Source organism: Odoribacter sp. Z80 (assembly GCF_009935865.1).
In the GTDB taxonomy this organism is placed as follows: domain Bacteria; phylum Bacteroidota; class Bacteroidia; order Bacteroidales; family Marinifilaceae; genus Odoribacter.
In genome coordinates this window covers 57,672-101,517 of the sequence record NZ_QWEL01000013.1, presented here as the reverse complement: position 1 = coordinate 101,517, position 43,846 = coordinate 57,672, and the positions used below count along the sequence as shown (strand labels likewise).

Here is a 43,846-nt window from a genome sequence, read left to right as displayed (position 1 = left end):
CGGAAGCGAAAGCGGATGCAAAAATAATACTTCATATATATTATCTCCAAATTTTTTCAGAACTTTTTTCTAACTTTTTTTCACCAAACCACATTAAATTCTAAAAATCAAGATATTATATATTCAAACATCATCACACATCAACCAAACAAATAGAAAAACAACACATAATCCTCTTCTCCAACCTTCCCAAACAATTCTTTCAACTTCCCGTCCGGTTCCATTCCCTGCCTCTTCATCGCCTCTCTAATCTCCAAAATTTCCCCGCCGGAAGCCAACGCAACCAAAAACTCACCTTTACGCCCGATAAAATCCAGGGGAGGGAAAACATCCGGATGACAACACAAAGAATCCCTGAAGTAAATTCCCCGCCCCTCCTGCTTGTCATACATCAAGCGATTCGCGCCTCCTCCTACCCAAATGTGGGAATCTGTCTCAAATATACCGGATTTCGGGAAATACCCCTTCGCCTCCAGTTCACTCTTCACCCCGATACAATCCGGGACATTCTCTAACTGGTATCCGACAGGCAAGGAAGCACCTGTCTCAGTGATAAAAGCAGGTCGGAGACAGCGGTCACGGTATTCGAAAATCGTATCACAAAAAGGCCGGATTAACAAAACACGTCCGTCATAATGGCTTATCGCGTTTTGTGAAAAATTAAAAACCCCCGGATTACCGCTGCCCACTTCATAATAAGACAGCGTATCCTTCACCAGTAAAAGAGAATCCGCTGTAAAATAAGCCAGTCTGTGGTCCCGGGTTATGCCGTAATACCCCAGTATTTCATTATCACCCAAGCAAACCGCGTCAGCCACATATTGAAGCAAAGGATAAGGTCTGTAACTCCTCAAATACTTCCCCTCATAATCATACAAATGAACGGAGCTTTCAAAAATATCCAGCAAATATATCTTACGGTTTAGCGAGTCAATCACCGTATTGGTCACAAAACCATACCCGCTGACCGGTCTTCCGATGCGGTTTCTGAACTGTCCGGCCGTTGTAAAACGATATATATCAGACCGCAATTCTTCCACATTGACGACAAAAACATCCTCTCCGACAATTTTAATCTGCCTGATTTTACTCAGCTGACAGGAATCATTTTGTTCGAGTACGGCAAAATCCCAATCTTTCACCCAAGCGGATAAATCAAAATTTTCCCGGGTCTTGTCCGTCACATTCGTCCCATCCAACACTATAACTCCGGAATCCGTATTTTTAGAAGAAGAGACACATCCCGTCAAAACAATTCCCAATATACAAACAATCCATTTTTTCATACAATTACCATTTTACATAAGACTATATCAACCATTATTCAAACCCCATCCGCTTTTCTATTTTCTTTTGCCAAAACTGATAAAACCTGCCGGATAAAGAATCCGGCATCTCTTCCGCCAAACGCTGGAAATGTTCCCGCAAGCCCTGCAATTCAAAATAAAGGCAAACCTGATACTCACTGTCACAATCACCCGCATTTTCCTCCACGGCAACTTCCAGCAAAATCTTCAAGGCGGAATGTCGTAGATTCAAATCAAAAGCGGACAAATCAGCCTTTTTCTCAAAATCCGCAAAAACAAGCCGGTGCAAATCCTTGTACAATTCATGCAGAGTATATCCGGAATCCCTTTGCAAAAGTCGTCTGGCAAGCCTGGGCGCATACATTTTCCGCAACACATTTTTACAACAAGCCAGTCTCTCACATTCCGTCTCCTCTCCGCTTTCCTTTGCCAAAACAGAAAATGAAGGCCATCGGACATCCGGTGCAAACAAATAGCGTTCCAGAAATGCCATGACCTCCCTCTCCGCACCCTTCCCCATATATCCGGCCACCTCCGAAAGATATTCGTCATACAGCTCGTTACCTGTCTGATGTATATGCTCCAACCAAACCATCTTTTCCATTCCGCTCTTTCCCGGACAGAAATCCTCCCCCAATTGCTTGTAAACAGTATGCAGATTGCTGATTCCATATTCCACGGCACGGATGCCCTCTTTTGCCGTCTCTCGCCGGGTCGCACGAACTGTCACTTCTCCCGTTTCACCCCGACAAGGCTCGTATCCATAACCACCTGCAATCACCGACCTGTCAGACGCACTCACTCCGGGCAACACCTTTCCCGCACCCCGCGATTCAACGGATTGTATCATATCATCATAGGCATTCCCTCCCATAACCGCACATTTCAATCCCAACATACGGCCTATTTCCCGGGTTAACAACGAACATAAAATCTCTCCGGCAACTTCCGTATGGTCAAAATCCTCCAGTATCCTCCGGTCAACGGCACCCCACTGCAACAAATACCGTTCCCGCTGTTTTTCCCACACCCCCTGCCCGATGTTAATCCTACAGGCAAGAATTTCCCCCGTCTCCGGATGTGTGACTTTCTCACTACTCAACGACGAAACACTCAAATCATAAGAGATCAAAGCCCGGTATTTCACCGTATTCTCCATCTTTCCCGTCATGCACACCTGTAAAGCCTCCCGGAATCCGGCATCCTCAAAAGCCCGGTTCCAGTCAAGGACCGCCTTTTCAATCCAGGGACGCCACACTTTCGGACAATCGGCATCAATGTAAAATACAATAGGTTCCAAAGGCCGCGCTTTATTTCCTTTCCAACAAGCCGTCCGTTCTTGCCGGGGAATTTCCAAGCGCCAACGCTGAATAACGGAATCCGTTGTGACACCATAAGGATTCCTCCCATATTCCATAAAACGGACCACATCATATCCCGGACAAGCCGCGGCGTATTTCAACGACAAAGGCAACTCCGGCAACAGGCGAATCATACACCCGAGTTCGACCGGAATTTTTCCCTCCTGACGTTTTACCCCTGCCGCCTCCAATGGATAGGAATAAAAATAATTTTTCATAAAAGCAAAAGCCACCCCGTCCTCTGTTGTTTCCACCCGCTTCAAGGTCATATCCGGACCGGCATTCCTCAAATGCTCCAATTTAGGATTCATCCAACCTTTCCCGCTCTTCAGTGCCTTTGTAATATCAATAATATAGCCTGTATTATCCGGATTTACCGTCAAGACATCAAATACCTCGTTTACCGGCTGATGATTGGAGTTCGCCAATACCCCGGCCAAAGGATTTCGCCGATCCGTCATCCGTTCCGTATATTTTCCCTGCCGCAAATACAGTTTTCCTTCTTCTCCCCGCGTAAAACGGAATACTCCCAAAGCAGGCAAGGGACGTCCGAGCATCATGCCTCCCCGGTTTACCTGGGCGGTCAAAAGCAACTCCCGTCCCAGCAAATTTTCCGGCACCTCAAGGTATATTTTTTCCTTCCGGCAGTAAACAGATAAAATACCCTTGTAACAGGTCATCTCTTCCCGTCGGTAAAATTCGTCAAAACTCTTTATCTGACTTTGAGAAACACCTATCCAGGCATTTATCATAAAAAATATTCCCAAACAAAACCTTTTCATTGTCCTTTTCTTTTCCAATTTTCAATACCGGTAATCACGCTGCGCGGATACTCTTTCCCGACCGAAAATCCGGCATACCGTTCCGCCAATTCCGCCAACTCGTCCAATTCTCCAAGTGCCCATAAAGCAATCCGGCAATCCTCATGCTCGCTGTCGGCAATCTGTTTCAACCGCTCAATATAAAAACGCTGTAAAATCTTTCGGTCTTTACTGACCGGTTCCCCGTTTTCCCATTCTCTGAAAATACAATGCCTGATATCCGACAACAATTCTTCCTGAGGATACTCAGCCGATGGCGCTAACCGCAATCTTTCCGACAGACCAGCGACGAACTGCATCAACAGACTTTCCACATTCAGCCGCTGGTCAATCTTATAGCGACGGAACAACTCCGGGCGGAACAGCCATCCGGGAGGCGTACAGACATACCGCTCTAAAAATGCCAGTGCCTCCTGTTGCCGCCACTTCGGGACAGGTACCATCGTTTTGCGGTTTCCCGCATGGACATTCATCTGTTCCGTCATCCCCCGGATATTCATTAAAGCCTGCTCCATAAATCCGTAAAAATTTCTGAGCATGACCTGATAACGATACCCCATCACCAAACGGGACACTTCATCATCGGCATTCCAAGCCTCCAATTCCATCAATCTCCGCATATTTTCAATTCCCAAGGCATTTGTCCGCATCTGATTATTCCCCAAATCTTCACTCTGACTCAACACATCCGTGTTGTTCGTCCCATTGTATCTGTACAAGAGATTACGTTCCTTCTCATCCGTCCACTTCCGCAAATACTCCGTTTCCTCATGTTCCGTCATTTCCGGGAAATAACGATACCCCCAGGCTATGGCCCAACGGTCATAAGCCCCCACCCGGGGAATCAAATCATCCGGAGCGACACCATCCTCCGGTTGGGCCGCGTAATTAAACCGCATATAATCCATAATCGAAGCTCCATAGCCATTCTGACGGACAAAATCACCGTCCCGGAGCTGTTCCACGGAATAGACACTGCTTCCCCGGAAATTATGTTTTAATCCCAAAGCATGCCCTACTTCATGACATACCACATATTGAATCAGCTTTCCCAGCAAAGTATCCGGTAATACAATCCGGCAGGCCAACGAATCGACCGCTCCGGCCTGACAGAAATAAAGGCCCTGTACCAGTTCCGAAATTCCATTGAATATTCCGATATGGCTGCATAAGATTTCTCCCGACCGAGGATCTACCGATGAAGGTCCATAAGCATTCCCGAAAGGCGAAACCTTATATGAAATATAAGAGACAAGAGCGTCATCGGGAGAAAATCCGGGTTCATCCTCCGGTTCAGGTTCCGGACAGGCCCGGATCGCATTTTTAAACCCCACCTGTTCAAAAGCCGGCTGCCAAGCTTCTACGGCCTTTTTCACATACGACGCTAACCACGCCGGAGTATGCCGGTCGATATAATACACTATCGGCTTCTCCGGCTCTACCAATTCCCCCCGGGCATAAGCTTCCCTGTCTTTCTCCGAAGGTTCCAGTCTCCAACGGGAAATAAAAGCCACACTTTCCGGCTGGAAAAGAGCATGCCCGTATTCCCGGAACCGATTGGAAAAATACCCTACCCGGACATCCTGCCGGCGCCTACGCATCGGCTTCTCCGGCAACAGACAAACAGAGACCCCATACTCCCAGCGCGTCGGCTCGGATTTGACCGCAGGGTCCGGAATATAATTCACCGACATATAACTCCTGACAAAACGGAACGTCATACTCCGGGGTGACACCCGTATCGCCTTGAGACAAGAGCTCTCCGGCAGGTAAGTACCGATTCCCAATTCCATTTCGAAATTCTTCAAACCGAAAAACGACTCATTATCCTCCAACAATTCCGTCACCTCCACCAATACACCGTCCGCATCCTCCGCCTCAATTCCCAATTCCGCCAACACGCATCCTTCTCCCGTTTGCCGGGCGATACAGGCCAGTTCATTCAGCGTATCCGCGACAACATCCTGTATAAAAGGTTGTATCAGATATAATTTACCGTCCCGCCTTACCATCCGGAACAATTGCACATCCAACCGGTCACCCGCATACCCGTAACGCTGGTCCGGATATCTTTTTTCCCGGGCCGCCCCTTTCAGCAAAGTGGTGGCCACTAAAAAATCCCTCCCACACAGACTATCCGCAATCTGCCAATAATAATGCCCTCCGGATTCAAAAACATTCAGCAATCCCGGATGGCATTTTACAGAATCGGCGGACAGGAAAAACTCTTTCACAGAAACACCCTCGCCTCTTTCCTCCGCCTTTCCTTTCCCCGCACAGACAAGGAACGACACCACCAGAACCGACACGACATAAAAATTCTTCATCCGCTATTTACTTAAATGAAAAGAATAACCGATATCAACAATTCCTTCAAAACCGGGATATTCGAAAACCTTGGCCATCCCCTCTTCTTTCCATATTTCACCACTGGACTTCAAACGCATTTCAACCAAAGAGGCCTTACCGTCCGCTTGTTCTACGGCAAGCCCTAACCAATAAGGCTGATCCTCCGTGACCACATTCATGGAACTCCAGTCAAGGGACATTTGCGCAAAACGCTCGTGCCGGAATTTCATCTTCGTAATCCGGGCTGTAGGGTCCGGATATTCATAAATCTTCGTTTCCAAAGGAACAAAACTGTTCAGGTCCACCCGGAACACTTTATTGCCGGACGCATAGAAAAAAATATTATTGAAATAACAGGAAGTGGCAAACTGCCAGGACATCTCATCACCCGTGGATGGCATAAACCTGTAATAACCGGAACAGCGCGGCCGGTCCCCGCTATATAATCCGTCATTGCTGAACTCATAAAGATGCAGCTGCCGCCCTTCGCTCAGGATGGCCATCCCTTTTTGGGAAGCGCCCATGCCGGCCAAAGAATGTACTCCCATAAACAACGCTTTCCGGCCATCCAACACATCCGGATCAAACTGGTTGGGATACTCCGGAATCTCTCCTACCCGTTTCAAACGGGCCCTATTCCGGCTTCCGTCTACGTCATAATACTGTTCCTCGCCATTTCTGACCGTTTCCCCATACAATATGACCGGATTGTCCCAACGGTTGTACCACAAAAAACACTCATTCAGACAATCGTAGGCTATAATCTGGTCATTCAGCAATATCATGGCCTGCGTCAATTCATAATCCGTACCAATAGATTCGTCTAATTTAATCGGATAAAATACCGAATACTCCGACCATGCGGCATACCACATTTTCCCGTCGTCAATCACCAATTCCCCTTGGTCAGCCTTGACGTATTGCGGATTAGCCGCGCCTTTCAATCCCAACAGCATCTCCCCGTAATCATAAATCGTTTCCAATGTCCTGGAATCCATCATCATTCCGCCTTCACTGGTCAGTAAATCAATGACAGTCATTGTTTCCAGTTTGCCCGGCGATAAGTTCGGAATCACCGCCAAAGCCCTCGGCGTCCCGGCGATCGTTTTCCCCGGCCCCATCAACTCTCCGTAAATATCCGGTTTAATCAAAGCTCCAGGTCCACTGCCATCCACTGCCCCCAAAACAGTTTTTCCTTCCCGCTCCTGGAGTACAAACCAGGCATTTTCCAAGGGATTCAGCATTTTCAGCGCAATCTCCTTATAAGAAGTAATCCCCAATACGGTATCGGTCACGGCAAACCGGAAGTTCAGGGATTCCGTACTACGGCTCCTAACCCAGACATGCAAATCCTTGCCGCTGTCACAAACCGTCCAGTCGGACGAACCGGCACCGCCTTTCTTCCGCCAGGAATACTTCAGGTTTCCATTATCCGTCCGCGACAATTGCCGTACTTCAGGAGCTACAACCACTTCCACAGAATCCTCCGTGGGTACGGTCACCTCCATTACCTCCGGCAAGATAACCGTCAATTCATTGATTTTCCGGCAATCGTAATTCCCCAGGTCATCATAACACCCAACGGCTATCCATATCATAATCACTAAAACAATCCTATTCATAAACACATATTGATTTAAGGAAACACTATCTCATTGCCATTTTCATCCACAATCGCCGGATGGGTCAAACGGTACTCCGCATAAGCCTCCCGAACTATACGACGGTTTTCGGACGTCTGACCGACAGACGTATAGACACCTCCAAAAAAATCCAACATAAAACGATATTTTCCATCGCTATAAAGACCAAAATAATTGTTCCACACCGACGGTTTCAAACGGTACTCCCCGACAATTCTCATCTGTTTCCCCTCTGCTTTCCCGGGAGCAAAACCATGCTCAGGATGTGCCGTATCAAATCCCAGTAAAGCGGAATACCCGGTTCCGGTCTGCTCAGGACGGTACACCTCAAACTTCAGATAAAAGGAATAAACACCAGGGACAACAGTCAGCTGTGACGGCAATTCCACCTGCAAAACGGCTTTTTCCTCTTCATCGATACGCTCAAAACAACATGTTCCGGGTGTTTCCAGGGCATGTCCCATCAGTTCCACCTTCACGGAATCCGTTTTCACGGTGATACGTTTCAGATAATCCTCATCCGTAAACAAGACATACCGCTCGGGACACCCACCCACATTGGACGTGTTCTCAAAACCGATACGGGGAATCTCCGCATACTCCTCTATTTCATTTTGCCGGCAGGCCAAAAGCAAAAACAAACCGCAACTTAATACAATAACATTTCTCATCGTCCGACCTGTTTAATTATAATTTCCAAATATTTTCTCATCATCCGGAACCTGCGGTATATAATGCTCCGGCTGCAACTCACCGGACAACCGGCAGTTGAAAAAGCTCCGGTAAAAATGTCTTTTATAAAAGTAAAACAACTGCCCTTCCCCATAAAACTCCTTCTGATACTCTTTCAGCAACTCATTCACACGGAAAGTCTTCGACTGGTCGGTACCCGGACGGCGATCCGGCTTATCATAATCCTCTCCGGCCTGAATATCAAGGCTCTCCGGGATAGAACGGAAATGCCGCACCGTATTCAGCAAGTCCGCGCTCTCCGCAGCGTCCGGTGTACACTCCGCCGCAATATAATACATCTCCGGCAGACGAATCAAAGGCATAATCTCCGCCCCATCATACTTGCCGGCATATCTGCTTTGGTCAAACTTCCGGCATACCAATTTTCCCCCGACATGCTGAAAATAATAATTATTCTGCCGGAAATCGGTCGAATAACCCTTCCCCTTCTCATACAAACCGTCTATCGTCTCCTGCAAAGCATACAACTTGTCAGAAGCCTCCGCGCCGAAATCCGCTTCCATCAATTTCTCCATCTCATAAATATGCAGCGAAAAAAGATGTTCGGAGAACAAAATCCGGTTTTGGGCATTCGACTCCGCCAAAGAAACATAAGGACATGCCATCACCTGTCTGGCATAATCATAAGCCAATGTCTTGCTCGCCTCATCCCCTTTATAAAGATACACCCTCGCCAACATCGCCCGTACAGCCCATATATTCATACGCAACTGCCGAAGCACCAGAAACGCGTCCCGATCCTCATTATACTCATCAGCCGAGAATTGCTCATTATCATGCCCGTCCAATAACGATTCAGCCTGTTTCAAATCGCGCAACACAGAATCAATGACAGCCACGGCCGGCAATCGGGGAGTAGCCAGTTTATCCAACCGGGTACGGTAACAAATGGATTCCGCCGTCGGATTCATACCGTAAACGGGACCGAACAGACGCAGCAAATCAAAATGCAGGAAAGCCCGCAATCCCAATGCCTCCCCTTTCATGATTTCATAATAATCCGCCGTCCTGATAACCTCCCGGTTCCGGTCAATATAATACAGGAAATTATTGATATTCGCTATCAGATTATAGCTTTCCGCCCAGATATTATTTTTCAGCGACTCATATTCTTTCTGATAATTATACAAATTGGCCGCGACTATCGTATTGTCATAACGTCCCGCCAACAACTCAGGGAAACCGTAAGTCAGGTCTTTTCCATACAGACCTGTATTTCCCAGTTTAATGTAGAAACCGGTCAGCACATCCTTGAATCCGGATTCCGAACGATACAATTCCTTCTCCTGAATAGAAGTCTTCGGCTGCACATCCAGCCAATCCTCACAAGCAACTAACAACAACCCCGCCAGCACCCAACTCATATATGCACATCTCTTTGCCATAATCATCCGTTTTTAAAATCCAACATTCAGTGAAAAGGAAAACTGCCGGGCAAAAGGATAATCCAATCCCCGTTCCTGCTTCACAGACGACAGATAAAACAAATCCTCCATACCGAAATTCATCGTAATGGAACTGAACACCGACTTTTTCATAAAATCCGTATTGGTTCTGTCCATCCGGTAAGTCAAGCTCAACGAACTGAAACGCAACACATTTTCATCCATTACAAAACGGGACGACGCTTTCGTATCCGAACCGCTTGCCGAATTGGTCAAAGCCTTGTATTTCACCACATCACCAGGTTTCTTCCACCGGGCATCCATCACCCGTCTGTCGGCATTAAACCGCAAATCGGCATTTTCCACCTTTTGAATCAAGGTAGAGTTATAAGTCTGTCCTCCGAATTTATAGTGGAAACTAAGGTTCACTCCCCAACCTTTATAAGAAAACATACTATTCACATTTCCCTCCATAAACGGCTCCGTATTCCCGTACGGCACCTGGTCGTCCGCACTCCATACCCCTGTAAGTTCCCCCGTCGCGCGTTTCATAAATACCTCTTCTCCGTTAGCCGGGTCAATTCCCAAAGACTTCACCACCCAAATCCGGGTCATCGACTCACCCTCCTCATAACGCGGCAAGGGAACATCGTTCAACTTTCCGGCATTCTGTTCATTCATATGCCTTAATGCCTGTGAAATCTTCACCAGCTTGTCCGTATTGTGTGACCCGTTCGCGTTAATCACCCATTGGGCAGCTTTTTCAGTGTTCCGGTAAGGAATAAAAGAAAGCATCAATTCCACTCCCTGATTGCGTATGGTTCCCAGATTTTCGGACACGGTCGCAAACCCGACGGAAGGCGCCAAAGAAATGTCCGTCAAAGCGTTTTTGGTCACTTTCCTGAAATATTCTGCCCGTGCTGTGATTCTTCCTTGCAGCCATCCCATCTCTATCGCGACATTCGTCTGATTCGTCTGCTGCCACTTCAAATCGGGATTTCCCAGTCCGACCAATTCCGTGCCTGTCGCATCCGAAGCCAAATAAGGTTTCAGCAAATTACCGTACGTATACAGCTGCTGCGACTGATAGGGGGCAAATCCCTGGGTTCCGGTCGTTCCGTAAGATACCCGCAACACCAAGTCGTTCCAGAAATCCATCTTATCCATAAACGACTCCTTGCTGATATTCCATTTGGCTCCTACCGACCAGAAAGGGGCAAACCGGTTATTGCTTCCGAATTGCGAAGCTCCGTCGGCACGGATATTCAAATCCAACGAATAACGGTAATCATAGGAATAATTAAAACTCCCTACCCAACCGATTGAACGGTTGGTATTTTCACTGCCGGTCATTTTTTCATTGTATTTCTTACCGAACAAAATATGATCCATCCGGTCATTCGGGAATCCGGTCACCAACACGCCATAGACACTGTTACGGCTATCATTGGCCGTCATTCGGGCATTCAGGCTCAAAAAATGAATCCCATGAAAAACATTATTATACGAAGCGGTCAAATCCACCTGCCACATAAAGCCTTCCGACTGGGCCAAGTTAAAATCTCCACGCTGCTGAGGATCGGAAATCCCGTCAAATTCCGTATGCTGGGCCGGACGGAATACCTCCGTCTTGCCATGCCGCTTCGACACGGCAACATTGGCTTGAAGACGTAACGCCTCCAAAGGCCTGTATTCCAACTGGAACAAATCCCGGATACTAAAATCCGTTGTCCTGTCCAGACTGTGGAAAGTCGCGTTATACAAGGGATTATATACACTTTGAAACACCCCGGTATAAGAAGTCACCGGAGGAGTAATCTTTTTCAGTATCTCTCCGTTCTCCCCCCTTTCCCTCCAATAGGGATTCAGCTTGGTATAGTCCCGAAACGAGCCGAAAGGCGAATCGTTTCCGGTAGCGTTATCAGCCGTCACGCTGTTTTTCAATAAAAATCCCTTAAAACGGTAAGTCAAATCAAGCGTTGCCGTCTGGGTATGGCGATTAGACCCTTTCATTACCCCCGCCGTATTGTTCATCCCCACATACAACTTGTAACGAAGCGCCTGGTCTCCACCTTCCAATGTCACGGCATGCCGGTGAGAAACCCCTGTACGCAAGGGCTTCGACAACCAATAGGTATCCACTCCCCGTTTTACCTCCCGCAGATAATACTGGTAAATTTCCAAAGGAGCCAGTTCCTTACCCTCATCGTAATACCCGGCCAAACGCTCCACTTCCAATTTTTCCGATGCGTTCATCAAATCATAAGCGGACAAATCGGGTACTTCCACCCGCACCTCTCCGGAATAACTCACCTGCAATGTCCCGGGTGCCGGAGCTTTCGTCTCTATGACAATCACCCCGTTCGCGGCTTTCGATCCGTAAATGGCGGTCGCCGCCGCGTCTTTCAATATCGTAATAGAAGCAACCCGATCCGGGTCCAGGTCGCTCATCGTTTGCAAAGAAATCTCAAAACCGTCTAAAATCAACAAAGGCTGATTCGGATAAGTAGCGTAATCTCCTTTCAGCATCACCGCGTCCGTAGCCACCGTTGATCCAGTGGGCAAAGTGGCCTGTCCCCGCATTCTCAGGTCCGGCAAACGGTTGGGGTCAGAACCCATCTCTATATTCTCGGCAATCCGGAAACCCGGATCAATCGCCGACAAAGCCTTGGCAATGCTGGTCTTGCTGAATTTTTTCAATTCATCCCCTTTCACCACCGTAGCGGAACCGGTATACCCCTCTTTACGTCTCTCAAACATACCGGTCACCACCACCTCCTCCATTTGAGCCACCTCTTCCTCCAAAACAACTTCCAAAAGTTCCTGTCCTGTAAAAACCACCTCCCGGGTCTTCATCCCGATGAATGAAAAAACCAGAATGATACGCTGCCTCTCCGGAAATTCAAACGAGAACTCCCCGTCAACGTCCGTGGATACCCCGTATTTACTTCCCTTCACCACCACAGTCACTCCGGGAAGCGCCCCCCCCTCCTTATCCCTCACAATTCCCCGTATCACCTGTTGTTTCTCCGCAACGGCCTTACCTTGCTCTCCCCGTTTGATGACAATGGTCTTATCCACAATATCATACTTCAGTCCGGTATTCCTCAGACACTGGTCCAGCACCTGCCCTACCGTCACCGAGTTGAGCGCGACATCCTGTTTCTTCACCGCCGTAATATCGGCATCACTGTACACCACATTATAATCAGACTGTTGCCGGATTGTACAGATAATATCCTTCAAAGAAGCCTCTTTCAAGGAAATATCCATCCGGACATTCTGAGCGACCAGCGGTCCGGACCAGAATCCTATACAGCAAACCAACAGACCCAGCCTAAGCCATCGTCTCACCGGAATTCGCTTTCCGGTCATCTTACAAAAAGAAATCTGTCTCATAACAGTCCTCGGTTAGGTTAGTAAAAGAGGCCCGAAAGCCTCTTTGAATCGGAATATCTCCACACTTATTCCGGCAATTTCAACTTAAACACACTTCCCGTATCCGTCACTCCGGTAAAGGTCAGCACCTTCGGAGCCGCGACATTATCAGCCGTAATGGTGTAGTTCTGAACCATCAAAGTATTGACAAAGTCACGGAACTCCGCACATCCCCAGTCTTCTCCATACCAATATTCACCATAATCTTCGGTAGCTTCCGGATCGGCTTTGATGCCTTTAAAGGCAATCTGGTCTTTAGATCCTTCAACCGCTTCTATGGTTAACAGCAACGTACCGTTATAAACATAATTTTCCTCAGGAGCTCCCATTCCTTTCATGTCCTCATCATGAATCAAAAAAGCTATTGCGCCTTGTGTCAAACTCATCTCTTTCAGCACATTTCCGCTCTCACCCCATCCTTCTTTAACCAACCCCTCTTTTGAGGCCTCATAAGCCGTTTTGTAAGCACCCTCAAACCCGTTAAAATCAAAATACCAACGCTGGGTCGTAGCGGCAAATACTTTATTCAGCGGTTCTGCGGCAACTTCCTGAATAACTTTAATGACAGCCTTCACCTCTCCGCAAGCCAGCGTAACATCAGCTTTCAATTCCGCACCGGTCGCATTCTCCTCTGCCGAGATAACCACTCCGGCAGCCTCAGCCGTCACTTTGCACCATTCCGCCGAAGAAACGGCGGTCCACTTTCCGTTACAACTTACACCGACTGTCTGACTGTCCCCCTCTCCGGACAAAGTAACCGTTGTCTTTTCGGGAGTCAGCACCACCGGTTCATCGTCATCATCACTACACCCTGCGCCTGCGACAAACAGGCAAAACACCATCAAAAAAAATTTCAATCTTTCCATTTTCATCATTTTTTTCATAAGTTAGACATCAATTATTCACTATAATATGGTTATCAGATACTGAAAATCTGACCCTGCCGGTTTGCTCCAACAAACTCAGCACTTGGCGGAAATCCGCATATTTCTCCATATCCAAAGAAAAAGGCAAAGATTTCAGTTCCGGATCTTCATATTCCACGTCAAAATCATACCAACGTCCCAATTCATGCAAGATCTTCGACAAAGGTGTGTTATCAAATATCAGGCGCCCGTTTTTCCAGCCGACGAACAAGTCCGTATTCACTTCTCCGACACTCATCTCATCCGAACCTTTCCTCCAGACAGCCTGTTCACGCGGCGACAGGTCGACCTGCCGTCCGCCGGCAGCAACACGCACGTGTCCGCCGATTAAAGTAGTCAAAACTTCTTTCTCTTCCGGATAAGCCCTGACGGCAAATTCCGTTCCCAGCACTTCCACCCGCATCTTGTTCACCCAAACGATAAAAGGCCGTGCCGTATCTCTTTTTATTTTAAAATAAGCCTCCCCCTCTACATACACTTCCCGGGTGTCTCCTTGAAACGCAACCGGATAACGGATGTGAGACCCGGCGTTCAAAGATACTTGGCTCCCGTCGGACAATACCAAGGCATATTCTCCTCCTCTCGGAACTTTCAGCGTATGGCTGCCCTGTAATTTATGATTGCCGCCCGTATAGTAATTCAATTCCCGCCGTTCGGCTGTCCCTCCTTCTTTCAAACCATCGATAACCGCTACCGCCTCCTTGTCCTCTAACTCAACTTCCATGCCGTCAGCCAAAACAAGCACCACCCGCGAATCTTCCGAAACGACATCTCTTTCCGACTCGGTGCCATTATTCCGGACCACATACCATAATGTTCCTGCCGCCAAAGCCACCCAAAGCACGGCGGCATATCTCTGCCAATACCGCCACACCCACTTTTCCTTAAACAAAGTCCGTCTTCGGATCAGTTCCCATTCCTTTTCCTGTTCTTCCCTATTTTTTACATAACACTGTACCTGCCGGGAAAAACGCTCCATCGAAACCATCCGCCGGAACATTTCCTCGTGCTCAGGATTTGCCCTACGCCATTCCTCCAATTCCCGCGTCTGCCCATCAGACAGTTTTCCCTGCAAAAACAAAAGGATCAATCGACTTATGTATTGTTGATTTTCAATATCCATTATTCGCGCGTTTATATATAAAACACGCTACATGGTCTTTGGTGTAATAAAAAAAACAGATTTTTTTTATAAATCAGCTTATCCTCAAACGGAAAGTAGAAACATCAGCATATTTTTGAGTCTTTCCCGCATATAACGGTTGGCGTTATTTTTATGCTTTTTCACCGTATTGACGGTAATATTCAACGTCTTGGCAATCTCGTCATGGCTCTTCCCCTCCAGACTCAGGTGATACACTTCACGGCAGGCCGGCGTCAACTCGTCAAACACATGCAATAACAATTCAAACAGTTCGGCTTCCAGTATACGGTCCCAAAAAAATTCCTGATTATTCTCCAGTGAAACCACTTGGGCATAACGCTCTTTAACGTTATGATGCCGAAATAAATTCAAAGAAGCGTTCTTGATAAAAGTATACAGAAACACTTTCACCGTCCGTTCGTTCGGAAAATCGCCCCTTTTCTCCCACAACTTGACAAAAGCATCCTGTACCACATCATCTATGGCAGCCCTTTCCTTCATATACTGGGCGGCAAAAAAACGCAACCCCGGAGCATACCTTTCATACAACACCCGAAACGCCTTTTCCTGTCCGGCAGAAAATTTCTGAATAATATTCTCCTCTATTGCTTTCAAATTTCGTTCTCCCCCAGCCAATGATTCTTTTGTCAAAATTATAAATTAAATTCAATATCCAAAACCACCTCAACAAAAAGAGACTGTCGTGTCAGACAGTCCCTTCATTCAAATTCTTTATGACGATTCCAGCCAGCAACTATTTCACTCCCTTCACCTCTTCAAATCCTTTGCCAAAAACCCCCATCACCGTATTCATAGTCATGAATACATTCGGGTCCACTTGCTTGGCTATCCTCAGCACATCCGTTGCCTCACCTTTCCGGACCACTACAATCAGCATCTTCTTTTCCTGTTTGCTGTACCATCCTTTACAATCCACAACAGACACCCCATGGTTCACCTCTGCCGTAATCCGTTCTGCCACCCGGTCATATTTATCTGTAAAAATAAACAATTGAGCTGACTGTTTCTTACCAGTCAGGATAAAGTCTACGGTATATGACACCACTCCCATCATCACATAACCGTACATTACTCCCTGAATAGCCTTTTGATAACCATCATCCAGATTAATCAGCAGACTGCAAAGAATAATACCGCAATCACTATACATAATCATCTTACCGGGACTGACATTCCGGTATTTTGTAACAATCATCGCGACAATATCCGTACCACCGGAACTTCCCCCTTCCGCCAATGCAATAGCAATACCTATTCCGGTCAACATACCGGCAATAATTGCACTCATAAACTTATCATCTATGATTCCATTGGGAAAGTAAACCTGAAACAAAGGTTGGAGAACACTCAGGAAAGTACTTCCGATAATAATGGCATATATGGTTTTTATTCCAAATTTAGGGCCCAGTACTTTCAATGCGATAGAAACCAACACAACATTGATAAGAAAATAGGCAATACCCACAGGAACCGTTTCTTTGGAAAGATAGTAGATAATCGTACTCAAACCGGTAGCTCCTCCACCTACAATTTTATGAGGCACCAAAAATCCCAAAGCTGCTACTGCATACACCAACATTCCCATTGCTATCAACAAATAGGACTTTAATTCTTGTTTCAATTTTTTTATCTGCATATCTATAAATTTAAGATATTATAACCATTATGCTTTCTGAGCTTTTGCCCAATTATCCTTTAATCCTACCGTTTTATTAAATACCAATTGACCTTCTTTCGAGTCAGGGTCTACACAGAAATATCCCAAACGTTGAAACTGGAAACGGTCACCCGGTTTCGCCATCTTCAAGCTGGATTCTAATTTACACCCTTTCAACACTTTCAAAGAATCCTCATTAATAAATTCCTTAAAATCAACATCCTTATGTCCGGCAGGATCTTCATCTTTAAACAAACGGTCATACAAACGGACCTCAGCTTCTATTGCATCAGAAGCAGACACCCAATGCAAAGTACCTTTCACTTTCCGGTTGCTGGCTTCACTGCCACTTCCGCTCCGGGAATCCGGGTCGTAGCTACAGTGAATGGCAGTAATGTTCCCCTCATCATCTTTTTCCACCCCTATACATTTAATAATATATGCCCCCTTCAAACGGACTTCCTGTCCCGGTGTCAAACGGAAAAATTTCTTCGGAGCATCCTCCATAAAATCTTCCCTTTCAATATAAAGTTCACCGGAAAAAGCCACCTGACGTACTCCAGCAGCCGGATCTTCCGGATTATTCTCAATCTCCATATATTCTGTCCGACCAACAGGGTAATTGTCCAATACCACTTTAACCGGATTCAATACAGCCATCACCCGCGACGCTACCTTGTTCAAATGCTCCCTCACACAATATTCCAACAGCGCCATATCCACCACAATTTCACGCCGGGCAACTCCCACTTTTTCTGCAAACATCCGGATGGATTCCGGTGTATACCCCCTCCGGCGTAAACCGCAAATAGTCGGCATCCGGGGATCGTCCCAACCCGCTACATATTTCTTCTGCACCAGCTCCAGCAAACGCCGTTTACTCATCACTGTATAATTCAAATTACGACGAGCAAATTCAATTTGACGCGGACGATATTCCGTATCGGTCAACTCGTCCAGAAACCAATTGTACAAAGGCCGGTGGATTTCAAATTCCAAAGTACATATCGAATGAGTAATCCCTTCCAAATAATCGCTTTGTCCATGAGTAAAATCATACATCGGATAAATACACCACTGATCCCCCGTACGATGATGGCTACAATAAATAATGCGGTACATGATCGGGTCACGCATCAGCATATTCGGAGCCGCCATATCTATTTTAGCCCGCAACACCCGGCTTCCTTCCGGAAATTCCCCGTTTTTCATCCGATGAAACAAATCCAGATTCTCTTCTACGGAACGGTTCCGGTAAGGACTATTCACCCCCGGCTCTGTAATAGTCTTGCGTCCGGCACTGATCTCTTCTGCTGTTTGGTCATCCACATAAGCCTTTCCTTCCCGAATCATCTGCTCTGCCCAGTCATATAACTGCTGAAAATAATCTGAAGCATAACGGACAGGACCATCCCAATGGAATCCCAACCATTTTATATCCTCCTGAATCGCATCCGTAAACTCCACATCCTCCTTTGAAGGATTGGTATCATCAAATCGTAAATTACAGGCCCCATGATATTTCGCAGCCAAACCAAAATTTAAACAGATAGAAGTAGCATGTCCGATATGCAGATATCCATTCGGCTCAGGCGGGAAGCGTGTATGGACTTTCCCTCCGTTTTTACCGGCAGCTATTTCTTCTTCGATAATCTGCTCTATAAAATTTAAAGACTTGCCTTCGTCTTCCGTTTCTGTAATTTGTTGATTTGTATTCATAGAACCATTCTTTAATTTCAAATTGATTATTTACTCTCTTCGCATACGAAATGCCGAACAGAACAAATACTTTTTCCCGGGTACAAAAGTAACTAATTTATGAGAGTTTTAAAAGTTTACGTATATTTGCAGCAATGAAAAAATTTGCTTGCTTAATTATATTGGTTGCATTCAACACCATCTGTTTGGCACAGAATGTATTCGAACAAAACAATCCCCTAAACGGCCCGGAAAAAAACAACAGCCGCCAACAGGATTCTCTGCCCGAATCGGATATAGCACATCAACGCTATACCTGGCAGTGGAAACACGAAGGTGTATACCGGGAAATTGTCCCCCTCGATACAAGTCTGGACGGCATTCATAACTTCAATTATATTTTCAAAAAAAACATTTCCAACACCTATTTGGCTAATCTCCCGTCCCCTTACTTATCCAATATTTTTATTACCCGTGAAACCGTTCAGGATTTTTATCCGTTGACCAATATCCGGGCATTCTTATTTAAACCCGAAGACGCTTTATATTTCAATACAACCACCCCCTATTCCCGTTTAAGATATTACACCGGAGGAGGAAAGGGAAAAGGAGAAAACTTTTTAGACATCTGGCACGTCCAGAACATTAATCCGTATTGGAATGCCGGTATCAGATACAATCTTATTTCCAGCGACGGGCGTTACATGGACCAAAAAGCCAAAGCCTACCATTTTTCTCTTTTCTCGTCCTATGAAAAAGAGCGGACAGTCCTCAATCTTTTCCTCAATCAAAACAACGGTCATTTCAATGAAAACGGAGGCATAAAAGACCGGACTTACATCACTGATTCTACAGAAAACGCCGAGAACATACCGGTAAACCTAACCGGGAGCAATGCCTCCAATAATTACCGGAACACCAATTTCCAATTACAAGCCCAATACAACCTCGGCAAGAAAAAAGAGATCATCCATGCTGAAGATACCTCTTATACTTACCCGGCAAAAGTCTTATTTAATTTCCGGGCAGAAGGCAACGAACACTGGTACAAAGAATCAAGCGTAAACATGGACTTTTATCCTCATACATACATAGACAGCACATTCAGCTATGATTTAATTACCAACCAGTTCTATGATATATCGGGAAAATTTGTCATGAACGAACACCCGAAACACAAATACCTTCCGGGGCTCTATGCCGGCATCCGCTTTCAACACGAACATTACAAACAACGCACCACCTACGATTCAATAACCCACACCGAAAGTTTTGGAAATACCAACTGTTCAAATACTTACCTGACCGGAGGCATTTTCAATGTAGATACCAATGCTTCCTTCCATTACGATGCAGAAGGACAATTGTGTATTCTCGGCCCTGATGCCGGAAATTTCAGCTTGGACGGTTTTGTCAGGCAGTCACTCAACAAGAACCGCAAAACTTATATTCAGGCAAATGCCACAATTGAACTCCAAAGTGTAAATCCGTTTTTTGACCGCTATATCGGAAATCACAATATCTGGGAGAATAATTTCAAAGCCATAAAAACCATTCAGGTACAAGGCAAATACGTCAATCAACGCTTGAGGAATGAAACAGGAATGGGTTTTTCCAATATTTTTAACTACGTTTATTTCGACACAGCTGCCATGCCCCGGCAAACCAATAAAACCTTAATAGTATTGACTGCCTGGGTCAAAGAAAATTTCAAATTAGGGAACTTCTACTTCGACCAGACCATCTACTTCCAAAAAAGTACCCAGGAAGATATTCTCTCCCTGCCGATCATTTCCGTGTATTCTCACAATTATTATCAGAACTTCCTGTTTAAAAAAGCCCTGTTGCTTCAATTCGGAATAGACGTATTCTACCACACTAAATTCTATTCCGACAATTACATGCCCTCTATCATGCAATTTTATAACCAGAGAAAATATAAAACAGGAAATTATCCCAAAATTGACGTATTTCTCGACCTCAATATCAAAAGGGCTCATATCTTTGTCAAATACGAACACCTCAACTATCCGCTCAAAAAACATGGCGATTTTTTCAGCGCAGCAGATTACCCTATCAACCCAGGTATGCTAAAATTCGGCATTCAATGGGATTTTTTCAATTGACCTAAAGGCATTTTCCTGCCTGTCTCTATCAAAGAAAGTATCATATCCAGCACTAACAATCTACCACCATAGCATTCTTTTTTATATTTAAAGATAATTTTTTATCTTTACGCAATGACGATTCGAAAAATTGCCGTTTATATTGCTCTCCTTGTATGTTATGCCTGTCATACAACCGGAAAAGAAAACCCAGAATTCATTCTTCCGGAACCTTCTTTATTAGAGAAAATTTTAGAAACAGGAACTTTAAATATTTCCACTTTTTACAACACAACCGATTACTACGTCTACCAAGGGATTACCAGAGGATTTCATTACGACTTAGCGAAAGACTTTGCCCGTTATCTGGGGGTAAAATTGCAGATCATAGAGGTGAACCACGACGCTGACACCGCTATGCAGCATTTACGGGAAGGCAAATTTGATTTACTGGCTATCAGTCTGACCCAAACGCCGGAAAGAAATCGAAAAATTCGTTTCAGCCAACCCATTTTCCACACCGAAGAGGTTCTGGTACAACATAAAGCTCAAAAAAAATTGGAAGACATTTCCGAACTTCACGGTAAAGAAATCTTTATTCCGAAAAGTTCCACTTACAAAGAAGTTCTTCAACAAATTCAGGATTCCCTCAACATTCAGATTTACATTACGGAAATAGACCAATGTTCCTACGAAGATATGCTTCATTTGGTAGAGACCGGAAAAATCCATTACATGGTTATAGACAAGAATATTGCCAAAGCCTCCGGCCTGACCATGAAAAACTTGACTCCTTCTCTTTCTTTAAAAGAAAACATTTCCATTTCCTGGGCTACTCATCCGGATGCTGTTTTACTTACTCAAGAAATAGATACATGGTTAAAACAAATCCGGAAAAGTGGTAAACTCAACTACCTGTATCACCGCTATTTCAACAATCATCAATCCGTTTCTCACCAAACCTCCAAATACGCTTTACTGAAAAAAGGCATCATTTCCCCTTATGACTCCCTGCTGAAGAAAGAAAGCAAAAGACTAAACTGGGATTGGCGGCTTCTGGCTGCACTGGTTTTTTCAGAATCCCAGTTCAATCCGGAAGCAGAATCGGAAGTCGGAGCTTACGGACTCATGCAAATCATACCCGAAACAGCAGAGCAATACAACGTATCCGACTATTTCCGTCCGGACAGTAATGTTTACGCTGGAGTAGAATACCTACGCTACCTGGACAGATTCTTTGCAGCACAAAACATAGATTCCACAGAACGGGTCAAATTTACACTGGCAGCTTACAATGCCGGCGCCGGACATGTATTAGACGCTATGCGTCTGGCAGAAAAATACGGAAAAAATCCCCACATCTGGACAGAAAACGTAGACTTTTACATCCGTCATAAAAACAAACCCGAATACTACCGGGACACTTTAGCCAAAAATGGATATTGTAACGGCCCCCAAACTTACCATTACGTAAACAGGGTATTAGAGGTCTATTCAGATTATAAAAACATGAAGTAAACGATCAGAACAGTTTTAAAGTAATACTTTCGGCCTCCTTCCGCTTCCGGATTTTTTCCTTCTCTCCTCTGCGGAACACATACACCAGCCCATATTCTTCACACATATATCTTCTTTGTTCCTCATCTTTCACTCCTTCAAAATACTGTTCCACTTCATTCCAGATTTCCAACACCAAAGCATCGGCTTCATCCCGGTATTGGGCCACATTCCCACTTTCCCGGGCTGAATTGTTCTGGAATTGCTTCTGACGGGTATAATTCTCCTTAAAATTCTCATAGTTCACCTTGACCAAGGCTATAGAAGGACAATAAATGGGATTCCCTCCACCATTGCTAAGGCGATTCTGTTCCCCGGCTATTATCTTTTCCCCCCATTGCAACAAATCCTGCTCAGTCAGCAAAGAAGGCACCTTCGAACTATTTTCTTCCAATCCATAAAAAGTACGTGCAGAAGATTTAAGCTCCCCCCGTGCAATACAAAAATTTAATACCTGAATAAAATGAGAGATATACAAACGCGCTTTCTTAGCATACTCAGAAAATTTCTGGCTATTGTCAAACTGCTTTTCCTTGGCCAGCCTGGAATTCACGATAGCCACCTCAAACTTAGGCAGAAAAAATTCTATCTTTTGTTTCAGGGGAAAAGGATATGCAATGGTATCTAATTCAAGGTTTTGCCCCTTCTTAAGAGCCGCCTTTAATGCCCTTATTCTCGCCGCATCAGTATTAGGTAATCTTCTGTAAGGCATAGATTTACACTTTATAAAACAAACCGTGGAAATTACAATGCGAAGATATATAAAAAAAAGATAAAAACCAATATTCGTAAAAACAAAAGTCAACCAGATAAAAAAGAAGAAATTATTTCTTATTACACTGCTTTTTCAAGGGACAAGAATCACAATCAGCACAATCCTTATTCTTTTTAAAAACCTGTATTTTCAGGAAGATATAACGACCTAAACCTCCTATTGCTGCGGATATAATAATAAAAACTATAATATGCTCCAACATATTGCAAGAATTAATGTACCCACAATCATTTGCTTCTCATTTCTCAAAAAAGACTTCCTATCTGGTATACGCAAAAAGAGACAATCCAGGCTAAAGTAGTCGTATAAATAATGCTAAACCATGCCCACTTACCGCCAGCCTCTTTCCGAATGGCGGCAATCACTGCCATACAAGGAAAATAAATCAATATAAAAAGCATAAAAGCATAAGCAACCAAAGGAGTAAATACTTTTTCTCCCTTGTTATTTTCCTGCTTCCGCAAATTTTCTGCCAAAGTCTGGGTATTTTCTTCTGCATCCGGAACATGATAAAGAATCCCCATAGAACTAACGACAATTTCCTTTGCTGCAAGTCCCGTTACGATGCTCACACCCATTTTCCAATCAAACCCCAGAGGTTCAATGACCGGCTCTATAAATTTACCTATCCGTCCGATATACGATTGTTCCAATTGGGTAGCAGAACCCGGCTGTATATTCCGGTTCAGGGGGAAATACCCCAAAGCCCAAATCAATACAGAAGCAAACAGAATAATAGTACCCATCTTTTTCAGATATTGCCCCGCTTTCCCCCACATATGAATGACAGTATTGCGCATGGTCGGCATCCGGTAAGGAGGCAACTCCATAACAAACGGATCGGAAGATTTGGAAAAAAATGTCTTCTTTAACAAAAACGAAGTAATTATCGCTAAAAGTATTCCAATTAAATACACCGACAACAACACCAACCCTTGGTTCACCGGGAAAAAGGCCGAAACCAGCAGAATATACACCGGCAAACGGGCACTACAGGACATAAAAGGGGTAATCAGCATGGTCATAATTCTATCTCTCCGGCTTTCCAGGGTCCGGGTAGCCATAATGGCCGGGACATTACATCCGAAACCTATCAGCAAAGGAATGAAAGATTTACCGTGCAAACCAATCTTATGCATCAACCGGTCCATTATAAAAGCGGCACGAGCCATATATCCCGTATCCTCCATCAAAGAAATAAAGAAAAATAATATCAGAATATTAGGTAAAAAAACAATCACTCCTCCCACTCCCGCAATCACACCGTTCACCAATAAATCATTCAAAGGTCCTTCTGGTAAAAGACGGGCCACCCCATTTCCCAGAGCCTCCACCCCCGTTTCAATCCATTCCATAGGGTAACTCCCCAAAGAAAAGGTCGCCTGAAACATAATCCACATGAAAAAAATAAGAAAAGGAAAACCCAGCCATTGGTGCGTCAGCAAAGCATCAATCGCCGTAGTCAATTGGCGTTTATCCTTTTCTCCGGATTGAAAAGTTTCCTGTAAAGCTCCCCGGATAAAACCATATTTCGCATTGGTAATAATCGTCTGGGTATCTTCCTTATAAACTTTCTCCAAACGCCCGATCTCGTTCTGTGCCACCCGAAAAATCCGGTCATAATTCGGAACTGAAGACAACTGGTCCTTCATAATCCGGTCGTCTTCCAGCATCTTTATCGCAACATAGCGGGGAGCAAATTCATCGGTTATGCTTTTATTGGGAACAACTTCCACCTTAATACGATTGATGGATTCCTCTATTTCCGCACCGTAATGGATATGAACATGACGCGATTCCCTGGCTTGGCCTTCGTAAACTTCCAGAATTTTATCCAATACCTCTTCGATTCCTATCCCTTTGGAAGCCGTCGTAGGAACGACAGGAATACCCAATAGATGGCCCAGATAAGAATAATCCAGGTCAGCCCCTTCGCTCTGCAGTTCGTCATACATATTCAGAGCCATCACTACCCGGATATTCATGTCAATCAACTGGGTAGTCAGGAAAAGATTACGCTCCAGGCAAGAGGCATCCACCACATTCAACACCAGGTCCGGATGAGACTTTGTAATATATTCCCTTACAAATATCTCTTCCGGTGTATATTCGGTAATGGAATAAGTACCGGGTAAATCTATCAAATTGATGGTATATCCTTTATGATGAAAGCCAGCCTGTTTCGCATCAACCGTAACCCCGCTATAATTGCCGACCCTTTCCCTTAGGCCCGTAGCCCGGTTAAAAAAAGAAGTTTTCCCGCAATTGGGATTTCCGACCAAAGCAATATTAATCGTCCGGGATTTTTCAGAAACCCGACGGGCAATTTCAGCTTCCGTGAAAGTGCCGTTATATCCCTCTGCGGTAACATCCACAACCCTCACCACTTCAATCAGCCGGGCTTCACTCCGCCTTAAAGAGATATGGCCCTCCATCAATTTATATTCAATCGGATCATGCAGGGGGGCGTTCTTTATTACCGTCACTTTCTCCCCTTTCACAAATCCCATTTCTATAATCCGGTTCCGAAAACTGCCATGCCCATGCACTTTAACAATCACACATTCCTCGCCCGTAGGAATTTCAGAAAGCTTCAAATAATTATTTTCCATTCCACGTCCAAATTAATATGCAAATATAAGCATTATCAAAAGGAAATCACATACCCACAAATAGGTATTGGAATCTCTGAAGAGATACCTTCTTACAAAAGAAATTAACAATTCAATGACCAGTTAAACCCTCTGACAATACCTGATCCTTATTTATTTTTCCGGAATAGTTTAGAAAGTACCTGCACCAAACCATCCATACCATTCACGTGATCAATCATGGAAATACTGCGAAAAGTAGTCAATTGTTCGCCGGTTTCCAATTGGAGCGGATAAACCAGAATACAGTTAATGGTATTAAAATACTTATTGATATAAGTCGGCACATATTCCATGTGCCGGGAATAAGAAGGACAGTTGGGGCGACTCATAACAAGCATCAAGGCATCATTATCCTGAATATCCCGGGCCACTTCGGTAAATTCCGCCCAATTGGAAAATTCCCGGAACTCTGCCCGAATCACATGTTTGGCATTCACCAGCCTCAATATCTCCAACACAGTATCATTTCCGTAAAAGATAAACTTAGCACCAATGTTTTTTCCCATATTCCAGATGCTGATCAACCAATAGGGAAAGCCCACTTCCTTTTCAGCATTCTCAGGAATAACCACTACATATCGTTTTACTGTTGCCAAAGGTTGCATAGGCCGGTAGGCCAGCGTAGTCGTAGCACATTTACTCAATACCTCTTCCGTCAGTTTCCCCAAAAAAGTATCTGAAAGGTCTTTTTGGGTACGCAAACCGATTACAATATCCGTAATCTTATGTTCTTTTGCCACATTACGAATGCCATTCACAATATTAAGGTCATAACGCAATACTGATTCAATATGCTGTTCATGAGCAGCTGCCACATTAGCTGCCCTTGACAGCAAACGTTCCGCATTTTTCTCTGCCGCTGGGTCCATATTATCCGATTTGATAATACTCACAGCAACCATCTGCGCCTTATTGCGTTTTGATTTTATGGCAGTCCCCAAAGCTATCAGATCATCTACCGTCTCGCCATTACTCAAAGGAACAAGGATGCGTTCCTGCTCATCATCACTGTCACCAATGCGGTCACCATTCATCTCCGAAACAGCAATATTCTGTGCCGCCCGCTGGGTAGCAAAAGAAGCAATGGTACAAGTAAATAAAATCATGATAATCGTACCGTTCAGAACATCTTCATTGAGTAAACGAACAGGCTCTCCGGCAGAATCCGTCCCCAAAACAACGTTATATCCGATCAGTACAGCAGCCAAGGTTGCAGCAGCCTGGGCATTACTCAATCCGAAAAGTAAACGTCCCTCATCCCGTGTCAGCCGGAAACTCTTCTCAGTAAGCCAGGCTGCGATTAACTTCGACAAGGTCGCTATCCCACACATCACCACAGCCACCCACAAAGCATTCCAACCGGAAGTAAAAGTCCGGACATCCACCAGCATCCCAACCCCAATCAAAAAGAAAGGTATAAAAATAGCGTTCCCGACAAAATCAATCCGGTTCATCAAAGCCGAAGTATTCGGAATCAGGCGGTTCAGTGCCAGCCCCGAAAGGAAGGCTCCGATAATCGCCTCCAATCCGGCAGCCTCTGCCAGGAAAGAGGCCAGGAATACCAAAGCCAGCACAAAAATATATTGCCCGACAGAATCTTCATATCTCTTAAAAAACCAACGGCCCAACATGGGAAACACAATCACCACGACAGCAATAAATATCACACTGGACAACCCCAGTTTCAACCAAAAACGATGGTTAATTTCCCCTACCGACATACCGACCACTACTGCCAATACCAACAAAGCCAATATACAGGTAAGCACTGTTCCTCCGATAGCCATACTTACCGCTTTATTTTTAGTAATGCCATATTTACTGACAATAGGATAGGTAATCAGTGTATGGGAGGCATACATACTGGCCAGCAATAACGAAGTGGGCCAGGAAAAATCAAGCCAATACACTCCGGTCAGCGTACCCATAACCATTGGAATCAGGAAAGTATAAAACCCGAAAACCAAGGTCTTTCCATAATTTTTCCGCAAATCGGCCATGTCTATTTCCAACCCGGCAATAAACATGATATACAGAAGTCCGACAGTACCGAATAGTTCCATACTACTATCCCGGGACATCACTCCCAAGCCATTCGGACCAATAACAGCCCCTGCTATAATCAAACCAATCAGGTCAGGAATCCTCAAACGGTGTAAAATGACCGGTGCCAATAAAATAATAAACAAAATCACCGAAAAGATAAGCACCGGATTAGTAAGAGGAAAACTGAGCATCGATAAAACCATAACCACAACTTTTATGCTAACAAATTTAAAAAAAATGTGCTAATCTACCGAAGCAGATCAGCACATTTATATACAAAACCGGAACCAACCGTTTTTAATCCTCGTAACGGACAATAGTCTGCTCCCGATCCGGGCCTACCGAAACAATTTTCACCGGAACCCCCAGTTCCTCCTCAAGGAAACTGATATAAGCATTAAATTCTTCGGGGAACTCATCTTCAGAAGTCATTTTTGTCATATCGGTCTTCCATCCCGGCATCTCCACATATACGGGTTCTACTTTTTCACAAATATCAAACGGAAATTCCTCCGTTTCTTTTCCATCTATCTTATAAGCTACACAAGCTTTAATTGTATCAAATCCGTCTAACACATCACTTTTCATCATAATCAATTGGGTCACTCCGTTAACCATAACGGCATATCTCAAAGCCACCAGGTCTATCCAGCCACAACGGCGTTTACGCCCTGTCACGGCTCCAAACTCATGACCCAGTTCACAAAGCCTCTCCCCGGTCTCATCAAACAACTCAGTCGGGAAAGGACCAGCCCCCACCCGGGTACAATATGCCTTAAAAATTCCGTATACCTCACCGATATTCCGGGGAGCCACTCCAAGTCCGGTACATGCACCAGCACATACCGTATTAGAAGAAGTGACAAACGGATAAGAACCGAAATCCACATCCAACATCGTTCCTTGGGCTCCTTCTGCCAGAACAGATTTTTCTTCTTTCAGGAGATTATTTATAACATGCTCACTGTCAATCAAACGGAATTTTTTCAAATACTCCAAAGCCTCAAACCATTCCTTTTCTAAATCGGTAACGTCATAGTCATACTTCAACCCTTGCAGGATGATTTCATGCTTTTTCTTTGCCAAAGCATACTTTTCATCAAAATGATGCAGAATATCCCCAACCCTCAATCCATTCCGGCTGACTTTATCCGTATAGGCGGGTCCTATTCCCTTACCGGTCGTACCGATTTTTGCATCCCCTTTTGCAGTTTCATAAGCTGCATCCAATACACGATGAGTAGGCATTATCAGATGCGCTTTCCTGGAAATGCACAATTGTTGGGTCAGGTCATACCCACTGGCAGCCAAACTTTGTGCCTCCTGACGGAACAATATAGGGTCCAGTACCACACCATTACCGATAATATTCATTTTTCCACCCTGGAAAATTCCGGAAGGAATAGAACGAAGCACATACTTCTGTCCCTCAAACTCTAAAGTATGCCCGGCATTCGGACCTCCCTGAAAACGGGTTACCACATCATACTTTGGTGTCAGGACATCCACCACTTTTCCTTTTCCCTCATCCCCCCATTGCAATCCAAGTAATACGTCAACTTTCATCTGTATTTTAATTTATAAGTTTTCACACAAACATCTTCCTGAAAAACGATTTTCAGAAAACGCAAGCGGACAAAATTAATTAAATTTTCCCTTTCGCAGAAGGAAAACTTTAATATTATCATTCTTCTCCACGACAGGCCTTACATATCCCATAAACGTACAACAAATGATGGTGTACTGTAAAATGATACTTCTCTTCCATGCTTTCCACCAGTTCCGTAATCCGTGCATCCGAAAACTCTTCCACTTTTCCGCATTTCTGACAAATCAGATGTTCGTGATGCCGGTTATTAAACGCCTTTTCATATTGGGCCATATTGCTTCCGAACTGATGTTTGATCACCAATTTGCAATTCAACAGAAGTTCAATAGTATTATACAAAGTAGCACGGCTGACCCTATAGTTTTTAGTTTTCATAAAAACATACAGAGACTCTATATCAAAATGCCCTGTATGGGAATAAATCTCATCCAGAATAGCATACCGCTCCGGCGTTTTCCGGTGCCCCTTTTGTTGCAGATATGCCGTAAAAATCTCCCTGACCGTATCTTTTATCTTTTCCATAATTATTTATCTTCACCTTCCATTCTGATGACGTTCTCCACTCCGCTTAAGGCGGCAATCCGGGAAATGACATGACTCAAATCCGCCGTATTATGCACATATAAATGAATCATCCCCTCGAAAATACCGTCACAGGTATCAAAATGAATCATACGCATACTTACATTGGTTTCTTTCGCTATCAAAGTAGTAATCTCACTCACAATACCCGGCCGGTCGATACCTGTGATTTTAATCACAGCCAGAAAAGACATCAGCTTATGGCTCACCCATTTTATCGGTACAATCTTATCCCCGAAACTGGCCATCAGACGAATGGCTTCCGGACAAGACCTTTTATGGACAGTGACCTTGGTCCCCGCAATCTTCATCCCCACGACATCATCTCCCGGAATCGGATTACAACAAGGAGCTATCATAAATTCCGAATCAGCAGTGTCCATCGCCTCTTTTATGCTTTTTTTCTTCTCATCCCCTTCTTTGCTGCTGTTCCATAGAAACTGCAACTTCCAGTATTTAATAAATTTATTCTCGTTTTTTTTCTTCAGTACCTTCTCTACCGCCTCTTCTGTTAAAGTCCCTTTTCCCAACTCCACATACAAATCATCCTTATTGGCAAATCCGTATTCTTCCAACACCTTCTTCCACGGTTCGGAAGTAAGAGACAATTGCAACCTTTTAATCACTCCCTCAAAAATATCTATTCCCTTCCGGACCAACTCTTTCCGGTACTTCTTAAAAACGGCATTAATATGTGTCCTGGCCTTCGCAGTCACTACAAACTCCAACCATTCCTTCTGAGGTTTCTGTTTCTCACTGGTAAGCACTTCCACCTGGTCCCCGCTGGCCAGTTTATAACTCATCGGCACCAATTTATGATTCACTTTGGCACCAATACAGGTATTCCCGATTTCCGTATGTATATCATAAGCAAAATCCAGAGCAGTCGCTCCCTTAGGCAGGGTACGCACATATCCTTTCGGCGTAAACACCCGGATTTCCTTAGCAAAAAGATTCAGCTTAAACTCGTCCAGGAACTCCAAAGCTGTAGCATCCGGTTGATCCAGTATTTCTTTGATACCGGACAACCATCTATCCAACTCCGAACTCTCTCCTTCCCCCTTATATTTCCAATGAGCAGCCAATCCTTTTTCCGCAATCTCATCCATCCGCTCCGAACGAATCTGGACCTCAAACCATTGTCCTTCCGGCCCCATGACAGTCAGGTGCAGGGCCTCATAACCATTTGTCTTCGGCACGCTCACCCAATCCCGTATACGTTCCGGCTTCGGACTGTAAATATCAGTAATCAGCGAATAAATATTCCAGCACTGCCACTTTTCCGGTTGATTCTCCTTCGGTTTGAACACAATCCGGACAGCCAGCAAGTCATAAATTTGGTCAAAACTGATATTCCGCCTTTGCATTTTCAACCACACAGAATACACACTCTTGGTGCGTGCCGTAATGGTGTATACATATTCATTATTGCTCAGACTTTCCCGAATGGGTTTGATAAACTCCTCAAACAAACCAGAAAACTGGTGCTTATAAGCCTCTATCTTTTGGGCTATCACCTGATACTCCTCCGGATGTTCATACTTCATGCTCAGGTCTTCCAACTCCGTTTTGATGGCATGCAACCCCATCCGATGAGCCAAAGGAGCATAAATATAGAGAGTTTCACTGGCTATTTTCACCTGCTTATGCTCCGGCATAGAAGCCAGAGTCCGCATATTATGAAGCCGGTCGGCTATTTTAATCAAAATAACCCGCACATCATCCGCCAAGGTCAGAATCATCTTCCGGAAACTCTCAGCCTGCTGGCTCGTATCCGACCCCATCACTCCACTGATCTTCGTAAGCCCGTCCACAATGGAAGCCACCTTAGGCCCAAAAAGATTGGAAATATCCTCTACCGTATAATCCGTATCTTCAACAACATCATGCAACAACGCCGACACGACGGAAGTTGTCCCCAATCCGATTTCCCGGGTCGCAATCTTCGCCACAGCTAAAGGATGCAGGATATAAGGTTCTCCGGACCTTCTTCTCACTCCTTTGTGAGCCTCATTGGCAAATTCAAAAGCTTCCTTGATTTTTTGTCGTTCCTCTTTCGTCGTATCTTTCCGCAAAGACCGGAGTAAATCCTCAAAAGCTTCCTTGATGAGTTCCTGATCTGTCATAGGTTTTCAGCCACTTCTCCCCTAATCAGGGGTTTGTTTTGCTCAAAGATATAAAAAAATATTTATAAAAATATGTTTTATTCAGCACCTCATATCACCAACCGCGTACACTTTATTTTCTCTCCCATAAAAATTCCGCCCATCCGTTCAAACCATTCCGCTTCATCCGTCGTGTAGTAGGTAACCCGACCTTCAGTTCCCAGGCGCTCTTCTAATTCCGGATGACGTTTCAGATAATCCCCCAGGCTATCAGCAACAATATCTCCCTGCCCGATCACCTGCACCTGCGGAGGCATGCACCGGACAATCAAAGGCCGGAGCAAAGGATAATGGGTACATGCCAGCACTACCGTATCTATCTTTGGATCGGCAGTCAACAATTCCTGTACATACTTCCGGATAAAATAAATAGTTCCTTCCCCTTCCAATTCATTATTTTCTACCAAAGGTACCCACATCGGACACGCCAATTGAGTGATTTTAAACCGCTGCTTACCATATAATTTCTCCAATTCCATCGGATAAGACAAAGAATTTACCGTTCCGCGGGTCGCCAGAATACCGACATGCCCGTTTCGGGAATATTGTCCCAAAGCTTCCACACTCGGACGAATGACCCCCAACACCCGCTTCTCCGGGTCCCATTCCGGTAAATCCACCTGCTGTATAGTCCTCAATGCCTTGGCCGAAGCTGTATTGCAAGCCAGAATCACCAGCCGGCATCCTAACTCAAAAAGCTTCTTTACCGCTTCTCCGGTATAGCGGTATACCATTTCAAACGAACGCGTACCGTAAGGTGCACGAGCATTATCGCCCAAATAGATATAATTATACTGCGGCAATACACGGACTATCTCCTTTAAAATGGTCAGACCACCATAGCCGGAATCAAAAACACCGATATTCTCTCCTGGTCGCATAGTTTTCTAAATCCGTCCCTCAAAAGAAAAAGATCCCGTTCCCATTGAAATACAAGTGAGAAGAGATCTTATTGTTTGTAGAACAAGCCCGTTCCCCAAAAGGAACAATGGCTATACAACTGAATTAAAGCAATCCTAATTTTTTCTTTACCAACGGCAGGATATCCTCAGAATTTTCAGCCGTATACAAAATGACACCTGCACTAGTATCAAAAATATAAGTAAATCCGTTTTCCTTAGCAACCTCCTTGATTGCATTCAGAGCCTTATCCATAATCGGCTGGATCAGTTCTTTCTGAGTTTTGTCCAGATTCTCCACAGCCATATCCTGAAATTGCTGTATTCTCATCTGCAACTGCTGCAGTTCCTGTTCCTTCGACGTGCGGATGACATCCGAGTAACTATTCATATTGTTGGAATACTCAGTCAACTTAGCCTGAAACTGTTCCTTCATCGTAGTCAGTTCCTTTTCCACTTCACTCTGTTTATTCTGCAAAGTCTTCTGGGCTGCAGCCATCTCAGGCATAGCCTGTATCAGTTTCTGGGATTCGATATGTCCTAATTTTACCTGTTGTGCCGAAACACCCGTTGCAACCCATACAAAAGCTACGGCTACAATCAATTTCATCATATTCTTCATATACTTCATATATTTGTTAATTCTACTCTTCTTTCTTTTTAACAGAATACCCTAATTTCCTTAAAACAACATTGCTCTTATCCAGTTTCGGGTCAAAATAAACAACCGAATTATCTGCTGCTACGTCAATAATCATTCCAAAGTTACCTTCCTTCGCCACATCTTTTATAATTTCCAGTACCTCATCCTGCAAAGGCTTCACCAATTCTTCCCTTTTGGCAAACAGATAACCGTTACTTCCAAAATACTGCTGTTGTAACAGTCTGGCCTTATTCTCCCTGGCAGCAATTTCTTTTTCCCGCTGTTCCCGCATTGAAGGGGTCAGAAAAACTTTATCAGCATTATACTTCCCTTGCATCTCTGCAATTTCAGCGTATACTTTATCAATATCAGCCTGCAAGCTTTGGGAATATGCATTCAACTCCTCCTGAGCTTTCGTATAATCCGGAATGCTGTTCAGGATATATTCCAGGTTCACAAAAGCATAACGCATACCCGTCTGGCCATGAGCCCATCCCAAGCAACAAGACAAAAATAATAAAATAAATACGCTTTTCATGTACAGTCATTAAAATTCTTGTCCGATAATAAAGTGAATCTGCGAACCGGCAGCTCCGGGACGTCCCGGTACACTATCAAATCCATAGCCCCAGTCTATTCCGAGTAATCCGAACATAGGCAGAAAAACACGCAATCCGACTCCCGCAGAACGATACAAGTTAAACGGTTCAAAATCCTGGATGTCATACCATGAATTACCAGCTTCCACAAAAGCCAAAGCATAAATAGTAGCCGACTGAGCCAAAGTAATCGGATAGCGAACCTCCATCGTCAGTTTTGAATACAAACTCGCATCAGAAGCATTAGGAGCCAGGAAACTTGAGCCGGCATTTGTCAGAGAACCATTCTCATAACCGCGCAAACCTATATATTCCCGTCCATATAAGCTATACCCCGACATACCGTCACCTCCCATCTCATACCCTTCAAAAGGTGAACGCTTATATTTATCAAAATGTCCCAGATAACCGTATTGGGCACCGGCATACAATACTAACTTTTCCTGTTTATCCAAAGGCATGAATATCTTCCCCTGCAACTTCCATTTATGGAACTCTATCCAACGGTATTTATCCTCATCTTTAATATTCGGACTTGCATAATTCTTATCCGTAAACCAGGAATAAGGAGGAGTAAACGTCAACCCCAGAGTAAAGTCAGAACCTTTACGTGTATACAAAGGATTATCTATGGAGCTTCTCCGTAAAGAAACGGAAAAAGCCAGGTTATTGGAATGCCCTTCCTGAAGGATATAATAAGGCCAGTTCTTCAACGTATAACGCTGATAAGAAATATCGGTATATAAAGTGAAAAAATCATCCGGCCAGGTAATCCGGCGTCCCAATCCCACGGTTACCCCGAAGGTAGTCATCAACTGGCTGCCATCATACATATCTTTTGCAGAGCTACCGGCATAATAGGAATTGTAATAATTACGGGAATAACCCGTCTGACGGGAATAATAAGCAGAAACACTTAAAGAATTCGGTTTCTTACCTCCCAGCCAGGGTTCCCGGAATGAAGCACTGAAAGAGGTATAATATTTCCCATTGGTCTGTGCTTTCAGACTCAAGGTCTGCCCATCTCCCTGAGGCAAGGGACGATAGGATTCCCAATTAAAAATATTACGCATAGAAAAATTGGAAAAAGTTAATCCCACGGAACCGATAATCATACCAGCCCCCCAACCACCGGAAATCTCAATCCGGTCATTGGCTCTCTCCACCACCTTATATTCCAAATCAACCGTACCGGCCTCCGGATTAGGCAAAGGAGTAGGCACAATCTGCTCCGGATCAAAATGCCCCAGATTAGCCAGTTCCCTGACACTTCTCAAAATATCATCCCGACTGAATAATTCACCCGGATAAGTATATAGTTCACGCCGTATCACCTGTTCATGTGTCCGGTCATTCCCCTTGATAATCACACGGTCGATGGTTGCCTGTGGCCCCTCCACAATTCGTATCTCCACATCAATGGAATCCTTTCCGACGACAGTTTCCACCGGCATTGCCCTATAGAAAAGATACCCCTGATTCAGGTAAAAATAGTTAGCCACAGCATCATCATCATCCTTCAATCTTTTCTCAAAATATTTTTTATTGTAGACATCCCCTTTCTTGATATTCAATAATCTCGACAATTTCTCCGACTCCACAACCGTATTCCCCACCCAAGTGATATCGTTGAAATAATATTTATTTCCTTCCTCTATATCTATGTAAACATTCACCCGGTTGGGAGAGATTTGCACCACACTATCCGCGATAATGGCAGCGTCCCGATACCCCAGCTCATTGTATTTATCCAGTAAATTATATTTATCATCCTCATAGTTGGATTCTATATACTTGGCAGAGCGGAAAAGATTCCTCAAAGATTTTTCTTTGGTCTTTTTCATTGCGGCTTTCAGCTTGCTTCCCCGAATCTCCTTATTTCCAGTAATGACGAGGTCTTTCACCTTTATCTTGTTCTTGCGCTCAACCGTCACATCGATATAAACAAAATTCGGATGTTCCGGATCATCCCTCACCAACACCTTGGTATCAATATTAAAAAAACCTTTATCCTTAAAATAACGGGCTACAATACGCTCCAGATTCGCCAGCATATTATCCGTCACCTGAGTCCCGGGCAAAGGATTGATTTTTTCTTTGATTTTACTGGCTTCAGATTTTTTCAGTCCTATAAAATTAATTTTGGAAAGTTTATGGCGCTCAGCCAGATATAAATTCAGGAACACCTTATTTCCCTCATACCGGTCTACCGAGATGGAAACATCGGAAAACAATCCCTGTGCATACAGTCGCTTGATTGCTTTGGTAATAGCCTCACCGGGAATCTTAATCTCACTACCTACCCTCAAACCGGACAATTGAAGCAATGTCTCCGGATCATACTGAACACCTATCCCCGACACTTCAACTCCTCCAATCTCATAAGTTTTCGGGCTCGAATAAAAAATCTCCGGCTGCGTAAGTGTATCTGTTTTTTGTGCATCTACCTGGCAAATACAAAAAAAAGCTATTACAAAACCCAATATTAATTTTCTCATCATATATCCTAAGCCTTAGCTTTTCATTTCATTTTTTACCTGCTCCCCTGTTTTCCCAAACCGTCTTTCCCGATTTTGAAAATTACGGATTGCCAAATATAAGTCATCTTTTTCAATATCAGGCCAAAATTTATCTACAAAATAAAATTCGGTATAGGCACACTGCCAAAGGAGAAAATTGCTCAAACGGCACTCCCCGCTGGTACGAATCAGTAAATCCGGATCCGGAATACCGGCTGTAGTCAGATAACCGGCCAGGCTGTTTTCCGTCATAGCATCCAAGTCAGAAATCCGGCCTGAACGATAATCCTCAGCCAGCTTTTTAGCAGCCTCCAGAATCTCCCAACGGGAACCATAACTTAAAGCCAGAATCAAAGTAACCCCTGTATTCTCTGCCGTTGCCCGGATCAAACCGTCCATTTTCTGCCAGACTCCTGCCGGTAAATCCGTCGTATGCCCAATCACCCTCACCCTCACCTTCTGTCTCATCAGCTCGGGCGTTTCCCGGACAATGGCATCGGCCATCAGACCCATCAAAGCATTCACCTCCGCTTGAGGACGATTCCAGTTTTCTATCGAAAAAGTATATAACGTCAAATATTTCAAACCAATCTCTCCACTGGCCTCCACCACTTTTTTCACGGTATTAATCCCCTGTTGATGGCCATAAATCCGGTCCAGGCCTTTTTGTTGGGCCCACCTCCCGTTGCCATCCATGATTATGGCAATATGTTCCGGCAACCCGACCGCCATGATTTCTTCTTTTATATTCATTACACAACCTCGAGCCTCAGGGCTCTTTATTATTTTCTAACCTCTCCTATTCCGTTTTTGCAGTCCGCCCGATTCTAAAAATAACACTCCCGATTCATCCGGAAACGGTAACTAAGTGTTATGCCGGCAACAAAAAACCAATCTTTATTAAAAATAAAATTAGTTTCTCCTGTACCCCAGGGATCATGCAAACCATCTATCTTATCCGTAAACAACTTCCGGGTACTCCACTCTATACCGCAAGACAATTGCCGGTATAAATTGAATTTTACCCCCACTCCCATCGGAATAGAGACACTCTTGTTCTCCCCGGCTGCCAAAAAACCGACTCCCATAAAAATGTAAGGAGCTCCCCACGAAGATTCCTTTATTTTCCTCACCATGAAACTGCGGAAATTAAACTCCACAATCCCCGCAACATCCTTCACCGTACAATGAAACCCTTCGGGATAAACCATCTCCCCGTTTGGCAACAAAACCTTATCCTGTATGTCTATCTTTGAAAAGCCTACATTCAAACGAACGGCAAAACGGTCATTCAGGTTATAGCGATATAATCCTCCCAAATAAGTCTCATTCTGCTTAAAATGTCCCGCATTGTATTCCCCTAAATAATATCCGACCCCTCCCATAACTCCCAACTCTCCCCCAGGCTGACAAAGACTGTTCAAAGATAACAACAAAAGGGGGAATAGCGTACAACCGAATGTGAAAAATCGGATAACAAATGCTAAGAAATAATAACATACGGAACAGGTATCGGGCTTGTTCCGGTTTTCCAAAGTCCTATGTAATCGAATACTCTGCACTTTAATACACTTGAAATCTTTTCTCAGGTCCTGATTAATCAAAACAATGCCCGTCATTTCGCCTGTCTTCCCCCCACTTCAATTTATTCCTTAATGTTTCATAATACTCATGGCAAGGCAAAGCCACTACCTTTAATTTATGGGTGCCGGCCAAAATTGTGAGACGGTGTGAGTCTTCCATCTTCCGGATGCGGGAATCTAAACTCAAAACGAAATCTTCCGACCGGCTTTCCACCTGTAACGTAATGCGGGCAGTGTTAGGAACCACCAACGGCCGCATACTCAGGTTATGCGGACAAATAGGCGTCAGAATAATATTCCGGCAGTCCGGACTCACAATCGGTCCTCCTCCGCTCAAAGAATAGGCCGTAGATCCCGTTGGAGTCGCTACCACCAATCCATCCGCCCAATACGTCGTCAGGTAAACCTCTCCGATATAAGCATGAATCCTCAGTAAAGAAGAAGTTGCCGCCTTCAGCACTCCCACTTCATTTAAAGCAAAATCAAACCCTTCCATCAAAACACCGTCCACCTCCAATTCCAACATATCCCTTTCTTCCAGAAAATAATTTCCGGAAACAATACACTGCACGGCAGATTCGATTTCATCCGCCTTCACATTAGCTAAAAATCCCAAGCGTCCGCTATTCACTCCTAAAACAGGAGTCGCCGTCTCTTTCACATATTCCACAGAATCAAGAAAAGTCCCGTCTCCTCCGATACTCAATAACATATCCGCTTCCCCCGAAACCCAGGAAGTCCGGTTAAATGTACGGCGAAATGCAGGTGCATAAGCATATTTTTCTTTCAGTAAACCCGCAAAATCCTCTTCACAGATGATCTCCGCCTGCGCAGATTGCAGGCATTGCACTAATTTTTGCAAATAAGGGAAAAAACATTCCTCCACACTTTTGCCATATATCGCGACCGTCATCGTTGAAACCAGTTATGAACGCAAATATACGGGAATATAAACAAAAATACCATCACATAGCCAGATATTTCATCAACAAACCATATCTTTCCCGTAAACTGTCCTGCTCCTCTTCGCCGGTAACAAAACTGCTTTTGATGGTATAACCGTAGCGGATAAAAGTATCTAAGATAGGCATAATATTCAAAGTATCGACTTTCAGAGTCAACCGGAGCTGATTCGGATTCTTGTCACAAGAAGTATAGCAACTCAGCACATGAGCTTCATTATATTCCACGATCTGGGCCACCTCAGTCAGTGTATAATCTATACGGCTGACCTCCAGAACAATGATTCCTCCCGGTTGTTCAGCACAAAGCAAATGGTCCAGGCCCTTTAAAAGGTCGGTTATTGTCACGGAACCGATAAAACCATGTTCTTTCCGATCTACTACGGGCACAACCGACAACAAGCGGGAAGAAGCCATACCAATCACATCGTAAATATGATAATCTCCATACACATAAGTATCTTCAACGGGAATATTCAATACTTCTACCGGATCATTCAAATCAGCATGAGCATAAATCAATTCATCTGCCACCAGGCCTAAATAGCACTTCCCTTCCACCAGAGGTAAATGCGAAACCCGGAACAATTCCATCCAGTTCAGTGCCTGCAAACAACTGTCTCCCTGTTTCAGGACAGGCACCACATTCGATATAAGTTCTGCCGCGATCATATTTTTTCAAACGCTCCTCCTGCCAGCAAAGTTACAACTGTTCTACCAAAATCAAAAAGTCATTCGCCGAACCCTCAACGAATGACTTTTCCAGCACTGAACACTGGCCTATAACTATCTCCCTGTTAAAAATTCAGCAACTGTTTCAGATCGGCAGTATTACGCCGCGACGCCATTGAGGAAGAGGGACGGGTTTCGCTGTATTCCCTGCTTCTTCCGCGCTGAATGATATAGGCATTCTTAAAACCGTTTTGTTGCACTTTATCCAATTGATTATGGGCTTCTTCAATAGAAGCATAATTCCCGGAACAATACATATACTTTCCTTTCTGGATAGCAAAAACATCTACATCATCTATACCGGAAAACTTCGAGGGCTCAAACACACGGTCAGCAGACATCAGCACCACCGTATATCCCTCTCCGGCCATCCGCAATTCACTGTCTTTCGGTTTATCCAAATAACGGCGTACCGGAGGCGCAGAAGGCTTATGTTTCTCCATTTTCTCAAAATTCTTCAACCGCCTCAATAACAATTCATCATCACTGATGGGATCCCCCTTCACACCATTCTGAATCTTTTTCTCTGCCACATATTTATCCACATTCATGACAAAAGCATCGGGAACTTTTCTTTTCACCTGAGGGAGTTCTATTTCAGCCAATTGTTCTTCCGGGTATTCTCCCACGGTATAACGGTAAATATTGTCATATCCCAGATATACCTTCACATTCTTGAAACTGTCGAAATACACCCTTGGCACCGGATTACGGAAAGCACCAATCTGTATGGCATACCGATAATCCACCGTAAACATTTCCTCCTGCGGCACCCTTTGCTGGCTCTTCGGGGTCTGTATTCGTTCCGGGACCTTACGGGAAGGCAGCAAACGCACGGAAAACAGAAAGTCATTATATCCCGTTCCTCCCCGGTTCGAAGAAACATACCCGTCCTTACAGTCTGTATCGCGGAATACCAGGGCAAAATCGTCCATAGAAGAATTTATGGGACGTCCCATATTCTGCGGTTCCGACCAGGAACCATCCGGCAACATCTGTGACACAAAAACATCCAATCCTCCCAATCCGACATGCCCATTCGAAGAAAAATACAACCGGCCGTCCTCAGCCATAAAAGGAAACAACTCATCAAATATGGTATTGATTCTCTCTCCCAGATTACGGATTTCACCACAATGCGGCCCTTGTACTGTAGTCATGTAAATATCCTTGCCTCCCATTCCTCCCGGCATATCGGAAACAAAAAACAACAGAGAATCCCTGTACAAACAAGGATGAGCACAAGAATAATCATCCGAATTAATATCCAATTCTTCCACATTTCCCCATTTTCCCCCTTCCTCTTCGGCTGTCATCAGCTTCAATATACTCGACCCATCTTTTTTCAAAATAGTACGGGTGTAATACATCCGTTTAAAATCCTTCGTGAAAGTAACCGCTCCGATATGATACTTATCTGCCAGACCTTCGGCAAAAGGCAATAATCTTCCACTGGTTCCGTCTCCTGTAAACACAGCATTATACAAACGGGTCACCTTATATCCCCGGCTATCTTTCAATGCATCTTCTCCGGTTCCGGGCGCAGCAACAATAATACTGCGGTTTTTATAGTAAGTCACTCCGGCAGAAAAACCCGCAAAATCAATCTTCGTTTTCACGGCTGAGTAAACAGGTTTCTCACGGGCCACCTCTTTAGCAAAATCACAGGACCCTTTGATTCGGTCTACTACTAAAGGATCGGCCCCCAAAGTCTCAGCCAGCTCAACCTGTTCTGCAGCTTTGTCATATTCCCCCGAACGCAACAAAGTAATAGCATAAAAAGTCAGGTCTTCCGCTCCGAGCAAATCCGGATTCACCGCCTTATACATCTGTCCCGCACGAACTACATCATTCAAATGAAAAAAACAGTTCGCTATCCGCATTTTCAGCAAATCGCTTTGCTCTGTTCCCCGATCTCCTACGGTTTCCAATTCCCTCTGATACGCCTTCAAAGCCTCCAGATAATCCCCGCGTTCAAAAAACTTATCTGCGCGGGATTGCGCCAAAGTATCAAAAGACAGGAAAACCCCCAATGATAGAATTAAAAATAATTTCATTCATCCCTATGTTTAAAAATACCGGATTGAATTAATATTCTCATCATACTTTTCTTCCGAAACAGACGACTTCTTTCCTTTCTTTCCAAAACGGAAAGTCAATCCAATCTCCTGTACACTGTTAAAACTATTATCGATGTCCGAATTGTTTCCTTCAAAAGAATAACCCAACCACAACTCATTTGCCAATCTCACCTTCACCATAGCGGCAAAAGCCTCCTCTGTACGGTATTGCAACCCAAACTCCAGACTCTTTTTATAGAGCAGCTTAATTCCCAAATCCAGTGTAGTCCCTTCTTCTCCCGAATAAGTCAGATAAGAATAAGGCAACAATTCCGTATTTTGTCCCACACTAAACCGGTAACCGCCATAAAAGAACATTTTCAGCATATCCGACATCAGGTCGTTGATTTTATTCCCTTCTTCATCTATCGTATTGTACCTGAACTCCGGAACAGAGGCTCCGACAAAAAACTTATCCGTCTGGAAATGCAATCCAACTCCAAAGTTCGGCTGACTATAATTATCACTAAAAATAATCTCATCATCAGCCTTCTTGTAATTCCCTTCATTGCTTACATAGTTCACTCCGGCCTGCAAACCGAAAAACAGATACTTCCCTTCATTCACCTTCAACTTATAAGAACCTGCCACGTAAGCATTCAATTTGGAGTAAGGTCCATACTTATCAAATACGAGATTAATCCCTCCTCCCAGGTTTTTATGAGGCATGCCGGCATTGATATTAAAAACACCGGTAGAAGGCCAGTAATCCGATTTCTCAAAACGGCTCCGATACAACAACAATCCGCCAATTCCATCCTCCAATCCCATGCATGACGGATTAATGATAGGCTGTACCATCGAATAATCCGTAAACCTCAGGATATTACTCTGTGCAAAAGCCCCGAAGGCCGACGTAAATAGCAATAAACCAACAATAACAAATCTCATATTTACTTATATTATACTGACTGTTTTCTGCATACTTTCTTCATCTTCCCCACTAACTCCCATATACGGAGAAAGATCTCCCCGGCCTTTTACAAGGCCGGAAGGAGATTTCCCTAATAAAAATTTTCAAAAAACACTTTTATCTGGAATATTTACCTCTGTTCATATCTCTTCTGATTTCCAACCAACCCTTCAATATTTCCTTATTACCCAACTCTATGACATAAGTGTAAATACCATTCGCTAAATTAAAGTAAGCCACATATCCGCTATTTCCCTTACCGGTTCCATCCCAGTCGTTCTGATAATTCGTGGCCCGGAAAACAATTTTACCATTCCGGTTATAAACCGTAATCTGATGTTCCGGATAATCAGCTAAGAAGTCCAGTTTCCAAGTATCATTCAAACCATCGTTATTCGGAGTGATAATATTCGGTATAAAGAAGCGGTCTTTATCTTTCACCTGAATATAAATGTAACCGATCTGGACATTTCCGGTATACCGGTTCACCACCTTATAGGTGACTTTTTCCTTACCAGTGAAATCCGGGTCAGGTACATAATTGAAAATACCGTCAATTCCCATGAATACTTTCGCACTTCCGGTATAACCGTTTTCTGCGATAAAGAACTCACAAGCTTCATCTCCCGGTTTAAACATATTCAGGTCTCTGATTCGTTCGCCGCGATAAATGACAACCAATGTATCCCGGCTGGAACCGTCAAAGTCAATAGACAGAATATTAGACAATACCTGATTCTGACACAACCGTTCGCCTCTGACACCCAATTGTACCTTATCCCCCTGATGGAAGGAAGAAGATATCAACTCTTCAGAAGTTTCCGGAGCAATCAAGTCATTCACATACCAGATATAAGTCGGATTCAACACCGGCATTTGA

At 44.3% G+C, this 43,846-nt stretch carries 31 protein-coding genes (1 of these 31 running past the window's edge); 2 read left to right on the top strand and 29 right to left on the bottom strand.

The window, feature by feature from the left end:
• Nucleotides 1-140: 140 nt before the first annotated feature.
• From D1136_RS09480 to D1136_RS09425, 12 genes are all read right to left on the bottom strand, one after another.
• Complete coding sequence (locus tag D1136_RS09480; RefSeq protein ID WP_161877397.1) at nt 141-1,286, bottom strand: 6-bladed beta-propeller; 1,146 nt, start codon at nt 1,284-1,286, stop codon at nt 141-143.
• Between the two features lie 34 nt (nt 1,287-1,320).
• Complete coding sequence (locus tag D1136_RS09475; RefSeq protein WP_161877396.1) at nt 1,321-3,450, bottom strand: DUF5117 domain-containing protein; 2,130 nt, start codon at nt 3,448-3,450, stop codon at nt 1,321-1,323.
• Nucleotides 3,447-5,816: a zinc-dependent metalloprotease gene (locus D1136_RS09470; RefSeq protein WP_161877395.1), complete on the bottom strand. Its 2,370-nt coding sequence runs from the start codon at nt 5,814-5,816 to the stop codon at nt 3,447-3,449. The genes D1136_RS09475 and D1136_RS09470 overlap by 4 nt, the downstream gene beginning before the upstream one ends.
• A 3-nt stretch (nt 5,817-5,819) precedes the next feature.
• Nucleotides 5,820-7,460 (bottom strand): PKD-like family lipoprotein, encoded by a 1,641-nt coding sequence (locus D1136_RS09465; RefSeq protein ID WP_161877394.1) that lies wholly within the window; start codon nt 7,458-7,460, stop codon nt 5,820-5,822.
• Between the two features lie 14 nt (nt 7,461-7,474).
• Nucleotides 7,475-8,152: a hypothetical protein gene (locus D1136_RS09460; protein ID WP_161877393.1), complete on the bottom strand. Its 678-nt coding sequence runs from the start codon at nt 8,150-8,152 to the stop codon at nt 7,475-7,477.
• A 12-nt stretch (nt 8,153-8,164) separates the two neighbouring features.
• Entirely contained in the window at nt 8,165-9,619 is a 1,455-nt protein-coding gene (locus D1136_RS09455; protein ID WP_237567045.1) for a RagB/SusD family nutrient uptake outer membrane protein, read from the bottom strand.
• Nucleotides 9,620-9,631: 12 nt separating this feature from the next.
• Entirely contained in the window at nt 9,632-13,018 is a 3,387-nt protein-coding gene (locus D1136_RS09450; protein WP_237567044.1) for a SusC/RagA family TonB-linked outer membrane protein, read from the bottom strand.
• Between the two features lie 65 nt (nt 13,019-13,083).
• Nucleotides 13,084-13,923, bottom strand: coding sequence for a BACON domain-containing protein (locus D1136_RS09445; RefSeq protein ID WP_161877392.1), 840 nt, complete (start codon nt 13,921-13,923; stop codon nt 13,084-13,086).
• Between the two features lie 28 nt (nt 13,924-13,951).
• Nucleotides 13,952-15,106 (bottom strand): FecR family protein, encoded by a 1,155-nt coding sequence (locus tag D1136_RS09440; RefSeq protein WP_161877391.1) that lies wholly within the window; start codon nt 15,104-15,106, stop codon nt 13,952-13,954.
• An 84-nt stretch (nt 15,107-15,190) separates the two neighbouring features.
• Nucleotides 15,191-15,778 (bottom strand): RNA polymerase sigma-70 factor, encoded by a 588-nt coding sequence (locus tag D1136_RS09435; protein WP_237567043.1) that lies wholly within the window; start codon nt 15,776-15,778, stop codon nt 15,191-15,193.
• A gap of 103 nt (nt 15,779-15,881) precedes the next feature.
• Nucleotides 15,882-16,784 carry a YitT family protein gene (locus D1136_RS09430; RefSeq protein ID WP_161877390.1) on the bottom strand — a complete coding sequence of 301 codons (903 nt, stop codon included), beginning with the start codon at nt 16,782-16,784 and terminating at the stop codon, nt 15,882-15,884.
• A 27-nt stretch (nt 16,785-16,811) separates the two neighbouring features.
• Nucleotides 16,812-18,524, bottom strand: coding sequence for a glutamine--tRNA ligase/YqeY domain fusion protein (locus D1136_RS09425; protein WP_161877389.1), 1,713 nt, complete (start codon nt 18,522-18,524; stop codon nt 16,812-16,814).
• 134 nt (nt 18,525-18,658) lie between these two features.
• Between D1136_RS09425 and D1136_RS09420 the strand changes: the two genes are divergently transcribed.
• Together D1136_RS09420 and D1136_RS09415 are read left to right on the top strand one after the other, a co-directional pair.
• The gene (locus tag D1136_RS09420; protein WP_161877388.1) at nt 18,659-20,629 is read left to right on the top strand and encodes a putative porin; all 1,971 of its coding nucleotides are present in this window, start codon (nt 18,659-18,661) and stop codon (nt 20,627-20,629) included.
• Between the two features lie 114 nt (nt 20,630-20,743).
• A complete protein-coding gene (locus tag D1136_RS09415; protein ID WP_161877387.1) occupies nt 20,744-22,126 on the top strand; it encodes a transporter substrate-binding domain-containing protein in 1,383 nt (460 codons plus the stop codon).
• 4 nt (nt 22,127-22,130) lie between these two features.
• On the opposite strand, the gene D1136_RS09410 is transcribed toward D1136_RS09415, so the two are convergent.
• The 17 genes from D1136_RS09410 to D1136_RS09330 form a co-directional block, all read right to left on the bottom strand.
• The gene (locus D1136_RS09410; RefSeq protein ID WP_161877386.1) at nt 22,131-22,877 is read right to left on the bottom strand and encodes a hypothetical protein; all 747 of its coding nucleotides are present in this window, start codon (nt 22,875-22,877) and stop codon (nt 22,131-22,133) included.
• Between the two features lie 308 nt (nt 22,878-23,185).
• Nucleotides 23,186-25,552 (bottom strand): ferrous iron transport protein B, encoded by a 2,367-nt coding sequence (feoB, locus tag D1136_RS09405; protein WP_202623105.1) that lies wholly within the window; start codon nt 25,550-25,552, stop codon nt 23,186-23,188.
• 149 nt (nt 25,553-25,701) lie between these two features.
• Nucleotides 25,702-27,843, bottom strand: a complete 2,142-nt coding sequence (locus D1136_RS09400; protein ID WP_161877385.1) for a cation:proton antiporter — start codon at nt 27,841-27,843, stop codon at nt 25,702-25,704.
• Between the two features lie 94 nt (nt 27,844-27,937).
• On the bottom strand, nt 27,938-29,206 hold the full coding sequence (locus D1136_RS09395) for an adenylosuccinate synthase (protein WP_161877384.1): 1,269 nt from the start codon (nt 29,204-29,206) through the stop codon (nt 27,938-27,940).
• Between the two features lie 118 nt (nt 29,207-29,324).
• Nucleotides 29,325-29,771: a Fur family transcriptional regulator gene (locus tag D1136_RS09390; RefSeq protein ID WP_161877383.1), complete on the bottom strand. Its 447-nt coding sequence runs from the start codon at nt 29,769-29,771 to the stop codon at nt 29,325-29,327.
• A 2-nt stretch (nt 29,772-29,773) separates the two neighbouring features.
• Complete coding sequence (locus D1136_RS09385) at nt 29,774-31,957, bottom strand: bifunctional (p)ppGpp synthetase/guanosine-3',5'-bis(diphosphate) 3'-pyrophosphohydrolase (protein WP_161877382.1); 2,184 nt, start codon at nt 31,955-31,957, stop codon at nt 29,774-29,776.
• An 89-nt stretch (nt 31,958-32,046) separates the two neighbouring features.
• Nucleotides 32,047-32,877, bottom strand: coding sequence for a glutamate racemase (murI, locus tag D1136_RS09380; protein WP_161877381.1), 831 nt, complete (start codon nt 32,875-32,877; stop codon nt 32,047-32,049).
• 124 nt (nt 32,878-33,001) lie between these two features.
• The gene (locus D1136_RS09375) at nt 33,002-33,526 is read right to left on the bottom strand and encodes an OmpH family outer membrane protein (protein WP_237567042.1); all 525 of its coding nucleotides are present in this window, start codon (nt 33,524-33,526) and stop codon (nt 33,002-33,004) included.
• A gap of 13 nt (nt 33,527-33,539) precedes the next feature.
• Nucleotides 33,540-34,076 (bottom strand): OmpH family outer membrane protein, encoded by a 537-nt coding sequence (locus D1136_RS09370; protein WP_161877380.1) that lies wholly within the window; start codon nt 34,074-34,076, stop codon nt 33,540-33,542.
• Nucleotides 34,077-34,085: 9 nt separating this feature from the next.
• Nucleotides 34,086-36,638, bottom strand: coding sequence for an outer membrane protein assembly factor BamA (gene bamA / locus D1136_RS09365; protein WP_161877379.1), 2,553 nt, complete (start codon nt 36,636-36,638; stop codon nt 34,086-34,088).
• 12 nt (nt 36,639-36,650) lie between these two features.
• Nucleotides 36,651-37,409, bottom strand: a complete 759-nt coding sequence (locus tag D1136_RS09360) for an isoprenyl transferase (RefSeq protein WP_161877378.1) — start codon at nt 37,407-37,409, stop codon at nt 36,651-36,653.
• Nucleotides 37,410-37,483: 74 nt separating this feature from the next.
• Complete coding sequence (locus D1136_RS09355; protein WP_161877377.1) at nt 37,484-38,080, bottom strand: DUF6089 family protein; 597 nt, start codon at nt 38,078-38,080, stop codon at nt 37,484-37,486.
• 172 nt (nt 38,081-38,252) lie between these two features.
• Entirely contained in the window at nt 38,253-39,152 is a 900-nt protein-coding gene (locus D1136_RS09350; protein WP_161877376.1) for an NAD kinase, read from the bottom strand.
• A gap of 52 nt (nt 39,153-39,204) precedes the next feature.
• Nucleotides 39,205-39,873 carry a CBS domain-containing protein gene (locus D1136_RS09345; RefSeq protein WP_161877375.1) on the bottom strand — a complete coding sequence of 223 codons (669 nt, stop codon included), beginning with the start codon at nt 39,871-39,873 and terminating at the stop codon, nt 39,205-39,207.
• A 125-nt stretch (nt 39,874-39,998) separates the two neighbouring features.
• Nucleotides 39,999-41,990 (bottom strand): SPOR domain-containing protein, encoded by a 1,992-nt coding sequence (locus D1136_RS09340; RefSeq protein WP_161877374.1) that lies wholly within the window; start codon nt 41,988-41,990, stop codon nt 39,999-40,001.
• 12 nt (nt 41,991-42,002) lie between these two features.
• Complete coding sequence (locus D1136_RS09335; RefSeq protein WP_161877373.1) at nt 42,003-42,944, bottom strand: PorP/SprF family type IX secretion system membrane protein; 942 nt, start codon at nt 42,942-42,944, stop codon at nt 42,003-42,005.
• Nucleotides 42,945-43,083: 139 nt separating this feature from the next.
• Nucleotides 43,084-43,846, bottom strand: the end of a protein-coding gene (locus D1136_RS09330) for a gliding motility-associated C-terminal domain-containing protein (RefSeq protein ID WP_161877372.1). Its footprint extends 5,165 nt past the window's final position; 763 of the gene's 5,928 nt are visible here — the last part of the coding sequence; the start codon falls outside the window, past its right edge — the gene reads right to left on this strand; its stop codon occupies nt 43,084-43,086.

Excerpts from the sequence above, each read along its gene's own strand:
- D1136_RS09430 (WP_161877390.1), bottom strand. The coding sequence starts at position 16,784 with ATGCAGATAAAAAAATTGAAACAAGAATTAAAGTCCTATTTGTTGATA.
- D1136_RS09360 (WP_161877378.1), bottom strand. The coding sequence starts at position 37,409 with ATGAATATAAAAGAAGAAATCATGGCGGTCGGGTTGCCGGAACATATT.
- D1136_RS09465 (WP_161877394.1), bottom strand. The coding sequence starts at position 7,460 with ATGAATAGGATTGTTTTAGTGATTATGATATGGATAGCCGTTGGGTGT.
- D1136_RS09475 (WP_161877396.1), bottom strand. The coding sequence starts at position 3,450 with ATGAAAAGGTTTTGTTTGGGAATATTTTTTATGATAAATGCCTGGATA.
- D1136_RS09480 (WP_161877397.1), bottom strand. The coding sequence starts at position 1,286 with ATGAAAAAATGGATTGTTTGTATATTGGGAATTGTTTTGACGGGATGT.
- D1136_RS09370 (WP_161877380.1), bottom strand. The coding sequence starts at position 34,076 with ATGAAAAGCGTATTTATTTTATTATTTTTGTCTTGTTGCTTGGGATGG.
- D1136_RS09425 (WP_161877389.1), bottom strand. The coding sequence starts at position 18,524 with ATGAATACAAATCAACAAATTACAGAAACGGAAGACGAAGGCAAGTCT.
- feoB (WP_202623105.1), bottom strand. The coding sequence starts at position 25,552 with ATGGAAAATAATTATTTGAAGCTTTCTGAAATTCCTACGGGCGAGGAA.
- D1136_RS09340 (WP_161877374.1), bottom strand. The coding sequence starts at position 41,990 with ATGAAATTATTTTTAATTCTATCATTGGGGGTTTTCCTGTCTTTTGAT.
- D1136_RS09440 (WP_161877391.1), bottom strand. The coding sequence starts at position 15,106 with ATGGATATTGAAAATCAACAATACATAAGTCGATTGATCCTTTTGTTT.
- bamA (WP_161877379.1), bottom strand. The coding sequence starts at position 36,638 with ATGATGAGAAAATTAATATTGGGTTTTGTAATAGCTTTTTTTTGTATT.
- D1136_RS09345 (WP_161877375.1), bottom strand. The coding sequence starts at position 39,873 with ATGATCGCGGCAGAACTTATATCGAATGTGGTGCCTGTCCTGAAACAG.
- D1136_RS09450 (WP_237567044.1), bottom strand. The coding sequence starts at position 13,018 with ATGAGACAGATTTCTTTTTGTAAGATGACCGGAAAGCGAATTCCGGTG.
- D1136_RS09420 (WP_161877388.1), top strand. The coding sequence starts at position 18,659 with ATGAAAAAATTTGCTTGCTTAATTATATTGGTTGCATTCAACACCATC.
- D1136_RS09470 (WP_161877395.1), bottom strand. The coding sequence starts at position 5,816 with ATGAAGAATTTTTATGTCGTGTCGGTTCTGGTGGTGTCGTTCCTTGTC.
- D1136_RS09350 (WP_161877376.1), bottom strand. The coding sequence starts at position 39,152 with ATGACGGTCGCGATATATGGCAAAAGTGTGGAGGAATGTTTTTTCCCT.
- D1136_RS09455 (WP_237567045.1), bottom strand. The coding sequence starts at position 9,619 with ATGGCAAAGAGATGTGCATATATGAGTTGGGTGCTGGCGGGGTTGTTG.
- D1136_RS09400 (WP_161877385.1), bottom strand. The coding sequence starts at position 27,843 with ATGGTTTTATCGATGCTCAGTTTTCCTCTTACTAATCCGGTGCTTATC.
- D1136_RS09395 (WP_161877384.1), bottom strand. The coding sequence starts at position 29,206 with ATGAAAGTTGACGTATTACTTGGATTGCAATGGGGGGATGAGGGAAAA.
- D1136_RS09390 (WP_161877383.1), bottom strand. The coding sequence starts at position 29,771 with ATGGAAAAGATAAAAGATACGGTCAGGGAGATTTTTACGGCATATCTG.
- murI (WP_161877381.1), bottom strand. The coding sequence starts at position 32,877 with ATGCGACCAGGAGAGAATATCGGTGTTTTTGATTCCGGCTATGGTGGT.
- D1136_RS09385 (WP_161877382.1), bottom strand. The coding sequence starts at position 31,957 with ATGACAGATCAGGAACTCATCAAGGAAGCTTTTGAGGATTTACTCCGG.
- D1136_RS09460 (WP_161877393.1), bottom strand. The coding sequence starts at position 8,152 with ATGAGAAATGTTATTGTATTAAGTTGCGGTTTGTTTTTGCTTTTGGCC.
- D1136_RS09445 (WP_161877392.1), bottom strand. The coding sequence starts at position 13,923 with ATGGAAAGATTGAAATTTTTTTTGATGGTGTTTTGCCTGTTTGTCGCA.
- D1136_RS09335 (WP_161877373.1), bottom strand. The coding sequence starts at position 42,944 with ATGAGATTTGTTATTGTTGGTTTATTGCTATTTACGTCGGCCTTCGGG.
- D1136_RS09375 (WP_237567042.1), bottom strand. The coding sequence starts at position 33,526 with ATGAAGTATATGAAGAATATGATGAAATTGATTGTAGCCGTAGCTTTT.
- D1136_RS09410 (WP_161877386.1), bottom strand. The coding sequence starts at position 22,877 with ATGCCTTACAGAAGATTACCTAATACTGATGCGGCGAGAATAAGGGCA.
- D1136_RS09415 (WP_161877387.1), top strand. The coding sequence starts at position 20,744 with ATGACGATTCGAAAAATTGCCGTTTATATTGCTCTCCTTGTATGTTAT.